The 57,671-nt window shown below is 54.9% G+C and carries 54 protein-coding genes and 2 tRNA genes (2 of these 56 only partly in view); 25 read left to right on the plus strand and 31 right to left on the minus strand.

Annotation, left to right across the window (positions count from 1 at the left end):
* The 6 genes from truB to AC3WOK_RS12945 form a co-directional block, all read right to left on the minus strand.
* Positions 1–181, minus strand: the start of a protein-coding gene (gene truB, locus AC3WOK_RS12920) for a tRNA pseudouridine(55) synthase TruB (protein ID WP_447856320.1). 770 nt of this gene lie to the left of the window's left edge; the window shows 181 of its 951 coding nt (coding positions 1–181); it begins with the start codon at positions 179–181; its stop codon lies off the left edge, out of view.
* Positions 181–585, minus strand: a complete 405-nt coding sequence (gene rbfA, locus AC3WOK_RS12925; protein ID WP_003024988.1) for a 30S ribosome-binding factor RbfA — start codon at positions 583–585, stop codon at positions 181–183. The genes truB and rbfA overlap by 1 nt, the downstream gene beginning before the upstream one ends.
* Positions 586–797: 212 nt before the next feature.
* Positions 798–3,485, minus strand: a complete 2,688-nt coding sequence (infB, locus tag AC3WOK_RS12930) for a translation initiation factor IF-2 (RefSeq protein WP_047347714.1) — start codon at positions 3,483–3,485, stop codon at positions 798–800.
* Positions 3,486–3,509: 24 nt separating this feature from the next.
* Positions 3,510–5,012, minus strand: coding sequence for a transcription termination factor NusA (gene nusA / locus AC3WOK_RS12935; protein ID WP_029739628.1), 1,503 nt, complete (start codon positions 5,010–5,012; stop codon positions 3,510–3,512).
* Between the two features lie 28 nt (positions 5,013–5,040).
* Complete coding sequence (gene rimP, locus AC3WOK_RS12940) at positions 5,041–5,493, minus strand: ribosome maturation factor RimP (protein ID WP_032639709.1); 453 nt, start codon at positions 5,491–5,493, stop codon at positions 5,041–5,043.
* A 207-nt stretch (positions 5,494–5,700) separates the two neighbouring features.
* Positions 5,701–5,777 (minus strand) — tRNA-Met (locus AC3WOK_RS12945).
* A 287-nt stretch (positions 5,778–6,064) separates the two neighbouring features.
* Here AC3WOK_RS12945 and argG point away from each other — a divergent pair.
* Positions 6,065–7,411 (plus strand): argininosuccinate synthase, encoded by a 1,347-nt coding sequence (gene argG / locus AC3WOK_RS12950; protein ID WP_047347713.1) that lies wholly within the window; start codon positions 6,065–6,067, stop codon positions 7,409–7,411.
* 178 nt (positions 7,412–7,589) lie between these two features.
* Here argG and AC3WOK_RS12955 read toward each other — a convergent pair.
* The 6 genes from AC3WOK_RS12955 to rlmE all read right to left on the minus strand — a co-directional run bounded on the left by AC3WOK_RS12955 (position 7,590) and on the right by rlmE (position 13,182).
* Positions 7,590–7,676, minus strand: a tRNA-Leu gene (locus AC3WOK_RS12955).
* 9 nt (positions 7,677–7,685) lie between these two features.
* Complete coding sequence (secG, locus tag AC3WOK_RS12960) at positions 7,686–8,018, minus strand: preprotein translocase subunit SecG (RefSeq protein WP_023333590.1); 333 nt, start codon at positions 8,016–8,018, stop codon at positions 7,686–7,688.
* A gap of 223 nt (positions 8,019–8,241) precedes the next feature.
* Complete coding sequence (glmM, locus tag AC3WOK_RS12965; protein WP_014171789.1) at positions 8,242–9,579, minus strand: phosphoglucosamine mutase; 1,338 nt, start codon at positions 9,577–9,579, stop codon at positions 8,242–8,244.
* On the minus strand, positions 9,572–10,420 hold the full coding sequence (folP, locus tag AC3WOK_RS12970) for a dihydropteroate synthase (protein WP_059312170.1): 849 nt from the start codon (positions 10,418–10,420) through the stop codon (positions 9,572–9,574). The genes glmM and folP overlap by 8 nt, the downstream gene beginning before the upstream one ends.
* A gap of 98 nt (positions 10,421–10,518) precedes the next feature.
* On the minus strand, positions 10,519–12,453 hold the full coding sequence (ftsH, locus tag AC3WOK_RS12975) for an ATP-dependent zinc metalloprotease FtsH (RefSeq protein ID WP_010436002.1): 1,935 nt from the start codon (positions 12,451–12,453) through the stop codon (positions 10,519–10,521).
* A 102-nt stretch (positions 12,454–12,555) separates the two neighbouring features.
* Positions 12,556–13,182, minus strand: coding sequence for a 23S rRNA (uridine(2552)-2'-O)-methyltransferase RlmE (gene rlmE, locus AC3WOK_RS12980; RefSeq protein ID WP_010436004.1), 627 nt, complete (start codon positions 13,180–13,182; stop codon positions 12,556–12,558).
* Positions 13,183–13,309: 127 nt separating this feature from the next.
* Here rlmE and yhbY point away from each other — a divergent pair, with 127 nt between their 5' ends.
* Positions 13,310–13,603 (plus strand): ribosome assembly RNA-binding protein YhbY, encoded by a 294-nt coding sequence (yhbY, locus tag AC3WOK_RS12985; protein ID WP_003861814.1) that lies wholly within the window; start codon positions 13,310–13,312, stop codon positions 13,601–13,603.
* Between the two features lie 151 nt (positions 13,604–13,754).
* On the opposite strand, the gene greA is transcribed toward yhbY, so the two are convergent.
* Entirely contained in the window at positions 13,755–14,231 is a 477-nt protein-coding gene (greA, locus tag AC3WOK_RS12990; RefSeq protein WP_047347710.1) for a transcription elongation factor GreA, read from the minus strand.
* A gap of 227 nt (positions 14,232–14,458) precedes the next feature.
* Between greA and dacB the strand changes: the two genes are divergently transcribed.
* The 3 genes from dacB to pmrB are packed head-to-tail and all read left to right on the plus strand — an operon-like array spanning position 14,459 to position 17,597.
* Positions 14,459–15,892, plus strand: coding sequence for a serine-type D-Ala-D-Ala carboxypeptidase (gene dacB, locus AC3WOK_RS12995; protein WP_047347709.1), 1,434 nt, complete (start codon positions 14,459–14,461; stop codon positions 15,890–15,892).
* 2 nt (positions 15,893–15,894) lie between these two features.
* Positions 15,895–16,557, plus strand: coding sequence for a two-component system response regulator PmrA (gene pmrA, locus AC3WOK_RS13000; RefSeq protein WP_047347708.1), 663 nt, complete (start codon positions 15,895–15,897; stop codon positions 16,555–16,557).
* Positions 16,554–17,597: a two-component system sensor histidine kinase PmrB gene (gene pmrB / locus AC3WOK_RS13005; protein WP_492354634.1), complete on the plus strand. Its 1,044-nt coding sequence runs from the start codon at positions 16,554–16,556 to the stop codon at positions 17,595–17,597. The genes pmrA and pmrB overlap by 4 nt, the downstream gene beginning before the upstream one ends.
* A gap of 34 nt (positions 17,598–17,631) precedes the next feature.
* Here pmrB and cgtA read toward each other — a convergent pair whose 3' ends face one another.
* The 4 genes from cgtA to rplU all read right to left on the minus strand — a co-directional run bounded on the left by cgtA (position 17,632) and on the right by rplU (position 20,472).
* Positions 17,632–18,807, minus strand: a complete 1,176-nt coding sequence (cgtA, locus tag AC3WOK_RS13010) for an Obg family GTPase CgtA (RefSeq protein WP_047347706.1) — start codon at positions 18,805–18,807, stop codon at positions 17,632–17,634.
* Between the two features lie 15 nt (positions 18,808–18,822).
* Entirely contained in the window at positions 18,823–19,788 is a 966-nt protein-coding gene (locus tag AC3WOK_RS13015; RefSeq protein WP_047347705.1) for a DMT family transporter, read from the minus strand.
* Positions 19,789–19,883: 95 nt separating this feature from the next.
* Entirely contained in the window at positions 19,884–20,141 is a 258-nt protein-coding gene (gene rpmA, locus AC3WOK_RS13020; RefSeq protein ID WP_004385076.1) for a 50S ribosomal protein L27, read from the minus strand.
* A gap of 19 nt (positions 20,142–20,160) precedes the next feature.
* Positions 20,161–20,472 carry a 50S ribosomal protein L21 gene (gene rplU, locus AC3WOK_RS13025; protein WP_003025032.1) on the minus strand — a complete coding sequence of 104 codons (312 nt, stop codon included), beginning with the start codon at positions 20,470–20,472 and terminating at the stop codon, positions 20,161–20,163.
* A 257-nt stretch (positions 20,473–20,729) separates the two neighbouring features.
* Here rplU and ispB point away from each other — a divergent pair, with 257 nt between their 5' ends.
* On the plus strand, positions 20,730–21,701 hold the full coding sequence (gene ispB, locus AC3WOK_RS13030) for an octaprenyl diphosphate synthase (protein WP_047347704.1): 972 nt from the start codon (positions 20,730–20,732) through the stop codon (positions 21,699–21,701).
* 228 nt (positions 21,702–21,929) lie between these two features.
* Entirely contained in the window at positions 21,930–22,217 is a 288-nt protein-coding gene (gene sfsB, locus AC3WOK_RS13035) for a DNA-binding transcriptional regulator SfsB (RefSeq protein WP_047347703.1), read from the plus strand.
* Positions 22,218–22,278: 61 nt separating this feature from the next.
* Here the strand turns inward: sfsB and murA are convergent, their stop codons facing one another.
* The 7 genes from murA to mlaF form a co-directional block, all read right to left on the minus strand.
* Positions 22,279–23,538 (minus strand): UDP-N-acetylglucosamine 1-carboxyvinyltransferase, encoded by a 1,260-nt coding sequence (gene murA, locus AC3WOK_RS13040; protein ID WP_025756701.1) that lies wholly within the window; start codon positions 23,536–23,538, stop codon positions 22,279–22,281.
* A gap of 50 nt (positions 23,539–23,588) precedes the next feature.
* Positions 23,589–23,843 (minus strand): BolA family iron metabolism protein IbaG, encoded by a 255-nt coding sequence (gene ibaG / locus AC3WOK_RS13045; protein WP_008501458.1) that lies wholly within the window; start codon positions 23,841–23,843, stop codon positions 23,589–23,591.
* Positions 23,844–23,969: 126 nt separating this feature from the next.
* Positions 23,970–24,263: a lipid asymmetry maintenance protein MlaB gene (gene mlaB / locus AC3WOK_RS13050; RefSeq protein WP_059312168.1), complete on the minus strand. Its 294-nt coding sequence runs from the start codon at positions 24,261–24,263 to the stop codon at positions 23,970–23,972.
* Positions 24,263–24,898, minus strand: a complete 636-nt coding sequence (mlaC, locus tag AC3WOK_RS13055; RefSeq protein WP_047347700.1) for a phospholipid-binding protein MlaC — start codon at positions 24,896–24,898, stop codon at positions 24,263–24,265. Before mlaC ends, mlaB begins: the two co-directional genes overlap by 1 nt.
* Positions 24,899–24,916: 18 nt before the next feature.
* The gene (gene mlaD, locus AC3WOK_RS13060) at positions 24,917–25,465 is read right to left on the minus strand and encodes an outer membrane lipid asymmetry maintenance protein MlaD (RefSeq protein ID WP_492354635.1); all 549 of its coding nucleotides are present in this window, start codon (positions 25,463–25,465) and stop codon (positions 24,917–24,919) included.
* A gap of 4 nt (positions 25,466–25,469) precedes the next feature.
* Positions 25,470–26,252 carry a lipid asymmetry maintenance ABC transporter permease subunit MlaE gene (gene mlaE, locus AC3WOK_RS13065; RefSeq protein WP_047347698.1) on the minus strand — a complete coding sequence of 261 codons (783 nt, stop codon included), beginning with the start codon at positions 26,250–26,252 and terminating at the stop codon, positions 25,470–25,472.
* 7 nt (positions 26,253–26,259) lie between these two features.
* On the minus strand, positions 26,260–27,072 hold the full coding sequence (mlaF, locus tag AC3WOK_RS13070) for a phospholipid ABC transporter ATP-binding protein MlaF (RefSeq protein ID WP_047347697.1): 813 nt from the start codon (positions 27,070–27,072) through the stop codon (positions 26,260–26,262).
* A gap of 227 nt (positions 27,073–27,299) precedes the next feature.
* On the opposite strand from mlaF, the gene AC3WOK_RS13075 reads away from it, so the two are divergent.
* The 11 genes from AC3WOK_RS13075 (at position 27,300) to npr (ending at position 35,219) form a co-directional block, all read left to right on the plus strand.
* Entirely contained in the window at positions 27,300–28,277 is a 978-nt protein-coding gene (locus AC3WOK_RS13075) for a calcium/sodium antiporter (RefSeq protein WP_047347696.1), read from the plus strand.
* 13 nt (positions 28,278–28,290) lie between these two features.
* Positions 28,291–29,277, plus strand: a complete 987-nt coding sequence (gene kdsD, locus AC3WOK_RS13080) for an arabinose-5-phosphate isomerase KdsD (RefSeq protein WP_059312167.1) — start codon at positions 28,291–28,293, stop codon at positions 29,275–29,277.
* Positions 29,278–29,291: 14 nt separating this feature from the next.
* A complete protein-coding gene (gene kdsC / locus AC3WOK_RS13085; RefSeq protein ID WP_059312166.1) occupies positions 29,292–29,858 on the plus strand; it encodes a 3-deoxy-manno-octulosonate-8-phosphatase KdsC in 567 nt (188 codons plus the stop codon).
* Positions 29,855–30,430, plus strand: coding sequence for an LPS export ABC transporter periplasmic protein LptC (lptC, locus tag AC3WOK_RS13090; RefSeq protein ID WP_047347694.1), 576 nt, complete (start codon positions 29,855–29,857; stop codon positions 30,428–30,430). Before kdsC ends, lptC begins: the two co-directional genes overlap by 4 nt.
* The gene (gene lptA, locus AC3WOK_RS13095) at positions 30,399–30,953 is read left to right on the plus strand and encodes a lipopolysaccharide ABC transporter substrate-binding protein LptA (RefSeq protein WP_024906352.1); all 555 of its coding nucleotides are present in this window, start codon (positions 30,399–30,401) and stop codon (positions 30,951–30,953) included. The genes lptC and lptA overlap by 32 nt, the downstream gene beginning before the upstream one ends.
* A 6-nt stretch (positions 30,954–30,959) precedes the next feature.
* Entirely contained in the window at positions 30,960–31,685 is a 726-nt protein-coding gene (gene lptB, locus AC3WOK_RS13100; RefSeq protein WP_025756692.1) for an LPS export ABC transporter ATP-binding protein, read from the plus strand.
* A gap of 47 nt (positions 31,686–31,732) precedes the next feature.
* Positions 31,733–33,166 (plus strand): RNA polymerase factor sigma-54, encoded by a 1,434-nt coding sequence (gene rpoN, locus AC3WOK_RS13105; RefSeq protein ID WP_059312165.1) that lies wholly within the window; start codon positions 31,733–31,735, stop codon positions 33,164–33,166.
* A gap of 22 nt (positions 33,167–33,188) precedes the next feature.
* The gene (gene hpf, locus AC3WOK_RS13110; protein WP_013098943.1) at positions 33,189–33,476 is read left to right on the plus strand and encodes a ribosome hibernation promoting factor; all 288 of its coding nucleotides are present in this window, start codon (positions 33,189–33,191) and stop codon (positions 33,474–33,476) included.
* A gap of 82 nt (positions 33,477–33,558) precedes the next feature.
* Positions 33,559–34,050 carry a PTS IIA-like nitrogen regulatory protein PtsN gene (ptsN, locus tag AC3WOK_RS13115; protein ID WP_008501443.1) on the plus strand — a complete coding sequence of 164 codons (492 nt, stop codon included), beginning with the start codon at positions 33,559–33,561 and terminating at the stop codon, positions 34,048–34,050.
* 45 nt (positions 34,051–34,095) lie between these two features.
* Entirely contained in the window at positions 34,096–34,950 is an 855-nt protein-coding gene (gene rapZ, locus AC3WOK_RS13120; RefSeq protein ID WP_047347692.1) for an RNase adapter RapZ, read from the plus strand.
* Entirely contained in the window at positions 34,947–35,219 is a 273-nt protein-coding gene (npr, locus tag AC3WOK_RS13125; protein ID WP_003861872.1) for a PTS phosphocarrier protein NPr, read from the plus strand. Before rapZ ends, npr begins: the two co-directional genes overlap by 4 nt.
* 39 nt (positions 35,220–35,258) lie before the next feature.
* Here npr and mtgA read toward each other — a convergent pair whose 3' ends face one another.
* The 5 genes from mtgA to lptF form a co-directional block, all read right to left on the minus strand.
* Positions 35,259–35,984: a monofunctional biosynthetic peptidoglycan transglycosylase gene (mtgA, locus tag AC3WOK_RS13130; protein WP_059312164.1), complete on the minus strand. Its 726-nt coding sequence runs from the start codon at positions 35,982–35,984 to the stop codon at positions 35,259–35,261.
* Positions 35,981–36,634 carry an isoprenoid biosynthesis glyoxalase ElbB gene (gene elbB, locus AC3WOK_RS13135; protein WP_492354663.1) on the minus strand — a complete coding sequence of 218 codons (654 nt, stop codon included), beginning with the start codon at positions 36,632–36,634 and terminating at the stop codon, positions 35,981–35,983. Before elbB ends, mtgA begins: the two co-directional genes overlap by 4 nt.
* A gap of 232 nt (positions 36,635–36,866) precedes the next feature.
* Positions 36,867–39,200, minus strand: a complete 2,334-nt coding sequence (gene arcB / locus AC3WOK_RS13140; protein WP_492354636.1) for an aerobic respiration two-component sensor histidine kinase ArcB — start codon at positions 39,198–39,200, stop codon at positions 36,867–36,869.
* Positions 39,201–39,335: 135 nt separating this feature from the next.
* Positions 39,336–40,418 (minus strand): LPS export ABC transporter permease LptG, encoded by a 1,083-nt coding sequence (gene lptG / locus AC3WOK_RS13145; protein WP_059312163.1) that lies wholly within the window; start codon positions 40,416–40,418, stop codon positions 39,336–39,338.
* Positions 40,418–41,518, minus strand: a complete 1,101-nt coding sequence (gene lptF / locus AC3WOK_RS13150) for an LPS export ABC transporter permease LptF (RefSeq protein WP_047347688.1) — start codon at positions 41,516–41,518, stop codon at positions 40,418–40,420. The genes lptG and lptF overlap by 1 nt, the downstream gene beginning before the upstream one ends.
* 266 nt (positions 41,519–41,784) lie before the next feature.
* Between lptF and pepA the strand changes: the two genes are divergently transcribed.
* The 5 genes from pepA to ahr all read left to right on the plus strand — a co-directional run bounded on the left by pepA (position 41,785) and on the right by ahr (position 48,443).
* Positions 41,785–43,296 carry a leucyl aminopeptidase gene (gene pepA / locus AC3WOK_RS13155; protein WP_023309366.1) on the plus strand — a complete coding sequence of 504 codons (1,512 nt, stop codon included), beginning with the start codon at positions 41,785–41,787 and terminating at the stop codon, positions 43,294–43,296.
* A gap of 118 nt (positions 43,297–43,414) precedes the next feature.
* The gene (gene holC, locus AC3WOK_RS13160; RefSeq protein ID WP_008502815.1) at positions 43,415–43,858 is read left to right on the plus strand and encodes a DNA polymerase III subunit chi; all 444 of its coding nucleotides are present in this window, start codon (positions 43,415–43,417) and stop codon (positions 43,856–43,858) included.
* Entirely contained in the window at positions 43,858–46,713 is a 2,856-nt protein-coding gene (locus AC3WOK_RS13165; protein ID WP_492354637.1) for a valine--tRNA ligase, read from the plus strand. Before holC ends, AC3WOK_RS13165 begins: the two co-directional genes overlap by 1 nt.
* Positions 46,714–46,836: 123 nt before the next feature.
* A complete protein-coding gene (locus tag AC3WOK_RS13170; protein WP_059312161.1) occupies positions 46,837–47,340 on the plus strand; it encodes a GNAT family N-acetyltransferase in 504 nt (167 codons plus the stop codon).
* 83 nt (positions 47,341–47,423) lie between these two features.
* Entirely contained in the window at positions 47,424–48,443 is a 1,020-nt protein-coding gene (ahr, locus tag AC3WOK_RS13175) for an NADPH-dependent aldehyde reductase Ahr (protein WP_032650403.1), read from the plus strand.
* A gap of 91 nt (positions 48,444–48,534) precedes the next feature.
* On the opposite strand, the gene AC3WOK_RS13180 is transcribed toward ahr, so the two are convergent.
* The gene (locus tag AC3WOK_RS13180; RefSeq protein WP_059312160.1) at positions 48,535–50,181 is read right to left on the minus strand and encodes a glycerone kinase; all 1,647 of its coding nucleotides are present in this window, start codon (positions 50,179–50,181) and stop codon (positions 48,535–48,537) included.
* Positions 50,182–50,318: 137 nt separating this feature from the next.
* Between AC3WOK_RS13180 and AC3WOK_RS13185 the strand changes: the two genes are divergently transcribed.
* Positions 50,319–51,821, plus strand: a complete 1,503-nt coding sequence (locus AC3WOK_RS13185; protein ID WP_492354638.1) for a helicase HerA-like C-terminal domain-containing protein — start codon at positions 50,319–50,321, stop codon at positions 51,819–51,821.
* Here AC3WOK_RS13185 and mnmL read toward each other — a convergent pair.
* Positions 51,801–52,742 (minus strand): tRNA modification radical SAM protein MnmL/YtqA, encoded by a 942-nt coding sequence (gene mnmL / locus AC3WOK_RS13190; protein WP_123138612.1) that lies wholly within the window; start codon positions 52,740–52,742, stop codon positions 51,801–51,803. The genes AC3WOK_RS13185 and mnmL overlap by 21 nt on opposite strands.
* A gap of 687 nt (positions 52,743–53,429) precedes the next feature.
* Between mnmL and gltB the strand changes: the two genes are divergently transcribed.
* On the plus strand, positions 53,430–57,671 hold the 5' portion of the coding sequence (gltB, locus tag AC3WOK_RS13195) for a glutamate synthase large subunit (RefSeq protein ID WP_059312157.1). It continues 219 nt past the right edge of the window; only the first 4,242 of its 4,461 coding nucleotides appear in the window; the start codon lies at positions 53,430–53,432; its stop codon lies beyond the right edge, outside the window.

The following is a 57,671-nucleotide window of genomic DNA, read 5'->3' on the forward strand; positions in this document are numbered from 1 at the left end:
CTCCCAGACAGACCGGCAGCATACCGGTTGCCAGCGGATCGAGCGCGCCGGTGTGGCCCGCACGGTTGGCGTTAAAAATACGCTTAACTTTTTGCAGCACGTCGTTGCTGGATGCGCCCTGCGGTTTATCCAGCAGCAGTACGCCATGCACGTCGCGACCGCGACGACGAGGACGACTCATCAGTCCTCCTTGCTGTCGTCCGCCGGGTTAACACGACGCTCATCGTCATGTTTAACCACGCTGGTCACCAGGTTGGACATGCGCATACCTTCGACCAGCGAGTTGTCGTAGAAGAAGGTCAGTTCAGGCACGATACGCAGGCGCATCGCTTTGCCGAGCAGAGAGCGGATGAAACCAGAGGCTTCCTGCAGCGCTTTAATGCCGTTTTTCACCGCGGCTTCGTCCTGATCGTTCAGGAAAGTCACGAACACTTTGGCATAAGCCAGATCGCGGGACATCTCAACGCCAGACACGGTGGTCATCATACCAACGCGTGGGTCTTTGATTTCACGTTGCAGAATGAGTGCGATCTCTTTCTGCATTTCCTGCGCTACGCGCTGTGGGCGACCAAATTCTTTCGCCATAATAAATTCTCCAGACAAAAAAGGGGCTAAAGCCCCTTTTTGAAATTATTGCCGGGTGGCGCTTCGCTTACCCGGCCTACGCTAGTTAATCTTCTAAGGATTTTGGGTTGCAACAAGGCGGCAAGCTCGTGAATCCCCGGGAGCATAGATAACTATGTGACCGGGGTGAACGAGCGCAGCCAACGCAGTAGCGGCCCAAAAGCCGACGAAGATTAAGCGATGGTACGCTGAATTTCGATGATCTCGAACACTTCGATCATATCGCCAACGCGAACGTCGTTGTAGTTCTTCACGCCGATACCACATTCCATGCCGTTACGAACTTCGTTAACGTCATCTTTGAAGCGGCGCAGAGATTCCAGCTCACCTTCGTAGATAACCACGTTGTCACGCAGGACGCGGATTGGGTTGTGACGTTTGATGGTACCTTCGGTAACCATACAGCCCGCGATCGCACCGAATTTCGGTGATTTGAACACGTCACGCACTTCAGCCAGACCGATGATCTGCTGTTTCAGCTCTGGCGACAGCATGCCGCTCATTGCTGCTTTCACTTCGTCAATCAGGTTATAGATGACGGAGTAGTAACGCAGATCCAGACTTTCAGCGTCGATAACTTTACGCGCAGAGGCGTCAGCACGAACGTTGAAGCCAACCAGGATAGCGTTAGAGGCAGCAGCCAGGGTGGCGTCGGTTTCGGTGATACCACCTACGCCAGAACCGATGATCTTCACTTTAACTTCGTCGGTAGACAGTTTCAGCAAGGAGTCGGAGATCGCTTCCACAGAACCCTGAACGTCGGCTTTCAGGACAACGTTCACTTCGTGAACTTCACCCTCGGTCATGTTAGCAAACATGTTCTCGAGTTTAGATTTCTGCTGACGAGCCAGTTTAACTTCGCGGAATTTGCCCTGACGATACAGTGCCACTTCACGCGCTTTCTTCTCGTCACGCACCACGGTCACTTCATCACCGGCAGCCGGAACACCGGACAGACCCAGGATTTCAACTGGAATGGACGGACCCGCTTCCAGCACTTCCTGACCCAGTTCGTTACGCATCGCACGAACGCGGCCGTATTCGAAGCCACACAGAACGATGTCGCCTTTGTTCAGCGTGCCTTCGCGAACCAGAACAGTAGCAACCGGACCACGACCTTTATCCAGGAAGGATTCGATCACCGCGCCGCTCGCCATACCGTTACGGATAGCTTTCAGCTCCAGAACTTCAGCCTGCAGCAGGATAGCGTTCAGCAGGTCGTCAATACCGGTACCCGCTTTAGCAGATACTGGGATGAACTGCGCTTCACCGCCCCACTCTTCCGGCATAACGCCGTACTGGGACAGTTCGTTCTTCACGCGGTCCATATCAGCTTCTGGCTTATCGATTTTGTTGACTGCAACAACCAGAGGCACCTGCGCCGCTTTCGCGTGCTGAATAGCTTCGATGGTCTGTGGCATCACGCCGTCGTCTGCAGCAACAACCAGTACAACGATATCCGTTGCCTGAGCACCACGAGCACGCATTGAGGTAAACGCTGCGTGGCCTGGGGTATCCAGGAAGGTGATCATGCCGTTTTCTGTTTCTACGTGGTAAGCACCGATGTGCTGGGTAATACCACCCGCTTCACCAGAGGCAACCTTCGTAGAACGAATGTAGTCGAGCAGAGAGGTTTTACCGTGGTCAACGTGACCCATGATGGTCACAACAGGTGCACGCGGTTCAGCCGCTGCGCCTGTGTCACGGTCGCTCATTACCGCTTCTTCCAGCTCGTTTTCACGACGCAGGATAACTTTGTGGCCCATCTCTTCAGCAACCAGCTGTGCGGTTTCCTGGTCGATGACCTGGTTGATGGTTGCCATAGCGCCCAGCTTCATCATCGCTTTGATGACCTGAGAGCCTTTAACGGCCATCTTGTTCGCCAGATCGCCAACGGTGATGGTTTCGCCAATCACAACGTCACGGTTAACGGCCTGAGCAGGCTTCTGGAAGCCCTGCTGCAGAGCGGAACCTTTACGCTTACCGCCTTTACCACCGCGAACGGCTGCGCGTGCTTCTTCACGGTCAGCTTTGGATTCAGCGTGCTTGTTGCCTTTTTTCGCCGGGCGTGCAGCTTTGGTGCTGCGAGTACGGCTGCGGCCACCTTCAACCTCACGGTCGTTGTCATCTTCAGCCTGACGCGCATGCTGAGAAGTGGTCACGTGATAGTCGCTGGTATCTTCAGTCGTTTCAGCGACATTCACACCGTTCTTCTCGTTTTCTTCTGCCATACGGCGCGCTTCTTCGGCCACGCGGCGAGCTTCTTCTTCCAGCTTACGGCGGGCTTCTTCTTCCGCTTTACGCTTCAGCTCGGCAGCTTCATTTTCACGGCGGGCTTTTTCAGCCTGGGCGGTTTTTGTCATTTCGTCTGTCTGTTGATTGCTCACTTTGTCTTTTTCCGCAGCGTCACGCTTCGCTTTATCACTTGCGTCGCGTTTCGCTTTTTCTGCGGCCTCACGTTCAGCTTTTAATTCTGCTTCACGTTTAGCGGTTGCTTCCGCCTCACGCTGAGCTTGTTCTTCCGCTTCACGCTGTGCCTGCTCTTCCGCGGCAAGGCGTTCTGCCTCTTGCGGATCACGTTTTACAAAGGTGCGCGTCTTGCGGACTTCAATTTGTACCGATTTGCTTTTGCCACCGGTACCAGGGATGTTTAACGTGCTGCGCGTTTTGCGCTGCAGCGTTAACTTGTCAGGCGTAGAACCGTGTTCGCGGTTCAGGTGCGTTAACAAGGTTTGTTTTTCTTGCGCGGTCACCGAGTCATCAGCGGACTTCGGGATCCCTGCATCAGCAAATTGCTGTACCAGGCGGTCCACGGAGGTCTGAATCTCAGCAGCCAGCGATTTTACAGTTACATCAGTCATGCTGTTCCTTCCTGCTACAGTTTATTACGCTTCGTCGCCGAACCAGCAAATATTACGTGCGGCCATGATGAGCTCGCCGGCTTTCTCGTCGGTTAAACCTTCGATATCAGCCAGGTCATCAACGCCTTGCTCAGCGAGATCTTCCAGCGTACAAACACCACGGGCAGCCAGCTTGAACGCAATCGCACGATCAAGACCTTCCAGATTCAGCAGGTCATCAGCCGGCTTCTTATCGCCAAGGCTTTCTTCCTGAGCCAGTGCCAGGGTGGTCAGTGCGTTTTTAGCGCGTTCACGCAGGGCTTCAACGGTTGGTTCATCCAGGCCGTCAATTTCCAGCAGCTCTTTCATTGGCACATAGGCCAGTTCTTCCAGCGTAGAGAAACCTTCTTCAACCAGAACAGTGGCGAAATCTTCGTCAATATCCAGGTATTTGGTGAAGGTATCGATCGCCGCATGGGCTTCAGCCTGATGCTTAGCCTGCAGGTCATCAACGGTCATAACGTTGAGTTCCCAGCCGCTCAGCTGAGATGCCAGGCGTACGTTCTGACCGTTACGGCCGATTGCCTGCGCCAGGTTGCCCGCTTCAACAGCGATATCCATAGTGTGTTTGTCTTCGTCAACAACGATAGACGCCACATCAGCTGGAGCCATTGCGTTGATCACGAACTGCGCTGGGTTGTCATCCCACAGAACGATATCAATACGTTCGCCGCCCAGCTCAGTAGAGACTGCCTGAACACGCGCACCGCGCATACCGACGCAAGCACCGACCGGGTCGATACGCTTGTCGTTGGTTTTCACCGCAATTTTCGCACGGGAGCCCGGATCGCGAGCCGCCGCTTTAATCTCAATAACTTCTTCGCCGATTTCCGGTACTTCGATACGGAACAGTTCTACCAGCATTTCTGGTTTAGAACGGGTCACGAACAGCTGCGCACCGCGCGCTTCTGGACGCACAGCGTACAGAACACCACGGATACGGTCGCCTGGACGGAAGTTTTCACGCGGCAGCATATCTTCACGCAGGATCACGGCTTCAGCGTTACCCGGCAACCCTTCGGATTTGATCTCCAGGGAGATGTTGTCGCGGTTCACCTTCTTCACCACGCCAGTGATGATCTCGCCTTCCTGATCGCGGAACTGATCGACAACCAGCGCGCGCTCGGCTTCGCGAACTTTCTGCACGATAACCTGTTTAGCGGTCTGGGTGGTGATACGGTCAAACGTAACAGATTCAATCTGATCTTCAACGTATTCACCCACGTTCAGACTTTCGTCTTCAAAACGTGCCGCTTCCAGCGTGATCTCTTTGGTCGGCTGGGTCACTTCTTCAACGATTACCCAACGACGGAATGTATCGAAGTCACCGCTTTTACGATCGATTTCTACGCGAACATCGATCTCTTGTTCGTATTTTTTCTTGGTTGCTGTAGCCAGTGCACTTTCCAGCGCTTCGAAAATCTTCTCACGCGGCAGTGATTTCTCGTTGGAGACGGCTTCAACAACAGCCAAAATTTCTTTGTTCATCGCGGGCTTTTCACCTCAATCCAGACTGTTAAAAGTGGGGAACCAGGTTCGCCTTCTGGATATTACTCAGCGCGAACACTTCATCTTTGCCGTCGACTGTCACCGTGATCATTTCACCATCAACGGCTTTGATAATTCCCTGCCATTTACGGCGGTTCTGTACGGCCATACGCAGAACGAGAGCCACTTCTTCACCGGTAAAGCGCACATAGTGCTCGGCCGTGAACATCGGGCGATCGAGGCCAGGTGAGGAAACTTCCAGGTTGTACGCAACGGTAATCGGGTCTTCAACATCAAGAACCGCACTCACCTGGTGGCTAACATCAGCACAATCATCAACATTGATGCCATCTTCACTATCAATATAGATGCGCAGCGTCGATGTACGGCCGCGAACGAATTCGATGCCGACCAGTTCGTAGCCCAGTGCTTCGACCGGTGCAGTAATCATCTCTGTTAATTTTTGCTCTAATGTGGACAAGCCCACCCCCAAGACATAAAAAAAGGGCGTAAAGCCCAGTTATTCTGTAGTCAGATAACAAAAAACCCCGATAAATCGGGGCTTTAGATAACTGAACCCTATAGCCACAACTGTGGCCTGGAGCACTCTCCGAAAGAATTTTTTCAAATCCAGCTACGAAGGCTCTAAGTCTTCACAGTATATTTGAAAAAGAACTTTATGGGAAAGTGGTTGCGGGGGCCGGATTTGAACCGACGACCTTCGGGTTATGAGCCCGACGAGCTACCAGGCTGCTCCACCCCGCGCCTGAAACGTGGCAAATTCTACGCGTTTTGGACAGAATTTGCAAATAATGCTGGGATTTGGTACCGAAGACGGGACGTAAAATCGGCGTTTAGTATATTGATAGTTGACCCCACCTGTCAAGGCGACTTCCGTCAGCTCGATCAGACCAAAATTTTTACAAAAAACGCATGAGTCTCTTCCGGTCTTCGCCAAAAGATGATTAAATGAATACTCACTTATTTTGCATAAAAATGCACAAGAGAGCGAAAGCGGTCTCTAATCAGTCAATCAAGCAGGGTTTTATTCTATGACGACGATTCTCAAGCATCTTCCTGTAGGACAACGTATTGGCATCGCTTTCTCAGGCGGCCTGGATACCAGCGCTGCACTGCTGTGGATGCGCCAGAAGGGAGCGGTTCCGTATGCATATACTGCGAACCTGGGTCAGCCGGACGAGGAAGACTATGATGCTATTCCTCGTCGCGCTAAAGAGTATGGTGCAGAGAACGCGCGCCTGATTGACTGCCGTAAACAACTGGTCGCTGAAGGTATTGCGGCTATTCAGTGTGGTGCTTTCCATAACACCACCGGCGGCCTGACCTATTTCAACACCACCCCGCTGGGCCGCGCAGTCACCGGCACTATGCTCGTTGCCGCCATGAAAGAAGACGGTGTGAACATCTGGGGCGACGGCAGCACCTATAAAGGTAACGATATCGAACGCTTCTATCGTTATGGCCTGCTGACCAACGCCGAACTGCAGATCTACAAACCGTGGCTGGATACCGACTTCATCGACGAGCTGGGTGGTCGTCATGAGATGTCCGAGTTTATGATCGCCTGCGGTTTTGACTATAAGATGTCCGTTGAGAAAGCCTACTCCACCGACTCCAATATGCTGGGTGCGACGCACGAAGCGAAAGACCTGGAGTTCCTGAACTCCAGCGTGAAGATCGTGAACCCAATCATGGGGGTGAAGTTCTGGGACGAGAATGTCAAAATCCAGGCCGAAGAAGTGACCGTACGTTTTGAACGCGGCCATCCGGTTGCGCTGAACGGTAAAACCTTCTCTGATGACGTTGAGCTGATGCTGGAAGCTAACCGTATTGGCGGTCGTCACGGTCTGGGCATGAGCGATCAGATTGAAAACCGTATCATCGAAGCGAAGAGCCGTGGCATCTATGAAGCCCCGGGAATGGCGCTGCTGCACATCGCTTACGAGCGTCTGCTGACTGGTATTCACAACGAAGACACCATTGAGCAGTATCACTCTCATGGCCGCCAGTTGGGTAAACTGCTGTATCAGGGCCGCTGGTTCGATCCACAGGCGCTGATGCTGCGTGATGCGCTGCAGCGTTGGGTAGCAAGTGCGATCACCGGTGAAGTTACCCTGGAGCTGCGTCGCGGTAACGACTACTCCATCCTGAATACCGTGTCTGACAACCTGACCTATAAAGCAGAGCGTCTGACCATGGAGAAAGGTGAATCCGTGTTCTCGCCGGACGATCGTATTGGGCAGTTGACCATGCGTAACCTGGATATCACCGATACCCGTGAGAAGCTGTTCAACTATGTTGAGAATGGCCTGCTCTCCGCAAACTCAGGTAACGGCCTGCCGCAGGTTGAAAACCTGGAGCACAGCGATAAGAAGTAATCGCTGATGTGAATGTAAAAGGCGTCCACTGGACGCCTTTTTTGTGGCCTTTTGTAGGGCGGGTCAGCGCAGCGCCACCCGCCATTTTGCCCGGTGGCGCTGCGCTGACCGGGCCTACGAACAACAAAAAGTACAGACGAAAAAAAAGACGTCTTTCGACGTCTTTCTTCTGGAATATTGGTACCGAGGATGGGACTCGAACCCACAAGCCCGTTAGGGCACTACCACCTCAAGGTAGCGTGTCTACCAATTCCACCACCTCGGTACAGAATACTTAGTGCGGGATATCGCTAGTCGGCTTAGCCGGTGCAGCTGGCTGAGTTTGCTCAGTTTTAGCTGGCGCGCTCAGATTTTCCCACTCGCTTCCTTTACTGGTCTTGTTGCTGTTGATATTGCCAAGCACCAGGCTGATGATGAAGAACAGCGTAGCCAGAATCGCCGTTGTGCGGGTCATGAAGTTCGCAGAACCACTTGAACCAAACAGCGTACCGGAAGCGCCTGCTCCGAAGGAGGCTCCCATATCAGCGCCTTTACCTTGCTGCAGCATAATCAGCGCTACGAGAGCGATGGCTACAATAAGGAAAATAACTAAAAGAGCTTCGTACATAATCAACCTGTTCCTTGCGGATTTGCCGCATACCAATGCTTCGACCAATTAGCAGGATTTTTGTTTCCCACTGAAGCGGGTGTGAATACTAACCAAAGCGAATGACCTTCGCAAGGGCATTTTTGACGCATTGTATCAACTGCGGAAAAAAACAGCAAAAAGCCATTAATTGCTTAAAACAAAGGCGACAAAAGCCGCCTTTTTAAACATTTAGCGTGCAAGATTATGCAGCTTTTACAGCATCCGCAATACGGTGTGCAAACTCATTGACCTGCGCTTCGTCTTCACCTTCCACCATGACGCGGATCAGCGGTTCGGTGCCAGACTTACGCAGCAGCACGCGTCCACGATTGCCCAGCGCCGCTTCAACGTCAGCCATTACCGCTTTCACGTTCTCATTTTCCAGCGGATCGCCTTTGCCGGCAGTGAAGCGCACGTTCACCAGGATTTGTGGGAACATTTTCATTCCGCTGCAGAGATCGTGCAGGCTCATGTGGTTGCGCGCCATCGCGGCAACCACCTGCAGCGCGGCCACGATACCGTCTCCGGTGGTCGTTTTGTCGAGCAGGATCACGTGACCGGAGTTTTCTGCACCAATACGCCAGCCCTTCTCCTGCAGTTTTTCCAGCACATAGCGGTCACCCACTTTCGCGCGGACAAACGGAATACCGAGCTGTTTCAGCGCCAGTTCCAGGCCCATGTTACTCATCAGGGTACCGACGGCGCCGCCGCGCAGCTGACCCTGACGCAGGCCTTCACGCGCGATGATGTAAAGGATCTGGTCCCCGTCGACTTTATTGCCTTCGTGGTCGACCATGATCACGCGGTCGCCGTCGCCGTCAAGCGCAATGCCCAGATCGGCTTTTTCCGCCAGAACGCGCGCCTGCAGGGCACGAACGTCAGTCGCACCGACCTGCTCATTAATGTTCAGACCATCCGGCTCACAGCCAATGGTAATCACGTTCGCGCCAAGCTCGCGGAAGACATTCGGGGCGATGTGATAGGTCGCGCCATTGGCACAGTCCACCACAATTTTAAGGTGCGCCAGGCTCAGCTCATTTGGGAAGGTGCCTTTACAGAATTCGATATAACGACCCGCCGCATCGACAATACGGTTCGCTTTACCCAGCTCTGCGGAATCAACACAGGTGATCTCTTTTTCCATTTCGGCTTCGATTGCTTCTTCCACTTCGTCCGGCAGCTTGGTGCCATCGATGGAGAAGAACTTGATGCCGTTGTCATAGAACGGGTTGTGAGAAGCCGAGATGACAATCCCCGCTTCGGCGCGGAAGGTGCGGGTCAGGTATGCGACCGCAGGCGTTGGCATTGGGCCAGTAAAGGAGGCAGAAAGCCCAGCCGCCGCCAGGCCGGCTTCCAGAGCAGACTCCAGCATATAGCCTGAAATACGGGTATCTTTACCGATAATGATCTTACGGGAACCATGACGCGCCAGTACCTTGCCAGCAGCCCAGCCGAGCTTCAGAACAAAATCAGGGGTGATTGGAGCATCGCCTACACGCCCACGGATACCATCGGTACCAAAATATTTACGATTACTCATAGCGTTTGTTTTCCTTCGCTGCCAGTGTGGCTTCCACCACACGCATGGCTTCTACTGTTTCTTTGACGTCATGGACACGAATAATGTGTGCGCCCTGCATCGCCGCAATCACCGCGCAGGCCAAACTCCCACTCAGGCGTTCAGCTGGCCCAACATTCAGTAACTGACCAATCATCGACTTTCTCGACATCCCCACCAGTAGCGGCAGGTCAAAGTGATGAAATTCCGACAAGCGCGCAAGCAGCGCATAATTGTGTGAGAGATTTTTACCGAAACCGAACCCCGGGTCGAGCAGCAATTTCTCTTTTGGGATACCTGCACGTTCGCAGCGCGCGATATGCTCAATAAAGAAGCGATTCACGTCGGCAAAGACATCGTCGTACTTCGGCGCTTCCTGCATCGTTTTCGGCTGACCCTGCATATGCATAAGACAAACGGGCAGCCCGGTTTCCGCTGCCGCTTCAATCGCGCCCGGCTCGGTGAGTGAACGAATATCATTGATAATGTGAGCGCCCACTTTCGCCACTTCACGGATCACTTCAGGTTTGGAAGTGTCTACGGATATCCATACTTCGAAGCGTTGTGCAATTGCTTCCACCACCGGCACCACGCGCGCCAGCTCTTCTTCCACGGACACGTCCGCCGCCCCCGGACGCGTCGATTCGCCGCCAACGTCAATGATGGTGGCACCTGCATTAATCATTAAATTTGCGTGCTTAACCGCCTCAATAAGCGTGTTATGCGTGCCGCCGTCAGAGAAGGAGTCAGGGGTAACATTCAGGATCCCCATCACATGAGGATGTGAAAGATCGAGATGCGAGTCCTGGGCGAATAATTTCATGGCGAAATCCCTGGTATTTATATGGTTAAACAGAAATGAAAAACCCCGGAGCAAGCTCCAGGGTTTGAGGTACGGACAAATGCTTCAACAGCAGTAACTTACTTATCGCCCAACTGTTCTGACATGGTGTTGCCCGGGTTTGGCGTACGCGGTTCATCAACCGGACGCGGCGCACGCGGGGTGCCATTATTGTCAGAATTATTGGACGCGCCTGGATCTTCCCAGCCCGCTGGCGGACGCACTTCGCGGCGCGCCATCAGGTCGTCAATCTGCGGTGCATCGATGGTCTCATATTTCATGAGCGCATCTTTCATCGAATGCAGGATGTCCATATTGTCGTTCAGGATCTGGCGAGCACGTGCATAGTTACGCTCAACCAAAGACTTAACTTCCTGATCGATGATACGTGCCGTCTCATCGGACATATGTTTCGCTTTCGCCACAGAACGGCCCAGGAAGACCTCGCCCTCTTCCTCTGCGTACAGCAGCGGACCGAGTTTGTCGGAGAAGCCCCACTGCGTCACCATGTTACGCGCCAGGTTTGTCGCAACTTTAATGTCGTTGGACGCACCGGTAGAAACATGTTCAACACCGTAGATAATCTCTTCCGCCAGACGACCACCGTAGAGGGTAGAAATCTGGCTTTCCAGTTTCTGACGGCTGGCGCTGATCGCGTCACCCTCAGGCAGGAAGAAGGTAACACCCAGTGCACGACCGCGAGGAATAATCGTCACCTTATGCACCGGATCGTGTTCCGGCACCAGACGACCGATAATCGCGTGGCCTGCTTCGTGGTATGCTGTGGACTCTTTCTGCGCTTCCGTCATCACCATGGAGCGGCGTTCCGCACCCATCATGATCTTGTCTTTCGCTTTCTCGAACTCCACCATGGACACCACGCGCTTGTTACCGCGAGCGGCAAACAGTGCTGCTTCGTTGACCAGGTTAGCCAGGTCCGCACCGGAGAAGCCCGGGGTACCGCGCGCAATGATTGCCGCGTCGATATCTGGCGCCAGCGGTACGCGACGCATGTGGACTTTCAGAATCTGTTCACGACCGCGAACATCCGGCAGACCGACCACAACCTGACGGTCGAAACGGCCTGGACGCAGCAGCGCCGGGTCAAGTACATCCGGACGGTTAGTCGCTGCGATAACGATGATACCTTCGTTACCTTCGAAGCCGTCCATCTCAACCAGCATCTGGTTCAGCGTCTGCTCGCGTTCATCGTGACCACCGCCCAGACCTGCGCCACGCTGGCGGCCTACGGCGTCGATTTCATCGATGAAGATAATGCACGGTGCTGCCTTCTTCGCCTGCTCGAACATGTCACGCACACGAGATGCACCGACACCCACGAACATTTCTACGAAGTCAGAACCAGAAATAGTAAAGAACGGCACCTTCGCTTCACCCGCAATGGCTTTCGCCAGCAGGGTTTTACCGGTACCCGGAGGGCCAACCATCAGCACGCCTTTCGGGATCTTACCGCCCAGTTTCTGGAAACGGCTCGGTTCGCGCAGGTATTCAACCAGCTCACCCACCTCTTCTTTCGCTTCGTCACACCCGGCGACGTCAGCGAACGTGGTCTTGATCTGGTCTTCCGTCAGCATACGCGCCTTGCTCTTACCGAACGACATGGCACCTTTGCCACCGCCGCCCTGCATCTGACGCATAAAGAAGATCCAGACGCCGATAAGAAGCAGCATCGGGAACCAGGAAATGAAGATAGAAGCCAGCAGGCTTGGTTCTTCTGGCGGCTCGCCGACCACTTTGACGTTTTTGGTCAGAAGGTTATCAAGCAGCTTAGGATCGTTCACCGGGATGTAGGTCGTGTAACGGTTACTATCTTTCTTGGTAACGTTTATCTCACGTCCGTTGATACGCGCTTCGCGAACCTGGTCCTGATTGACCTCCTGCAGGAAGGTAGAATAATCCACCTTGCGGCCATTCGACTCGCTGGGCCCAAAGCTCTGGAATACTGACATCAGCACGACGGCAATGACCAGCCAGAGAATTAGGTTTTTCGCCATGTCACTCAAGGGATTAACCTCACATTACAACTGTGTTAAAAACAGCGTCAGGATACTCTATATCCAGTTTCATTCAAACTTTCGCCTGAAATCTACCGGTTATCATTTTCGCCCGGTCGCTACAATATACACTTCACGGGAACGCGCCCGGGAAGAGTCCGGTTTACGAACTTTAACCTTCGCAAACAGGGAGCGAATTTCCTTAAGGTACTCCTCGAAACCTTCGCCCTGAAACACCTTCACAACAAAACTACCACCAGGCGCTAGTACATCACGACACATTTCTAACGCTAGCTCCACCAGATACATGCCGCGAGGGATATCCACCGCCGGTGTTCCGCACATATTTGGTGCCATATCAGACATGACAACCTGGACCTTACTGTCACCCACACGTTCAAGTAACGCTTTTAGCACTAATTCGTCACGAAAATCGCCCTGAAGAAAGTCGACACCAACGATGGGATCCATTGGTAAAAGATCGCATGCGATGATTCGACCCGCTCCGCCGATCTGCGTTACCGCATACTGGGACCATCCGCCAGGTGCTGCACCGAGGTCGACAACCGTCATCCCCGGCTTAAAAAGTTTGTCACTTTGCTGTATTTCATCAAGTTTAAACCAGGCGCGGGAACGTAACCCCTTTTTCTGCGCCTGCAGAACATATTTATCGCTAAAGTGTTCCTGAAGCCAGCGGCTGGAACTGGCAGAACGCTTTTTACCTGTCATTTAACATTTCCGTCCGGGTTCATCGTTGCTTACCTTTGGCGTAAATTTCTACGCTGCTGTTTGGCGATATTAGGGAGATGGCGGTAGAATGAACCGTTTTCAATCCCAACGTAAGCAAAAATATACGATGAATCTGAGTACTAAACAAAAACAGCACCTTAAAGGTCTGGCACATCCGCTCAAGCCTGTAGTTATGCTTGGCAACAATGGTTTGACCGAAGGGGTGCTTGCCGAGATTGAACAAGCGCTGGAACACCACGAGCTGATCAAGGTGAAAATCGCCTCTGAAGACAGAGACACTAAAAACCTGATCGTGGAAGCCATCGTGCGCGAAACCGGTGCCTGTAATGTACAGGTCATCGGTAAAACGCTGGTGCTCTATCGCCCATCTAAAGAGCGCAAAATCTCGCTGCCACGTTAAGGATATCCTGAATTGAACACATTTTCTGTGTAAAACGAGGGATTTCTGTCAGCAGGTGAGCAAAATGCCACGCTCCTTGAGTTGTTAAAAGGCCGCTATGCGGCCTTTTTCTTTTCTTTACAATGTATCAACATCTTAGCAGAGAGGCGAATTACAGGTATTCAACCTTGATAATTTCATATTCCACTTCACCACCTGGGGTGCGGATGGTGACAACATCATCCTGCTCTTTGCCAATCAGGCCGCGAGCAATCGGTGAGTTCACCGAAATCAGATTCTGTTTGAAGTCTGCTTCATCATCACCCACGATGCGATACGTCTGCTCTTCGTCGCTGTCGAGGTTAAGCACGGTAACGGTTGCACCGAAAATCACGCGGCCATTATTAGGCATCTTAGTGATATCAATAACCTGCGCGTTGGACAGTTTTGCTTCGATATCTTTAATACGCCCTTCACAGAAGCCCTGCTGCTCACGCGCGGCGTGATATTCAGCGTTCTCTTTCAGGTCGCCATGCTCGCGCGCATCCGCGATAGCGGCGATGATTTCAGGACGACGAACGGATTTCAGGAAATCCAGCTCTTCGCGCAGTTTTTCGGCACCACGTAAGGTCATCGGAATAGCTTGCATTTGTTATACCTCTTAAACATTCCTGTTGGGAGCAGTGTTCCCTGCCCCGGCCCTCATGAGCAGGCCAGAAGCAAAAAGAAAACCGACCCGGGAGCAACGCCCCAGGTCAGCAGCAATTTTCAATTTGATATGCATTTTACCGCGAAGTTCACTATGGGTCATCGTTTACTTTGCAGTGCTATGCACCGTAGTATGACGGTTTGTTTTCGGGTTGTTAGCGCGAGATTATGCGATTTTCCAGATTTATCATCGGATTGACTACCAGTATAACGTTCAGCGTTCAGGCCGCGAATGTTGATGAGTATATTAATCAACTGCCCGCAGGTGCCAACCTTGCCTTGATGGTGCAAAAGGTCGGGGCGCAGACGCCAGAGATTGACTACCACAGTCAACAGATGGCCCTGCCTGCCAGTACCCAGAAGGTGATTACTGCGCTTGCCGCCCTCCTTCAACTTGGGCCTGACTTCCGGTTTACCACCACACTTGAGACCAAAGGTAACGTCGAGGGTGGCGAACTGAAAGGCGATCTTATCGCCCGCTTTGGCGGTGACCCGACCTTTAAACGCCAGGATATCCGCAATATGGTTGCGGTACTGAAAAAAACCGGCGTGCAGAGGATTGATGGCAATGTGCTGATAGATACGTCCATCTTTGCCAGCCACGATAAAGCCCCAGGCTGGCCGTGGAACGATATGACGCAATGCTTTAGCGCCCCACCCGCCGCCGCGATTGTTGACCGTAACTGCTTCTCGGTTTCGCTTTACAGCGCGCCAAAGCCTGATGACTTAGCGTTTATCCGCATAGCATCCTACTACCCGGTCACGATGTTTAGCCAGGTCCGCACGCTGGCCAAGGGATCCCCGGATGCACAGTATTGCGAACTGGATGTGGTGCCAGGCGATCTTAACCGCTTCACGCTTACCGGCTGCCTGACGCAGCGTGCCGATCCGCTGCCGCTGGCATTTGCGATACAGGACGGTGCCAGCTACGCGGGCGCCATTCTGAAAGATGAGCTGAAACAAGCGGGAATAACCTACTCCGGCACGTTGCTTCGTCAGACGCAGGTCAACCAGCCCGGCACGGTCATCGCCAGCAAGCAGTCTCCGCCGCTGCACGATTTGCTGCGAATTATGCTGAAAAAATCTGACAACATGATTGCCGACACCGTGTTCCGCATGATTGGTCACGCACGGTTTGGCGTGCCGGGAACCTGGCGCGCGGGCTCTGACGCGGTTCGTCAGATCCTGCGCCAGCAGGCAGGGATCGATCTGGGTAATACCATTGCCGTCGATGGCTCCGGATTATCGCGTCATAATTTGATCTCTCCGGCCACAATGATGCAAGTGCTACAGTACATTGCACAGCATGACACTGAGCTAAACTTTATTTCAATGCTGCCACTGGCCGGTCATGATGGTTCGTTGCAGTACCGCGCCGGGCTTCACGCTGCCGGTGTGGATGGCAAAGTATCCGCCAAAACCGGTTCACTGCAGGGGGTTTACAACCTTGCAGGCTTCATCACTACCGCCAGCGGACAACGCATGGCATTCGTGCAGTATCTTTCCGGCTATGCCGTCGAACCGACCGACCAGCGCAATCGCCGTATTCCGCTTGTTCGCTTCGAAAGCAGGCTCTATAAGGACATTTATCAGAATAACTAGCGATGAAACTACTCATAGTTGAAGACGATCTGTTATTGCAGGAAGGGCTGGCGCTGGGTCTGGCCAATGAAGGGTATGCACTCGACTGTGCCAGCACGGCGGCGGAGGCGGATGCCCTGATTCAGAGCGGCGAATACAGTCTGGTGATCCTCGATTTGGGTTTGCCTGACAAAGACGGCGCCACGCTCCTGACCCAGTGGCGACGTCGCGGTATCGCCAACCCGGTATTGATCCTGACAGCACGCGATGCCATTGAAGATCGTATCACCGGCCTTGATGCCGGTGCTGATGATTACCTGGTGAAGCCTTTTGCACTTGCGGAGCTGCAGGCCCGGGTGCGCGCGTTGATTCGCCGCTATCAGGGGCACAGTGACAACTTACTCACCGACGGCGATATTACGCTGAATCTGCAAACCCAGCAGGTACTGCGCCAGGCCCAACCGGTTGAGGTGACCCCAAAAGAGTTCGCCCTGCTTACGCGTCTGATCATGCGCAGCGGGCAAACGGTGCACAGAGAAACCCTCCAGCAGGATATCTACTCCTGGCAGGACGATCCGGGGTCAAATACCCTTGAAGTCCATATTCACAACCTGCGTCGTAAGCTCGGCAAAGACAGGATCAAAACTGTCCGTGGCGTTGGTTATCGCCTGGAGAGCCAGAAATGAACAGCATGCGTCGGCGCCTGATGGTGCTGCTGGCGGTCATTCTGTTATTTTTCCAGTTGATAAGCGTTATCTGGCTGTGGCATGAAAGCCGTGAACAGATTGGTTTTCTGGTCAGTGAAACGTTGTCTGCCAAAGCCCGCAATAACCATGTCGAGAAAGAGATCCGCGAAGCGATTGCCTCTCTTCTCGTTCCTTCTCTGGTGATGGTCGGTTTCACGCTGCTGTTTTCATTCTGGGCAGTTACCTGGATAACCCGGCCCCTGAATAAACTGCGCGCCAGCCTGGCTAACCGTTCGGCGGATAACTTAACCCCGCTCCCTATGTATTCCGACATGGAAGAAATTGGTGCGGTCACCACTTCCCTGAACCAGTTACTCGCCAGGCTGGATAATACCATTCAGCAGGAGCGTCTCTTCACCGCAGACGCCGCACACGAACTGCGAACGCCCCTTGCCGGGATCCGGCTCCATCTGGAGCTCATGGCGCAGTCTGGCGCGCCACAGGCCGCGACGTTAATCAGCCGCATCGATCAGCTCATGCATACCGTTGAACAACTGCTGATGCTGGCCCGGGCCGGACAGGCAATGGCCAGCGGCCACTACGATACCGTTAACTGGACGGACAATATCATTATGCCGCTTGGTCTTGAGCATGAAGCCAAAGAGCATACGGTGATATGGCCGGCCAGGAGCGAGCTCACGGTTCAGGGAGACGCAGTGCTTCTGCGCCTGATGCTGCGAAACCTGCTGGAGAATGCCGGACGATACAGCCCGTCAGGGACAACGATTGAAGTGACATTAAACGAAGTCGAAGGCGGTACTCAGGTCAGCGTTATCGATCAGGGGCCCGGTATTGATGAAGCCCACCGGCAGTCAATTACGGAGCCATTCCGTCGTCTTGACCAGCGCTACGGTGGCAGTGGTCTGGGCCTGAGTATCGTGCAACGCATCGTGCAGCTCCACCGCGGCAAGCTGACGCTTGAAAATGGCGCTGAGGGCGGCTTAATCGCCAGCTGCTGGTTGCCATCAACGCTGGAATAAAAAAAGCCCCCATAATGGGGGCTTTGGACAGATATTAGTGCTTGTAGATGAACTCGACGCCTTCTTCGTCGTCTTCATCCCAGTCATCGTCCCAGTCTTCATCATCTTCTTCCGCTTCCAGCTCTTCGAGCTGCTGGCGGTGGTAGTCATCCCACATGAATTCGACTTTTTCAGGCTGCTTAACTTCTTCCGCCTGAACAATTGGGTTTTCGATGATAAAGGTCATCACATCCCAGCACAGATCTTTCACGCCAACCTGGCTTGCCGCAGAGATCAGGTAGTATTTATCTTCCCAACCCATCGCTTCTGCAATCGCTTTGGCTTTCGCTTCCGCTTCGGCTTTATCCATCAGGTCGATCTTGTTGAAGACCAGCCAGCGTGGTTTATTCGCCAGTTTTTCGCTGTATTTTTCCAGCTCACCGATAATGATGCGGGCATTTTCAACCGGATCGGAACCGTCGATAGGATCGATATCGATGAGGTGCAGCAGTACACGGCAACGCTCAAGGTGTTTCAGGAAGCGGATACCCAGCCCCGCCCCTTCCGCCGCGCCTTCAATCAGACCCGGGATATCGGCAACCACAAAGCTCTTCTCGTTATCCATACGGACAACGCCAAGGCTTGGTACCAGGGTGGTAAACGGATAGTCCGCCACTTTTGGTTTTGCAGCAGAGACGGCGCGAATAAACGTCGATTTACCGGCGTTTGGCATACCCAGCATGCCCACGTCTGCCAGAAGCATCAGCTCCAGCTGCAGATCGCGCTTATCGCCCGGTGTACCCATCGTTTTCTGACGCGGCGTACGGTTAACGGAAGATTTGAAACGGCTGTTACCCAGACCGTGCCAGCCGCCTTTCGCAACCATCAGGCGCTGACCGTGTTTGGTCATGTCACCCATGGTTTCACCGGTTCCCTGGTCAATCACACGCGTACCGACCGGAACCTTAATGGTGACGTCTTTTCCACGTTTCCCGGTACAGTCACGGCTCTGGCCGTTCTGGCCACGTTCAGCGCGGAAGGATTTCTCGAAACGGTAGTCGATCAGCGTGTTGAGGTTCTCATCCGCCTCCAGCCACACGTCACCACCATCCCCGCCGTCGCCGCCGTCAGGACCGCCACGTGGGATATATTTTTCACGGCGGAAGCTCACGCAACCATTGCCGCCATCACCAGCCACGACCAGGATCGTCGCTTCATCAACAAACTTCATTTTACTCTCCGTAACTCATTCGCCTGAGCGGGGGACTACTACAACCGCTTCATTTTTGCGCCAACGTCCCCAAAGACGATGACCAATGGCGGAATACATCGCGCCCGCAACCACGACAAACGCACCGAGATAACCCAACAGGTTGAGCATCGGTCTGACGAAGACATCGGGCCAGGCCATTGATAACAAATCTGAAAATAACAGCGTAAACAGCGGAGTAAGCGTAATTAACGCGCTCACCTGTGCTGCCTGCCAGCGCGCCATCGCTTCGGCCAGCGCGCCATAACCGACCAGCGTGTTCAGCCCACAAAAAATGAGGCACGCCAGTTGCCAGTCGCTAAGCTGGGTAATCACACCCGGCTTTGCTAATGGCAGCAATGCTATTGTACACAAAGTGTACAGCAAAAAGAGGATCTGCTGTGAGGCAAGACGACGCAATAACACCTTTTGCGCGACGCCATAACTCACCCAGACCGTTGCTGCCCCGACACCGAAGATCACACCCCACGTGTAATCCGTCAGTCGGGTAAAAATCTCCAGCAGACTGGTGTTGAAGAACATCACCAGACCGCATAGCAGCATGCTCGCCCCGATAATCTGCGTACCGCGCATCTTCTCCTTAAGGATAAAGACGCTGGCGACCATCATGCCCACGGGTGAAAGCTGACCAATCACCTGTGACGCCGTAGGGCTAAGGTATTGCAGGGAAGAGCTGAACAGGATGAAGTTACCAAACAGACCGCCCGTCGCGATAGCCAGCAACACCAGCCAGCGCGGTTTACGGAAGAGTCGCAAAGGTGGAAGCTTACCTTTGACAGCCAGAATGGCCCCGAGGCCGATGCTTGCCATCAGAAAGCGATAAAAGACCACCGTAGGCGGCTCCATCACTTCCAGTACCTGCTTCATTGCAATTGGCAGCGCGCCCCAGCACATTGCGGTGGTGAGCGCCAAAAGAATACCTATGCCGGCCTGCTGCTTCATGCCCGTTTTCCCTACAGAAAATTTTCCGGGTTTCCAATGTAAAAAGCCCCGCAACACGTTGCGGGGCTTTAATCCGTTACCGGACCGAGAAAACCTTACTCAGCAACGATGCTGATGTATTTACGGTTGTTCGGGCCTTTAACTTCAAATTTCACTTTACCGTCTGCTTTAGCAAACAGAGTGTGGTCACGACCGCAACCTACGTTGTTGCCAGCGTGGAATTTGGTACCACGTTGACGAACGATGATGCTACCCGCCAGAACGGATTCGCCACCGAAACGCTTAACGCCAAGGCGTTTAGCTTCTGAATCGCGACCGTTACGTGTGGAGCCGCCAGCCTTTTTATGTGCCATTTAAATCTCTCCTCAGGTCTTAGGCGCTGATGCCAGTAATTTTCACATCAGTGAACCACTGACGGTGGCCCTGCTGCTTACGGTAGTGCTTACGACGACGAAACTTAACGATTTTAACTTTCTCGCCACGACCGTGTGCAACAACTTCAGCTTTGATAACGCCGCCATCAACGAAAGGAACGCCGATTTTGACTTCTTCACCGTTTGCGATCATCAGAACTTCTGCGAATTCAACAGATTCGCCAGTTGCGATGTCCAGCTTTTCCAGGCGAACGGTCTGACCTTCGCTTACTCGGTGTTGTTTACCACCACTTTGGAAAACCGCGTACATATAAACTCCGCTTCCGCGCACGTCCTCGTATGATTCAGAGTGCGCTATAAATATTCACAATAGGGCGCGAATATTACGCAAAACGCGAGCCTTTGACAAGTGCTACCGTCAATACATGAAGAAAAAAAACACAACGCGTACGGTAACGTTTATCTGAGCCGTTTTTTCAGTACAATCAGCACTACTATTGATAAACCGAAACCCTTCGTTACCCCATTGTAGATGGGATCAACAGGATAAAAAGCCCGGCTTTTGCGATGAATTTAGAAAAAATCAACGAGTTAACCGCGCAAGATATGGCGGGTGTGAATGCAGCAATCCTGGAGCAACTCAACTCTGACGTTCAGCTGATCAATCAGTTGGGCTATTACATTGTCAGCGGCGGCGGTAAACGCATTCGTCCGATGATCGCCATTCTGGCTGCCAGAGCCGTTGGTTATGAGGGAAATGCCCACATCACGATCGCAGCACTCATCGAATTTATTCACACGGCGACGCTTCTGCATGATGACGTTGTGGATGAATCGGATATGCGTCGTGGAAAAGCCACGGCAAATGCCGCTTTCGGAAACGCAGCCAGCGTACTGGTGGGGGATTTTATTTATACCCGCGCCTTCCAGATGATGACCAGTCTGGGTTCCCTGAAAGTGCTGGAGGTGATGTCCGAAGCCGTTAACGTTATTGCAGAAGGCGAAGTGCTGCAGCTGATGAACGTCAACGACCCTGACATCACCGAAGAAAACTACATGCGTGTGATTTACAGTAAAACCGCGCGCCTGTTTGAGGCGGCCGCCCAGTGCTCCGGCATTCTGGCGGACTGTACCGAGGCACAGGAAAAAGGGCTGCAGGACTATGGTCGTTATCTGGGTACGGCATTCCAGTTAATTGACGATTTGCTGGACTACAGTGCGGACGGTGAGACGCTCGGCAAAAACGTGGGTGATGACCTGAACGAAGGCAAACCAACCCTGCCGCTGCTTCACGCAATGCGCAACGGAACTGCCGACCAGGCGAAAATGATCCGTGAAGCGATTGAGCAGGGAAATGGCCGCCATCTTCTGGAACCTGTACTGGAAACTATGGCCATCTGCGGATCGCTGGAGTGGACCCGTCAGCGCGCGGAAGAAGAAGCGGATAAAGCCATCGCTGCACTGCAGGTAATCCCAGACAGCCCATGGCGCGACGCGCTAATTGGCCTGGCCCACATCGCCGTTCAGCGCGACCGTTAACCCCCTTGTTTCTCCCCGCGCCATCGCGGGGAGATTCCAGTACACCCCAGTAAATTACGTATTCATGTAAATTTATCGGTTTAGAGACCGCATGAATAAAGCCATTCCTTATTCTGAATATCCCTTCAAGTAACGCGAACTTTTTAGAACAACAGTTTGAAATGGGTATAGTAAGCCCGTCGTTTCAGAAGAAACGGCGTAGGTGAATCCGAACTTAAGGACAGCGTTATGGATACGAAATTTATCGACTGGCACACGGCTGATATCATTGCGGCACTGCGCAAAAGAGGCACTTCACTGGCTGCAGAGTCCCGCCGCCATGGACTGAGTTCTTCAACCCTCGCAAACGCCCTGACCCGCCCCTGGCCTAAAGGAGAGTTAATTATCGCAACGGCACTGGATACGCATCCGTGGGTCATTTGGCCTTCGCGCTACCACGATCCAGTAACCCATGAATTTATCGACAGATCGCGGATGATTCGCCAGAGAAAGGCAAAGAAAGAAACGCAGGAATAATGCGTTTTTTGACAGGAACAGCAACCCCCCGGTCATTTCTGGCAGGGGGCTGCCGGAACGATTACTCGCCCTTCACACGCTCTATATTCGCACCCAGCGCGCGCAGTTTATCTTCGATACGTTCGTAACCACGATCGATGTGATAAATACGATCCACAATCGTTGTGCCTTCCGCGATACAACCCGCCAGCACCAGGCTTGCAGACGCACGCAGATCGGTGGCCATCACCTGAGCGCCAGACAGTTTCTCAACGCCGTGGCAAATCACGGTATTACTCTCGATCTCTGCATGTGCGCCCATACGGATCAGCTCCGGTACGTGCATGAAGCGGTTCTCGAAAATGGTTTCAGTGATGAAGCCGGTACCTTCGGCGACCAGGTTCAGCAGGGTGAACTGCGCCTGCATGTCGGTCGGGAACGCCGGATGCGGCGCCGTACGTACATTGACCGCTTTTGGACGCTGGCCATGCATATCCAGGCTGATCCAGTCTTCACCGATTTCGATATCCGCACCCGCATCACGCAGCTTCGCCAGTACCGCATCCAGGGTGTCAGGCTGTGCATTACGGCAGACAATTTTACCGCCAGAGATCGCCGCAGCCACCAGGAAAGTACCGGTTTCGATACGGTCCGGCAGTACGCGATAAACACCGCCGCCCAGACGCTCAACGCCTTCGATGGTGATGCGGTCAGTACCCTGACCGGAGATCTTCGCCCCCAGCGCCACGAGGAAGTTGGCGGTATCCACAATTTCCGGCTCACGCGCGGCGTTTTCGATGATCGTGGTGCCTTCTGCCAGCGTCGCCGCAGACATAATGGTGACCGTTGCGCCCACGCTCACTTTGTCCATGACAATGTGCGCGCCTTTCAGACGCCCGTTGACGGACGCTTTGACGTAACCTTCTTCCAGCTTGATCTCTGCGCCCAGTTTTTCCAGACCAAAGATATGCAGGTCAACCGGACGCGCACCGATAGCGCAACCGCCCGGCAGTGAAACCTGCCCCTGGCCAAAACGCGCCACCAGCGGACCAAGCGCCCAGATGGAAGCACGCATGGTTTTCACCAGATCGTAAGGGGCAGAGAAGTTGTTTACGTTGCTGGCGTCGATCCAGACGGAACCATTACGCTCGACTTTAGTGCCCAACTGGGTGAGCAACTTCATGGTGGTGTCGATATCTTTCAGCTTCGGTACGTTTTGAATTTCTACCGGCTCTTCCGCGAGCAGCGCAGCAAAAAGGATTGGCAGCGCGGCGTTTTTCGCGCCAGAAATTGTGACTTCGCCCTGGAGACGCGTTGGCCCCTGTACACGAAATTTATCCATTGTGTGCTCTCTTATAAATTCAACCGTGCTGTGGGCCTGTCGCCCTCAGCTCAAAAACCGTTTAGTTTGCGATCGCGTGCCCACTCTTGCGGGGTGAACGCTTTAATCGACAGGGCGTGGATGCGGTTATCCGCAATATATTCCATCAGCGGCGCGTACACAGCCTGCTGCTTCTTCACACGGCTCATACCGTCGAACATCTCACCCACAGCAATAACCTGGAAGTGACTGCCATCGCCAGTGACGTGGGCTTCCTGAAGGGAGAGTGCATTCATCAGCACTGTCTGGATTTCATGATTTTCCATGGGTTCTTAATCATCTGATAGTGAAAACAAGCCCAACATCTTAGAGCAAAGTGGCGTCGTCTTAAACAAGCAAAAAGCCCCGACGATGAAACAGTCAGGGCTTTCAGAAGTAACGCACTGAAAATATTAACGAGGCAGTACGTCCTGAGGGAGATTGTAGAGCTGCGCAAGGGTAACCACATTATCGCTCGCGCCGTGAAGCGTGACGCTAGCCCCCTGCTTTTTCCCCTCGGCAATCAGATGGGCAAGCAGCGCAACACCTGCCGTATCTACCCGCGTGACGTCGCTTAAGTCGATAAGCGTCACGCCCTGCATGGCTTCATGGCGTTTGTCCCACAAGGGGTTCAGCAGATCCTGATCCAGCTCACCGGACAGCTTTAATGTCTCGCCTTCACGCGACCAGCTGAGTTGCTGTGACATTACTTCTTCTCGTCCAGGCTAATTTTCTGACGAGAAATGGACTGCAGCTGTGCGGTCAGGCCATCAATGCCTTTGGTACGCAGCAGGTCGCTCCACTCGTTCTGTTTGGTGGTGATCATGCTTACCCCTTCGGCAATCATGTCATACGCCTGCCAGTTACCGGTCTGGCTGTTTTTACGCCACTGGAAATCCAGGCGAACCGGCGGGCGACCGTTAGGATCGTTGATCGTCACGCGGATAGGCACGATGGTCGCATCGCCCAGCGGCTGCTCAGGCGCAATCTGGTAGGTCTGACCGTGGTACATCGCCAGCGCCTGACCGTAAGCCTGTTTCAGGTATTCACGGAACGCGGCAAAGTAGGCGTCACGCTGCGCAGGGGTCGCGTCTTTGTAATAGCGGCCCAGCACCAGCGCACCCGCGTATTTGATCTGCACATACGGCAGCAGTTCCTGATCAACGACGTCACGCAGGTAATCAGGATTAGCACGAATTTTAGGCTGTTCGTTCTTAAGACGGTCGAAGGTTTTCTTCGCCGCTTCGTCCATCAGTTTGTACGGGTTACTCTGATCCGCAGCATGCACCGCGGTGAGAGGGGCAATGACCAGCATGGCAACCATTAACAGTCGTTTAAACATGAATGACTTCTCCTGAAATTAATTCGTCGTGCCAGGTGTCGGTGCGACGTTGGTATGATCTTCGCTGTGCGCAGGGGCAGCGTCGGATTTTTTCTCATCCCCTTTACTGTTGTAAAGGAACTGACCAATCATATCCTCCAGAACCATCGCGGACTTCGTATCCTGGATGACGCTACCGTCTTTAAGGATAGTCGTTCCCAGCTCAGGGTCTTCAAAACCGACGTTAAGCGCCAGATATTGTTCGCCCAGCAGGCCCGAAGTCCGGATTGAAAGGGAACTGGTGTCCGGAATATGGTTGTAACGCTCTTCGATATCCATCGCGACGCGTGGCAGGTAGGTTTTCTCATCAAGCGTAATGTCAGATACGCGTCCGATCACCACGCCGCCAATACGGACCGGTGAACGGGCCTTCAGCCCGCCGATATTATCGAAGGTGGCATAGATGCGATACGTTGGCTCGGTACGCACAGACGTGATATCCGCCGCTCTCAGGCAGATAAACAGCGCGGCCAGCAGCGCCAGTAGCAGGAATATGCCGACCCAAATTTCATTTTTTTTCGTTTGCATGAATTCAATTCCCAAACATCAGTGCGGTGAGCACAAAATCCAGACCCAGTACGGCCAGCGACGAATGTACGACGGTACGTGTAGTTGCACGGCTAATGCCTGCCGACGTCGGGATGGCATCGTAACCATTGAACAAGGCAATCCAGGTGACCGTAATGGCAAATACCACGCTTTTAATCAGACAGTTAACCAGATCCATTCGCAGGTCAATGGCGTCCTGCATGGCGGACCAGAAGAAACCGGCATCAATGCCTTTCCAGTGGACGCCAACCAGCGAACCGCCCCAGATACCCACGGCGACAAACAGAATAGTCAGTAGCGGTAAAGAGATCACGCCAGCCCAGAAACGCGGAGAGATCACGCGACGCAGCGGATCGACCGCCATCATCTCCATGCTGGAGAGCTGCTCGGTCGCACGCATCAGGCCAATTTCAGCCGTTAATGCCGACCCCGCGCGCCCGGCGAACAACAGCGCCGCCACAACCGGCCCCAGTTCACGCAGCAGCGAGAGCGCCACCAGCATCCCAAGGCTGGTTTCCGCACTGTAGGTTGTCAGCACAAGGTAGCCCTGCAGCCCAAGCACCATACCGATAAACAGGCCGGAAACGATGATGATGAGCATCGACAGCACGCCGACATTATAAAGCTGCCGCACCAGCAGAGGGGCGTGCTTACGGAATTCCGGCTTGCCGAACAGCGCGTTGAATAACATCAATCCGGCACGCCCGAACGTCCTGATGGTTTTTATGCCACGGTGTCCGAGAGCGGCCAACGCATTTAACAGCATGAGTGGCTTAACTCCCTATTCCCAGTAAATCGTCACGATAGTCGCCCGCCGGGTAGCGGAACGGCACCGGGCCATCGGCAATACCGTCGAGGAACTGCCGCACGCGCGGATCGCAATTTTCCTGCAGCGCCTGAGCGCTACCGTGTGCGACGATCTTTTTGTCCGCCACGATATAGGCGTAATCGGCAATGCTCAATACTTCCGGTACATCGTGAGAAACCACGATGCAGGTTACGCCAAGCGCGCTGTTCAGTTCAGAGATGAGCTTCACCAGCACGCCCATCGTGATGGGATCCTGCCCAACGAACGGTTCGTCGAACATGATTAAATCGGGTTCTAATGCAATGGCTCGCGCCAGCGCGGCGCGGCGCGCCATACCGCCGGAGAGTTCCGAAGGCATCAGTTTCGCCGCCCCCCGCAAACCGACGGCCTCAAGCTTCATCATCACCGTGCTTTTCAGCAACGCAGGCGGCAGGCTGGTATGTTCGCGCAGCGGATAGGCCACGTTATCAAAAACGTTCATATCAGTGAACAAGGCCCCTGACTGAAAGAGCATGCTCATACGTTTGCGAACAGTATACAGGCGCGAGCGTGACATCTCCGGGATGTTTTCGCCATCAAAGAGGATTTCACCGCTATCAGGTGGGATTTGCCCACCAATAAGGCGCAGCAGGGTCGTTTTACCGATCCCGGACGGCCCCATGATGGCAGTGATCTTGCCACGCGGTACGGTCAACGAAATATCATCAAATATCAATCTGTTGGAGCGAGAAAAGCTTACTCCACGGACATCGACTATATTCGCCAGCGTTTGGCTCATTTACGGTTCCTTTCTTGCCCTGCTTCATGCGAAGCGTGAAGCTTAAATCAGCCCTAAACCCCACATTTTTACAGAATATTGGCTGGAGAGGTTAGCGAAAGCTGGCATTTGTTTTACTTTTCCGGCGCATAAAGTCAAAATTAGGAATTCGTTACGCCTCAGACTGTATACAGTCCAGCCATTCCCGTGCGATGGACCGACGAGTATACCTGAAGAAAGGACTTTTGATGCTTTTAGCAACAGCACTGTTAATAATTGGTTTACTTTTGGTGGTCTACAGTGCTGACCGTTTAGTGTTTGCTGCATCTATCCTGTGCCGCCTGACTGGCGTACCGCCTGTCGTCATCGGGATGACCGTTGTCAGTGTGGGAACGTCACTCCCTGAAATCATCGTCTCTGTCACGGCATCGCTGCACGGCCAGTTAGATCTGGCGGTAGGCACCGCGATTGGCTCCAATATCGTCAACATATTATTGATTTTGGGCCTGGCGGCACTGCTCCATCCATTTCGCGTGCATTCTGATGTTCTGCGCCGTGAATTGCCGCTAATGTTAATCGTAAGCCTGCTGGCAGGATGCGTATTTTATGATGGCGAACTGAGCGTCAGCGACGGGATTTTCCTGCTGGCGCTGGCCGTCATTTGGTTGCTGTATAGTGTTAAAATCGCCCGTCTGGCGGAAAAGCAGGGTCAGGATAGCCTCACGCGTGAACAGGTCGCCGAACTTCCGCGAGAAGGCACGCTGCCTGTTGCCCTGCTCTGGCTTGGCGTTGCGCTGATCATCATGCCGATGGCAACGCGCATGGTCGTGGATAACGCGACGGTGCTGGCGAACTATTTCGCGATGAGTGAACTGACCATTGGCCTGACGGTTATTGCCATCGGCACCAGCCTGCCGGAGCTGGCCACGGCCATTGCGGGGGCACGGAAAGGTGAGGATGACATTGCCATTGGTAATATCATCGGCTCCAATATTTTTAATATCGCCATTGTGATGGGCCTGCCGGCCCTGATTACGCCAGGGCCCTTTAACCCCCTGGCGTTCTCGCGTGATTACGGCGTGATGCTGCTGGTCAGCGTGATATTTGCCCTGCTCTGCTGGCGGCGGCAACGACAGATTGGCAAAGGCGCAGGCGCGCTGTTGACGGGTGGATTTATCGTATGGATGGCGATGCTGTACTGGCTCTCGCCTCTTCTCTCTGGGTAAACGGAAACGCATTATGTCGCAAATAGAATTGCAGCCGGGTTTTGACTTTCAGAAAGCAGGCAAAGACGTTCTGGAGATTGAACGTGAAGGTCTGGCGCAGTTAGATCAGTACATTAATCAGGATTTTAGTCAGGCATGTGAGAAGATATTCTACTGTGCCGGCAAAGTTGTGGTGATGGGGATGGGTAAGTCCGGCCACATTGGACGCAAAATGGCGGCGACGTTTGCCAGCACCGGAACCTCGTCCTTCTTTGTCCATCCTGGGGAAGCCGCGCACGGGGACCTGGGTATGGTCACGCCGCAGGATATCGTCATCGCGCTGTCTAACTCCGGTGAGTCAAATGAAATCCTGGCGCTGATCCCGGTACTGAAACGTTTGCAGGTACCGCTTATTTGCATGACCAGCCGTCCGGAAAGTAGCATGGCGCGTGCGGCCGATATTCACCTGTGCGTTAAAGTTCCCAAAGAGGCCTGCCCGCTGGGTCTGGCACCGACCTCCAGCACCACCGCTGCGCTGGTCATGGGCGATGCGCTCGCCGTCGCGCTGCTGGAAGCCCGCGGTTTTACGCCGGAAGATTTCGCGCTTTCCCACCCGGGTGGCGCGCTGGGGCGCAAGCTGCTGCTTCGGGTGAACGATATTATGCACACCGGCGATGAAATCCCCCACGTCAGTAAAGCGGCCTCCCTGCGCGATGCGCTGCTGGAAATCACCCGTAAGAATCTGGGTATGACGGTCGTGTGCGACGATCTGATGAAAATTCAGGGGATCTTCACCGATGGCGATCTGCGCCGCGTGTTCGACATGGGCGTCGATGTCCGCACGCTGGGCATTGCCGATGTGATGACGCCCGGCGGCATTCGCGTGCGTCCGGGTACGCTGGCAGTGGATGTGCTGAACCTGATGCAGTCCCGTCATATCACCTCCGTTATGGTTGCCGATGGCGACCAGTTGCTGGGTGTGGTACATATGCATGATCTGCTGCGCGCAGGCGTAGTGTAATGAAGGATAAGACAATGAGTAATGCGGGTGCATCCCTTGCAACCTGTTATGGTCCGGTCAGCACCCAGATGATGGCAAAGGCGGAGAATATTCGCCTGCTGATTCTGGATGTGGATGGGGTTCTCTCCGATGGCCTGATTTATATGGGCAATAACGGTGAAGAGCTAAAAGCGTTTAACGTTCGCGACGGCTACGGTATCCGCTGTGCGCTGACCTCGGGTATCGAGGTTGCTATCATCACCGGGCGGAAAGCTAAACTGGTAGAAGACCGCTGTGAAACCTTAGGCATTACCCATTTGTATCAGGGTCAATCCGATAAGATGGCAGCATTCAATGATTTAGTGGGTAAACTGGCTATCGCGCCGGAAAACGTGGCCTACGTCGGGGACGATCTGATTGACTGGCCAGTGATGGCTGAAGTCGGGCTGAGTATTGCCGTTGCCGATGCGCATCCGCTGCTGATCCCGCGCGCGGACTACGTTACCCACATCAACGGTGGCCGTGGTGCCGTCCGTGAAGTCTGCGATCTGCTCCTGCTGGCGCAGGGCAAGCTTGATGAGGCCAAAGGGCAATCGATATGAGTAAAACCAGACGTTGGATTATCATTTTGCTTTCGCTTGTCGCACTGGTATTGATTGGCGTGAACCTTGCCGATCGCGACGATACGCAAACGGAAGCGATCAACACTAACGATCCAACTTATAAAAGCGATCACAGCGACACCGTGGTCTATAGCCCGGAAGGCGCGCTGAACTATCGCCTGATTGCCCAGCATGTTGAATATTTTTCAGATGACGGTATTTCGTGGTTTACCCAGCCTGTCATGACCACGTTTGATAAAGACAAAGTGCCGACGTGGTCAATTAAGTCAGATCGGGCAAAACTAACAAATGACCGTATGCTTTATCTGTATGGCCACGTTGAAGTCAACGCCCTGACCGCTGACTCGCAACTGCGAAAAATTACGACGGATAATGCCCAGATCAACCTGGTGACCCAGGACGTGACGTCGCAGGATCTGGTCACACTGTATGGCACAACATTTAATTCCAGCGGTTTAAGAATGCGCGGGAACTTACGCAGCAAAAACGCCGAGCTGATTGAAAAGGTTAGAACCTCCTATGAAATTCAAAACAAACAAACTCAGCCTTAAAGTAATTATCGCCAGCGCGATGCTGGCAACCAGTCTCCCCGCGCTTGCTGTAACGGGCGATACCGACCAGCCGATTCATATCGAGTCCGACACCCAGTCTCTCGATATGCAGGGCAACGTCGTCACCTTTACAGGTAACGTCGTCATGACCCAGGGCACCATTAAAATTAACGCTGACAAAGTGGTCGTTACCCGTCCGGGTGGCGAGCAGGGCAAAGAGATTATCGATGGCTATGGTAATCCGGCAACTTTCTACCAGATGCAGGACAACGGCAAGCCGGTGAAGGGTCACGCCACGCATATGCACTATGAGCTGGCGAAAGACCTGGTCATCCTGACCGGGAATGCGTATCTGGAACAGCTGGACAGCAACATTACCGGCGACCAGATCACCTATCTGGTTAAAGAGCAAAAAATGCAGGCCTCCAGCGAGAAAGGCAAACGCGTGACCACCGTACTGGTTCCGTCGCAGCTGCAGGACAAAGGCAAAGGCCAAGCCCCGGCACAGAAGAAGAGTAACTAATTCGTTATGGCAACATTAACTGCAAAAAACCTCGCGAAGGCCTATAAGGGCCGCCGTGTCGTAGAAGATGTCAGTCTGACCGTCAACTCCGGCGAAATTGTGGGCCTGCTTGGCCCTAACGGTGCGGGTAAAACCACAACCTTCTACATGGTCGTTGGCATTGTGCCGCGCGATGCCGGCAACATTGTCATTGACGATGAAGACATCAGCCTTCTGCCGCTGCACGCGCGCGCGCGCCGCGGGATCGGCTATCTGCCGCAGGAAGCTTCCATTTTCCGTCGTCTTAGCGTTTACGATAACCTGATGGCGGTCCTGCAGATTCGTAACGATCTGACCAGCGAGCAGCGTCAGGATCGTGCCAACGAGCTGATGGAAGAGTTCCACATTGAGCATCTGCGTGACAGCCTCGGCCAGGCGCTCTCCGGGGGGGAACGTCGCCGCGTTGAGATCGCGCGTGCGCTGGCCGCAAACCCGAAATTTATCCTTCTGGATGAACCCTTTGCGGGCGTTGACCCCATCTCCGTTATCGACATTAAACGTATCATTGAGCACCTGCGTGACAGCGGGCTTGGCGTATTGATCACCGACCACAACGTGCGCGAAACGCTGGCCGTGTGTGAACGCGCGTATATTGTGAGCCAGGGCAATCTGATCGCCCACGGTACGCCGCAACAGATCCTCGAAGACGATCATGTTAAGCGCGTCTATCTTGGGGAAGACTTCAGACTCTGATAGGGTAGAGGTAATGTAACGCCGAACCGGAGAAAAATGCTCTGAACATGAAGCAAGGTTTGCAATTAAGGCTCAGCCAACAACTGGCGATGACGCCGCAGCTACAGCAGGCAATTCGCCTGTTGCAACTGTCCACGTTAGAACTTCAGCAGGAGCTCCAGCAGGCGCTGGACAGTAATCCCCTGCTGGAACAAACCGATCTTCATGACGAGGTAGAAACCCAGCAGTCGCAGGATACAGAAACGCTCGACACCGCGGATGCACTCGAACAAAAAGAGATGCCGGACGAGCTTCCGCTGGATGCCAGCTGGGATGAAATCTACACCGCCGGAACCCCTTCGGGTACGCGTGCAGACTACCAGGACGATGAGCTACCGGTCTATCAGGGAGAAACCACCCAGTCACTTCAGGACTACCTGATGTGGCAGGTCGAGCTGACCCCCTTCTCCGACACCGATCGTGCAATTGCCACGTCCATTGTCGATGCCGTTGATGATACGGGCTATTTAACCGTCACGCTGGACGATATCCTCGAAAGCATGGGCGACGATGAGATTGAGCTTGAGGAAGTAGAAGCCGTACTCAAGCGCATCCAGCGTTTCGACCCGGTAGGCGTGGCTGCAAAAGATCTGCGCGACTGCCTGCTGATCCAGCTTTCTCAGTTCAGCAAAGAGACGCCATGGCTCGATGAGGCGCGCGTCATCATCAGCGATCATCTGGATCTGTTGGCTAACCACGATTTCCGCAGCCTGATGCGGGTCACGCGCCTGAAAGAAGACGTGCTGAAAGAAGCGGTGAATCTGATCCAGTCGCTCGATCCGCGCCCCGGTCAGTCGATCCAGACCAGCGAACCCGAGTACGTGATCCCGGATGTGCTGGTCAGAAAACACAATGACCGCTGGGTCGTTGAACTGAACTCTGACAGCATCCCTCGCCTGCAAATCAACCAGCAGTATGCCTCCATGTGCACCAGCGTGCGTAACGATTCCGACAATCAATATATTCGTAGCAATTTGCAGGAAGCGCGATGGTTGATCAAAAGTCTGGAGAGCCGAAATGATACGCTGCTACGCGTTAGCCGCTGCATTGTCGAACAGCAGCAGGCTTTCTTTGAGCAGGGCGAAGAGTATATGAAACCGATGGTGCTGGCGGATATCGCTCAGGCCGTCGAGATGCATGAATCAACCATTTCCCGTGTAACCACGCAGAAGTATCTGCACAGTCCGCGCGGTATTTTTGAGCTTAAGTATTTCTTCTCCAGCCACGTGAATACCGAGGGCGGCGGCGAAGCGTCGTCAACGGCGATTCGTGCCCTGGTGAAGAAGTTGATCGCCGCGGAGAACCCCGCGAAGCCACTAAGTGACAGTAAGTTAACCACCATGCTGTCCGATCAGGGTATTATGGTGGCACGTCGTACTGTTGCGAAGTATCGAGAGTCTTTATCCATTCCGCCGTCCAACCAGCGTAAACAGCTGGTCTGACACAACCGATAAGGAAGACACTATGCAGCTCAACATCACTGGACAAAACGTCGAAATTACTGAGGCTTTACGCGACTTTGTGAACACGAAGTTTGCCAAACTCGAGCAGTATTTCGAAAGGATCAACCAGGTCTATATTGTGTTGAAAGTGGAGAAAGTGACTCATATCTCGGATGCCACCCTGCATGTTAACGGGGGTGAACTCCATGCCAGTGCGGAAGGGCAGGACATGTACGCGGCTATCGACGGCTTGATTGATAAGCTTGCGCGACAGCTCAATAAACATAAAGATAAACTGAAACAACACTAATTGTCCGGGCAGTTAACGGGTGCAGGACGGCCTGTTGTGAAACACAACAGGCCATTTGTACAGTTAGCGCTTAGGTGAAATTATGATGAACAACGATTCCGCTCTTCAACTGAGCAATGTCCTTAACCAGGAATGTACCCGCAGTGCTGTTCACTGCCAGAGCAAAAAACGTGCGCTGGAGATCATCAGTGAACTGGCCGCAAAACAGCTGGGCCTGCCGCCGCAGGTGGTGTTCGAAGCGATCCTGACCCGTGAAAAAATGGGCAGTACCGGTATCGGCAACGGCATCGCGATCCCGCACGGCAAACTGGAAGAGGATACCCTGCGCGCCGTCGGTGTGTTTGTGCAGCTTGAAACACCTATCGCCTTCGATGCCATCGATAACCAGCCCGTCGATCTCCTCTTCGCGCTGCTGGTTCCTGCCGACCAGACGAAAACCCATCTGCATACGCTGTCGCTGGTCGCAAAACGCCTGGCCGATAAAACCATTTGCCGCCGACTGCGCTCGGCCCAAAGTGATGAAGAGCTCTATCAAATTATCACTGAAGCAGAAGGCAATCAGGATGATGCATAACCAGGTGATGGCCTTCACATCTGTTGTCCTGAGGAGAAACGGAACATGGTGCTGATGATTGTCAGTGGCCGTTCAGGGTCGGGGAAATCCGTTGCTCTGCGCGCGCTGGAAGACATGGGTTTTTACTGCGTAGATAACCTGCCGGTCGTGTTGTTGCCCGACCTGGCTCGGACGCTTGCGGAAAGACAAACCTCTGCCGCCGTCAGTATCGACGTTCGCAACATGCCTGAATCACCAGAAATTTTTGAGCAGGCGATGAGTAACCTGCCTGAGGCGTTTTCACCTCAGCTGCTGTTCCTCGATGCAGACCGCAATACCCTGATCCGCCGCTACAGCGATACCCGTCGTTTGCACCCGCTTTCCAGTAAGAACCTCTCTCTGGAGAGCGCGATCGATGAGGAGAGCGATCTGCTGGAGCCGCTGCGCTCTCGTGCCGACCTGATAGTCGACACCTCTGAGATGTCCGTTCACGAGCTGGCGGAAATGCTGCGTACCCGGCTGTTGGGCAAGCGCGAGCGCGAACTGACGATGGTGTTCGAGTCCTTTGGCTTCAAGCACGGTATTCCGATTGATGCGGATTATGTTTTCGACGTGCGCTTCCTGCCGAACCCGCACTGGGATCCGAAACTGCGTCCAATGACCGGTCTGGATAAACCCGTCGCGGCCTTCCTCGACAGGCACACAGAAGTTCACAATTTTATCTACCAGACGCGAAGCTACCTTGAGCTATGGTTACCTATGCTGGAGACAAACAATCGTAGCTACCTGACGGTGGCGATTGGCTGTACCGGCGGTAAGCATCGTTCGGTTTACATCGCCGAACAGCTGGCCGACTATTTCCGCTCGCGCGGGAAGAACGTCCAGTCCCGTCATCGCACGCTGGAAAAACGTAAAACATGACCGTAAAACAAACCGTTGAGATCACCAATAAGCTGGGCATGCATGCACGCCCGGCGATGAAACTGTTTGAACTGATGCAGGGTTTCGATGCGGAAGTTCTGCTGCGGAATGACGAAGGTACCGAAGCGGAAGCAAACAGCGTGATCGCGCTGCTGATGCTGGACTCCGCCAAGGGGCGCCAGATTGAAGTAGAAGCCACCGGCCCTCAGGAAGAGGAAGCGCTGGCGGCGGTCATTGCCCTGTTTAACGCAGGGTTCGACGAAGATTAAGGTCGGCTATTCAGGCGGGTGGCGCTGCGCTTACCCGCCCTACATTAACTTATTGCGCTCCATAAACCCTTCCCCGCCCAACTGACGCATCTGGCGCATAATCCACGCCTGTCGGCTTCGCACGTACCCTGATGGGGCACTGGCTTTAAAGCGGATGGGATTAGGTAAGACAGCAGCCAGGAGTGCCGCTTCTGACATACTCAGACGGCTGGCCGGTTTATTGAAATAACGCTGTGCGGCAGCCTCCACCCCGAATATGCCATCACCAAACTCGGCGACGTTGAGATACACGGTCAGGATGCGCTTTTTGCTCCAGACCGATTCCATCCCCAGGGTCAGCCCCGCTTCCAGCCCTTTTCGCACCCAGCTTCGCCCATCCCATAGAAACAGGTTTTTGGCCGTCTGTTGCGACAGCGTTGACGCGCCTCGCACGCGGTTTTCGTGGCGTTCGTTATGAGCAAGCGCCTTCTCAATGGCCGCGACGTCGAACCCCCAGTGCTCCGGGAATTTTTGATCCTCCGCCGCGATGACCGCCAGCCCCATAAACGGTGAGATAGCGTCCATACTCACCCAATCTGAGTGGGCCACATAGCTGAAATCGCCGGTGAGCCACGCGCCGAGCTGACGCTCAACCATAACGGCAGAGAACGGAACCGGCATAATGCTGAATAATGCCAGCCCGCCTCCCCAGAATACCGCCAGCACAAGAACGATGCGCAAGAGAATACGTTTCACCCATGCGCCTGCGCCAGATTGACGTCTCATTCAGTGAGCACCAGCACGCGAGCCACCAGCTTTTCAATACCGGAGGCGGCCTCAGCGATATTATTCGCCAGCATATACGCCGGCGTGGTGACAATCTTGTTATCTTCATCAACCACAATGTCATCAACCGGGCACGGAACGTGTTCGCCCCCCATTTCCTCCACGATCTCTGCGGTATCAATATCGGTGCCAATCGTCAGCCGCAGCGGGAAATCAAAAATTTTAGGCAGCATGGCTGGCGCGATACAGATAAAGCCCAGCGGTTTACCCGCCGCGTGCATCGCCTGCGACAGCATTTTTAGATGAGGATCGACCTGACACTCCGCACCCTGCGCGGCAAAGGTGCTGAGATTTTTGGCCGCGCCAAACCCGCCTGGAACAATTAGCGCATCAAGCTCTGCGGCATCTGCCTGAATAAGAGGATGGATGTCACCGCGCACGATACGCGCGGCTTCAATCAGCACGTTACGGGTTTCCGCCATTGGCTCACCGGTCAGATGGTTAATCACATCAGCCTGATTTTTGTCTGGCGCAAAGCAAATCACCTCTGCTCCCTGTTTTGCCAAAGCCAGCAGCGTAATGACGGTTTCATGTATCTCAGAACCATCGTAAACACCGCATCCGCTCAGCACGACACCAATCTTTTTCATCATGACGATCCTTTTCTGCAACTGGCTGAAGCACATTAATAATTTTGATTAAAACGCTATGCTTCACACATTTCACTGATTCATGTAACAAACCATTTAAGATTTGCTATCTTATCTGCGTGCGGCCTAAATTTTTCAGGCGGCGCCGATTCGAAAATAACTTTAAAAAACAGGCGCAGCCACGATTTCCCTGGTGTTGGCGCAGTATTCGCGCACCCCGGTTAAGCCGGGGTCATTTTTTTCTGGCTTCGACCCAGGCTTTAAGCACCGCAACATCGTTTTGCCACTCTTGTTTCATCTCTTCCACCCAATCACCCACGTTATCTTCCCATGCAGGTAAATCAGGCGACTGAATCTGTTGACCCAGCTGCTGCAGGTGGCGTAAGCCGACCGAGCCGGCTGCGCCTTTGATTTTATGTCCTTCTTCGACGATGCCCTTCTGGTCGCGGGCGGTCAGGTTTGATTCCAGCACGCTCAGATAGCCAGGCATCATTTTTTCAAACACCGCCAGACCGTCGGTAATCAGTTTTGGACCAACCAGATCGATGTACTGCTCAAGCATTCCCGTATCAAGTATCGTTTGGGCTTTCGCGCTATCAACAGACGTCATGGTGCTCTCCTCTTCATCATGGGTATCCCAGAACTTCTTAATCATGGCGGTCAGAGCAGGCACCGCCAGCGGCTTGCTGAGTACATCGTCCATACCGGCATCGAGATACTCTTTTTTATCTTTCAGTACGTTCGCCGTCAGCGCAACCAGCGGCGGCAGTTCATCGGCCGCGTACTGACGCGTCAGTTCACGGGAGATATCCAGCCCGGTCATATCCGGTAATTGAATATCCAGCAGAACGAGGTCGTATTCGTCCGGTTTAAACATCTCCAGAGCGGCTTTACCCGTCATCGCGACATCAACGCTGTTGCCCAATTTTTCCAGCACAGAGCGCGCCACAATCACGTTAAGCTCAATATCTTCCACCAGCAGGACGTGCAGCGCTGGCAGCGGCATGTCGTCGTTATCAAAGGTGTCTTCAACCTCTTCAGCCACCGCCGGCGCATGGACCGTCAGCGTGAAGGTCGATCCTTTGCCCGGCTGGCTGATAACGGTGATATCGCCACCCATGCTCTTCGCCAGCCGCTTAGACACCGCCAGGCCAATGCCTGTACCGGTGGCGGGTTTACCGCCGTTGCTGTCCTTCACCTGGTAGTACATCGCGAAAATCTTGTCCTGCTCCTCCTGCGGAATACCCATCCCGGAATCTTCCACCTCGAAGTGCAGCATATCCCCTTCGTCAAAGCGGATACGCACCGTCACCTGCCCCTTCTGGGTAAATTTCACCGCGTTGCTGATCAGGTTCCAGAGGATCTGACGCAGCCGCGTACCATCAGTCACCACTTTATGCGGCAGCGGCAGGGTGGGATCCATGACAAAGCTCAGCCCCTTCTGCTGTGCCTGCAGGCCGGACAGGTTTTCCAGATCGGCAAGGAAGCTGGTGAAATCAACCGGCTGGTTATCAAGCTGAACCTTCCGGCGTTCCATTTTATCCATATCAATAATATCGTTGAAGATATTGCCCAGCGTGACCGCCGAGACATGGATCGTTTTGAGGTATTTTTCCTGCTCCGCGGTCAGGTCGGTGTCCAACAGAATACGGCTCAGCCCGACAATGCCATTAAGCGGCGTACGCAGTTCGTGGCTGATGGTCGAGATGAATGTGGTCTTGTCGCGGCTGGCGCGCTCCAGGGCATCCTGATAGCGCTTACGCTCGGTGATATCGCGCCCAAAGCCCATCAGGCCGTGGCGTTTCCCGACGCGGTCATAGTAGGGCACCTTACGGATCTCGAAGCAGGCTTTGCGTCCGTCCGGGTAATCCAGCCACTGTTCATAGGTCAGCGAGACGTTATGGCGGAATACTTTTTCGTCCGTCTCCATGACCTTGGCGGCCGCTTCTTCGGAGTAAACGTCCTGCGGCTTCAGGTGAATCAGCTGCTTCTCGCTTTTCCCGGTGAGCAGCTCCATCGCCCGGTTACAGCCGGAAAACTCTTTATCTTCATTGCGGTAGAACACCAGATCCGGCGAAGCATCAAGGAACGAACGCAGGAAAGAGGATTGCTGCTCAAGCTGGATCTGCGTGACCTCGCGCTCTTTCATTTCGATTTTCAGCTGCTCCAGCGTGGCCTGACGTTCGGCCTCCGCCTTCTCGCGATCTGAAATCTCCTGATTAAGCTGCGCAATGTTGTCTTTGAGCTGGACGTTGAGCTTCAGGTCGCGCTCGCGCATCTCCTCCAGCTTATCAACCAGTTTTGACAGACGCTGACGGGATTCCTCCAGCTGTTCAACCACCACGGAAAGGAAATAGACCGCCCAGGGGGTTATGAGTAAGCCAAAGAAGATAGATCGGATGACGTCGATACTCTCGACCTGACCGTGCAGCACCATGGTGACGGCCATTTGCACGACAATGGCCAGAACGACCAGCGCCAGCGCAAGCAGCATGGAGAAACGCACCAGCCCAAGCTTCATCATCAGGTCGACGTAATACTGGGCAAGCATTCGAATTTGCTTCATAGAGGATCCCTTCACGACTTTATCGCTCAATAATACTCAAATTCGCGGCGGGACGTTGAAGGTTCTGAGAAAAAGTGCGGGGTGAAACAGGAGATTAGCCTCGCTCCCGGCGAACCGGAAGCGAGGAGAGGTCAATCAGGAGCGCTTCAGCAGCAGCCAGAGGCTGATCAGGAGGAAGCTGGCGCTTGGCAACAGCGCACCAATAATCGGCGGAATGCCATAAACCAGCGTCAGTGGACCAAAGATCTGATCGAGCACGTAGAAGACAAAACCGAAGCTGATACCGGTCACGACGCGTACCCCCATCGGCACACTGCGCAACGGGCCGAAGATAAACGACAGCGCCATCAGCATCATCACCGCCACGGACATCGGCTGGAAGATTTTGCTCCACATGTTGAGCTGATAACGCCCGGCATCCTGCCCGCTCGACTTCAGGTATTTCACATAGTTGTGTAAACCACTGATTGAGAGCGCGTCAGGATCCAGCGCCACGACCCCGAGCTTATCGGGCGTGAGGTTGGTCTTCCACGTACCGGTCACCGTCTGAGAACCGGTGATCTGTTTTGGATCTGTCAGGTCAGACTCATCAACCTGTGACAAACGCCACTGCTTATGTTCAGGGTCAAACTTCGCCGAAGAGGCGTGTCTGACGGACTGCAATCGGCGCTGATCGTTGAAAGAGTAGATACTGACGCCGCCTAGCTCATCGTTGCCTTTTACACGTTCGATGTAGACGAAGCTTTTGCCATCTTTCGCCCATAACCCTTGCTGAGTGGACAGCAGAGAACCGCCGTACATCGCCTGAGCGCGGTAGTTACGCGCCGTCTGTTCGCCCTGCGGCGCGACCCACTCGCCAATCGCCATGGTCAACAGCACCAGCGGGATTGCGGTTTTCATGACCGACAGCGCGACCTGCATTCGGGTAAAGCCCGATGCCTGCATAACGACCAGCTCGCTGCGCTGCGCCAGCATACCCAGCCCCAGCAGCGCACCCAGCAGGGCCGCCATCGGGAAGAAGATCTGCACGTCTTTCGGCACGCTGAGCAGGGTATACATCCCCGCGCCCAGCGCGTCGTAGCTCCCCTGCCCGGCTTTTTTCAGCTGATCGACAAATTTGATAATGCCGGAGAGCGACACCAGCATGAACAACGTCATCATGATGGTGGTAAAAATGGTTTTACCGATATAGCGATCGAGAACGCCAAACGCCTGCATTAGATGGCTCCTTTACGCGAGAATCGGGCACGTATGCGGCGCACAGGCACCGTATCCCACAGGTTTAATCCCAGCGCCAGCAGGATGTACAGGCTGTTGACGAACCATGTCCAGACCATAGGATCCAGCTTGCCCTTCGCGCCGTTGGAGCGAATCGAGGTTTGCAGCAGGAAGTAGATCAGGTAAAGCAGCATCGCCGGCAGCATAGAGAGCACGCGTCCCTGACGCGGGTTCACCACGCTCAGCGGAACAACAATCAGCGCCATCATAAACACGGTGAAGACGAGAGTAATACGCCAGTGGAACTCAGCGCGCGCTCTGTCGGTATCGGTATTCCACAGGGTACGCATGTCCATTTGCTCGGTATCCGTTGGATCGAGCGCCACAGCCTGATGCCCGATAATGGCCTGGTAGTTCTGGAAGTCCGTAATGCGGAAGTCACGCAGCATCGCGGTGCCTTCGAAGCGGGTGCCTTTATTCAGCGTCACGATCTGCGAACCGTCTTTGCGCTGCGCAAGTTGACCAGAGTCAGCAATGACCACTGATGGACGCGCGTTACCTTTAGTCCGCAGCTGCGCCAGGAATACGTCGTTAAATTTACTGCCATCAACGCTCTCAATAAACAGCACGGAGTTTCCGTCGGTCGCCTGCTGGAACTGTCCCTGGGCTAACGCCGCCATGCCGGGGTTTGCTTTCGCTTCGGCCAGCACTTCGTCCTGGTGACGGGAAGACATGGGGCCTGCCCACATCACATTCACCGCCGCAACAATACCCGTGAACAGCGCCAGTATCATGGCGGCTTTCACCAGTACGGCTTTACTCAGGCCACAGGCATGCATCACCGTGATTTCACTCTCGGTGTAGAGCTTCCCAAGCGTCATGAGCAGGCCAAGGAAAAGACTAAGCGGCAGGATAAGCTGCGCCATTTCCGGGATCCCTAAACCAAGCAGGGAAAGCACCAGATTCGTTGGAATTTCGCCGTCAACGGCCGCACCGAGGATCTTAACCAGCTTCTGACAGAAAAAAATCAGCAGCAGGATGAAGAGGATCGCCAGTTGGCTCTTGAGCGTCTCCCGCACCAGATATCTTATGATTATCACTTTAAATACGCCCGTAAAAACCCGTCTCTTTGCTGGAAAATCGCTTGTTTCATGGCTTAAACGTCATTTATTCTCTTGAGTCGTCGAAATCATCGCTAAGATTAAAACATCCGGCGGATTCACGCTTCAGGACTTTTTCTGACGTGTCGAAACCGTAGTAACGTAAGATTAACACGAAGTCACCACAACAGCGGACATGAGTTACGAAAGGTTTCAATTCTATCCGTAGCAGCCGCCGTTGTCTTTAAGATTCAGGAGCGTAGTGCATGGAGTTCAGTGTAAAAAGCGGTAGCCCGGAGAAACAGCGGAGTGCCTGCATCGTTGTGGGCGTCTTTGAACCACGCCGACTCTCCCCGATCGCCGAACAACTCGATAAAATCAGTGACGGCTATATTAGCGCCCTGCTGCGCCGTGGCGAACTGGAAGGCAAACCTGGGCAGACGCTGTTACTGCACCATGTTCCGAACGTACTGTCAGAACGTATTCTGCTGATTGGCTGCGGCAAAGAACGCGAGCTGGATGAACGTCAGTATAAGCAGGTGATTCAGAAAACGATTAATACGCTGAATGACACCGGTTCAATGGAGGCCGTCTGCTTCCTGACAGAGCTGCACGTTAAGGGGCGTAACACCTACTGGAAAGTGCGCCAGGCGGTCGAAACGGCAAAAGAGAGCCTGTACAGCTTCGATCAGCTGAAGACCAATAAAAGCGAGCCGCGTCGTCCACTGCGGAAAATGGTCTTTAACGTGCCAACGCGCCGTGAACTGACCAGCGGCGAGCGCGCCATCCAGCACGGTCTGGCGATTGCTGCCGGCATTAAAGCCGCCAAAGATCTCGGCAACATGCCGCCTAACATCTGTAACGCCGCGTACCTGGCCTCGCAAGCGCGTCAGCTGGCCGATGCCTACAGCAAGAATGTCATTACCCGCGTCATCGGCGAACAGCAGATGAAAGAGCTGGGGATGCACTCTTATCTGGCGGTCGGTAACGGCTCTCAGAACGAATCCCTGATGTCCGTCATTGAGTACAAAGGCAATCCGTCCGAAGACGCGCGCCCTATCGTGCTTGTCGGTAAAGGCCTGACCTTCGACTCCGGCGGTATCTCCATCAAGCCTGCCGAAGGCATGGACGAGATGAAGTACGACATGTGCGGCGCAGCGGCAGTTTATGGCGTGATGCGCATGGTGGCGGAGCTTCAGCTGCCGATTAACGTGATTGGCGTGCTGGCAGGCTGCGAAAACATGCCTGGCGGTCGCGCTTATCGTCCGGGTGACGTCCTGACCACCATGTCCGGGCAGACGGTTGAAGTGTTGAACACCGACGCCGAAGGCCGTCTGGTACTCTGTGACGTACTGACCTACGTGGAACGCTTCGAGCCGGAAGCGGTGATTGACGTCGCCACGCTCACCGGCGCCTGCGTGATTGCGCTGGGCCACCACATCACCGGCCTGATGTCGAACCACAATCCGCTGGCGCACGAGCTTATCGGCGCCTCGGAGCAGGCCGGCGACCGCGCATGGCGTCTGCCGCTGGGTGACGAGTATCAGGATCAGCTGGAATCTAACTTTGCGGATATGGCGAACATCGGCGGACGTCCCGGTGGTGCGATCACCGCGGGCTGCTTCCTGGCGCGCTTCACCCGCAAGTACAACTGGGCGCACCTGGATATCGCGGGCACCGCATGGCGCTCCGGTAAGGCCAAAGGCGCAACCGGTCGTCCGGTCGCGCTGCTGTCGCAGTTCCTGCTGAACCGCGCGGGTTTTAACGGCGACGAATGATATAAAATGCCGGGTGGCGCTTCGCCTTACCCGGCCTACAACGTCATTCAACCGTAGGCCGGGTAAGGCGAAGCGCCACCCGGCTTTGCATTTGAATCCAAACTAAGAAGCCCCATATATGAAGAATGCAACGTTCTACCTTCTGGACAACGACACCCACCAGGATGGCCTCAGCGCCGTAGAACAGCTGGTCTGTGAAATTGCCGCAGAACGTTGGCGCGCAGGTAAACGCGTTCTGATTGCCTGTGAAGATGAACAGCAGGCGATTCGTCTTGACGAAGCGCTGTGGGCGCGCCCGCCGGAGAGTTTTGTGCCGCATAACCTGTCAGGCGAAGGTCCACGCGGCGGCGCACCGGTTGAAATTGCCTGGCCGCAAAAGCGCAACAGCAGCGCGCGCGATATTCTGATTAGCCTGCGGATAGATTTTGCAGATTTTGCCACCGCTTTCACAGAAGTGGTAGACTTTGTCCCTTACGAAGAATCTTTGAAACAACTGGCGCGCGAACGCTATAAAGCGTACCGCCTGGCTGGTTTTAACCTGAATACGGCAACCTGGAAATAATGGAAAAGACATATAACCCACGCGATATCGAACAGCCGCTTTACGAGCACTGGGAACAGCAGGGCTATTTCAAGCCTAACGGCGACGAAAGCAAAGAGTCCTTCTGCATCATGATCCCGCCGCCGAACGTCACCGGCAGTTTGCATATGGGTCATGCTTTCCAGCAGACCATCATGGACACCATGATCCGCTACCAGCGCATGCAGGGTAAAAACACCCTGTGGCAGGCGGGGACTGACCACGCGGGTATCGCGACCCAGATGGTGGTTGAACGTAAAATTGCCGCTGAAGAAGGGAAAACCCGCCACGACTACGGTCGCGACGCGTTCATCGACAAAATCTGGCAGTGGAAAGCGGAATCAGGCGGCACCATTACCCGTCAGATGCGCCGCCTCGGCAACTCCGTTGACTGGGAGCGCGAGCGCTTCACCATGGATGAAGGCCTGTCCAACGCCGTTAAAGAAGTCTTCGTCCGCCTCTACAAAGAAGACCTGATTTACCGCGGCAAGCGCCTGGTAAACTGGGACCCGAAACTGCGTACCGCAATCTCCGATCTGGAAGTGGAAAACCGCGAGTCTAAAGGCTCCATGTGGCACATCCGCTATCCGCTGGCCGACGGCGCAAAAACCGCCGACGGTAAAGATTACCTGGTGGTCGCGACCACCCGTCCGGAAACCCTGCTGGGCGATACCGGCGTAGCCGTTAACCCGGAAGATCCACGTTATAAAGATCTGATCGGCAAATTCGTGGTGCTACCGCTGGTAAACCGCCGTATTCCGATTGTGGGCGACGAACACGCCGACATGGAAAAAGGCACCGGCTGCGTAAAAATCACCCCGGCGCACGACTTCAACGACTACGAAGTCGGCCGTCGTCACGCCCTGCCGATGATCAACATTCTGACCTTCGACGGCGATATCCGCGAAAGCGCAGAAGTGTACGACACCAAAGGCGAAGAGTCTGACGTTTACTCCAGCGACATCCCGGCTGAATTCCAGAAGCTGGAACGTTTTGCCGCGCGTAAAGCGATTGTGGCTGCCGTCGACGCGCTCGGCCTGCTGGAAGAGATAAAACCTCACGATCTGACCGTGCCGTACGGCGACCGTGGCGGCGTGGTTATCGAGCCAATGCTGACCGACCAGTGGTACGTGCGTGCCGACGTGCTGGCGAAACCGGCTGTTGAAGCGGTTGAGAACGGCAGCATCCAGTTCGTGCCGAAGCAGTACGAAAACATGTACTTCTCCTGGATGCGCGATATTCAGGACTGGTGTATCTCCCGTCAGCTGTGGTGGGGTCACCGCATCCCGGCATGGTATGACAACGAAGGCAATGTCTACGTTGGCCGCACCGAAGACGAAGTCCGTCAGGAAAACAACCTGGGCGCGGATGTTGCCCTGCGTCAGGATGAAGACGTGCTGGATACCTGGTTCTCCTCCGCGCTGTGGACCTTCTCCACCCTCGGCTGGCCAGAAAACACCGACGCGCTGCGTCAGTTCCACCCAACCAGCGTGATGGTGTCCGGCTTCGACATTATCTTCTTCTGGATTGCCCGCATGATCATGATGACCATGCACTTCATCAAAGACGAAGACGGCAAGCCGCAGGTTCCGTTCCATACCGTCTACATGACCGGTCTGATCCGCGACGATGAAGGCCAGAAGATGTCCAAGTCCAAGGGCAACGTGATTGACCCACTGGATATGGTTGACGGTATCGCTCTGGAAGACCTGCTGGAAAAACGTACCGGCAACATGATGCAGCCGCAGCTGGCTGAGAAAATCCGCAAGCGCACCGAGAAGCAGTTCCCGAACGGGATTGAGTCTCACGGTACCGACGCCCTGCGTTTCACCCTGGCGGCGCTGGCCTCTACCGGCCGCGACATTAACTGGGATATGAAGCGTCTGGAAGGTTACCGCAACTTCTGTAACAAGCTGTGGAACGCCAGCCGCTTTGTGCTGATGAACACGGAAGATCAGGACTGCGGCTTCAACGGCGGCGAGATGACTCTCTCACTGGCGGACCGCTGGATCCTGGCGGAATTCAACCAGACGGTGAAAGCGTTCCGCGACGCGCTGGACAGCTACCGCTTTGATATCGCCGCGGGCATCCTGTACGAATTCACCTGGAACCAGTTCTGTGACTGGTATCTGGAGCTGGCGAAGCCGGTGATGAACGGCGGTTCTGAAGCAGAGCTGCGCGGCACGCGCAACACGCTGATTACCGTTCTGGAAGGTCTGCTGCGCCTGGCGCATCCGGTCATTCCATTCATCACCGAAACCATCTGGCAGCGCGTGAAGGTGATTGCGGGCATCAACGCAGACACCATCATGCTGCAGCCGTTCCCGGAATTCGATGCTGCTAAGGTTGATGAAGCCGCATCAGCGGATACCGAGTGGCTGAAACAGGCGATCGTTGCGGTACGTAACATCCGTGCTGAAATGAATATCGCCCCGGGCAAACCACTGGAGCTGCTGCTGCGCGGCTGCAGCGAAGCGGCTGTTCGTCGCGTCACCGAGAACAACACCTTCCTGAAAACCATGGCGCGTCTGGAAAGCATCACCGTGCTGCCTGCTGATGACAAAGGTCCGGTTTCCGTGACCAAAATCATCGACGGCGCCGAACTGCTGATCCCGATGGCGGGTCTCATCGACAAAGACGCCGAGCTGGCTCGTCTGGCGAAAGAAGTGGCGAAAGTCGACGTGGAAATCGGCAAAATCGAAAGCAAACTGGCGAACGAAGGCTTTGTCGCCCGTGCGCCGGAAGCGGTCATCGCGAAAGAGCGTGAGCGTCTGGTTGCCTTCGCCGATGCGAAGACCAAGCTGATTGAGCAGCAGGCGGTTATTGCAGCCCTGTAATGCTATTACCCCTTACGCTTCAGGGCGTAAGGGGTACCCTTCCTGAAAACTCCTCGCTTGCACTCCTTTTTCTGCGGTGCTATTAACAGCAGTTGTGTGTCAATTTTTGTAATGAGTAATGCTATGAGCGTGATTACCCCCGTCGCGACAACGATGCGTCGGATCGCTGTGCAGGACAACCCGGCTATCGCCGCCGTTATCCGTACGGTTTCTGCCGAATATGGCCTGACGGCTGACAAAGGCTATACGGTTGCCGACCCAAATCTCGACGAGCTGTTCCAGCTGTACAGCCAGCCGGGCCATGCCTACTGGATAATTGAACAGAACGGCCAGGTTGTAGGCGGCGGCGGCGTAGCGCCACTCAGCTGCAGCGAGCCGGATATCTGTGAACTGCAGAAAATGTATTTCCTGCCAGCGGCGCGCGGGCAAGGTCTGGCGAAAAAGCTGGCACTGGTGGCTCTGGACCACGCGCGCACTCAGGGTTTTAAACGCTGTTACCTCGAAACTACCGCTTTCCTCAAAGAGGCCATCGGCCTGTATGAACATCTGGGCTTTGAGCATATTGATGCACCGCTGGGCTGTACCGGCCACGTTGATTGCGAAGTCAGGATGCTGAAAATTCTGTAACTATCTTTGCTGCCCCCTTCTGTTAAGCGGCGCTGAACTGAATGCTCTACACTCTCAGTTCACACCACAACGGGGGAAACACGATGTCGAAGATAAAAAGCTACGCCGCACCGCAGGCGGGTGCAGAACTTGAGCTGTACGAATACGATGCGGGCGAACTAAAAGCAGAAGACGTCGAAGTACAGGTTGATTACTGCGGGATCTGCCACTCGGATCTCTCGATGATCGACAACGAATGGGGCTTTTCAAGCTATCCACTGATTGCCGGGCACGAGGTCATTGGCCGCGTCGTTGCGCTCGGTAGCGCCGCGCAGGACAAAGGGCTGAAGGTCGGCCAGCGCGTGGGCATTGGCTGGACGGCACGCAGCTGCGGCCACTGCGACGCCTGTATCAGCGGCAACCAGATCAACTGCCTCGAAGGCGCCGTTCCCACTATTCTGAACAAAGGCGGTTTTGCCGATAAGCTGCGCGCCGACTGGCAATGGGTCATTCCTCTGCCGGACAGCATTGATATTGAGTCTGCCGGTCCGCTGCTGTGCGGCGGTATTACCGTCTTCAAACCGCTGCTGATGCACCATATTACCGCCACCAGCCGCGTGGGCGTCATCGGTATTGGCGGCCTGGGGCATATTGCCATCAAACTGCTGCACGCGATGGGCTGTGAAGTGACGGCGTTCAGCTCGAACCCGGCGAAAGAGAAAGAAGTTCTGGCGATGGGCGCGGATAAAGTCGTGAACAGCCGCGATCCGGAAGCCCTGAACGCGCTGGCGGGTCAGTTTGACCTGATCATTAACACCGTCAACGTCGATCTCAACTGGCAGCCGTACTTTGAAGCGCTGGCCTACGGCGGTAACTTCCACACCGTGGGTGCCGTGATGAAGCCGCTGCCGGTTCCGGCGTTTACCCTGATCGGCGGGGATCGCAGCGTATCCGGCTCTGCGACCGGCACGCCGTTCGAGTTGCGCAAACTGATGAAGTTTGCTGGACGCACGAAAGTGGCACCGACCACCGAACTGTACCCGATGTCGAAAATCAACGAAGCCATCCAGCACGTGCGCGACGGCAAAGCCCGTTATCGCGTGGTGTTGAAAGCGGATTTTTGATGTGAGATTGCCGGGGTATGTGCGGCCTGGTGCCTCACCCCAACCCTCTCCCACGGGGAGAGGGCGCAAACACTAAAAACGGTAACGGTTGTTACCGTTTTGCATCTACCATGGCCTTAAACACCTCTGCCACCGCGACCGCTCCCGGATCCATCACCCCGTCCAGATTCTCTTTGTTCACATACGATGAGCGCCCCGCACCGGCTTTCTCCATTTTCGCCGTTGCCTCTGCCCCCTGCTGTGCCGCCTGCACTGCCGCCTGAAGATCGCCTTTCTGCAAGGCTTCCAGCGCCGGCTGCAGCGCGTCGATCAGCGTGCGATCGCCGAGATCCGCCCCGCCGTACTGCTTCATCTGCGCCAGCCCGCTCAGCAACGCTTCCGGTAGCGACTGTCCATCGTGAAGCTTTTGCCCGGCCGCGGTAAAGAAGATCGACATTAATACCCCGCTCGATCCGCCCATCACCGTGGCCAGCCGCTCGCCCACCAGCAACAGCAGCTTAGACACATCGTTAAGCGGGAGTGTGTTTTCCTCCAGACGCTGCGCAATATCCCGCGCGCCTTGCGCAAAGGTGGAGCCGGTGTCGCCATCCCCCACTTTCGCATCCAGCGCGTTCAGGCGGTTTTCCAGCTGGATCAGCGTGTTCGTCACTGAGGAGACACATTCTCTCACCCGCGTATTGTCCGAAGGGGTGAATTCCACACGATCGTGAATGGCGCTATGTGCCACGGTACGCATCGGTGCAAACGCCACCGGCTTCTGCCAGCCCAGCGTCTCGACATCGGCATGAATCGCCTTTTCGAAGAAATCGTTGAGCTTAAGCAGCGTCAGGGAAAAACCTTTCATATCCAGGGCGCTCACCAGCGGCGCAGGGCCAATCAGGTACGCGATCTCCTCTTTCAGCGCCGAGTGTGCCAGCTCTTTCGTCAGCAGCGCCATCTCCAGCGCCGATACGCCGCCAAGATTGTTAATCAATACCGCAAAGCGCCCCGTACCCGCCTGCGCCCTCAACGGTGCCACCAGCGTGTCGATAATCGCTTTGCTGTTTTGCGTATCCACCACGGAAGCTCCGGGTTCGCCGTGAATGCCCAGACCCAGCTCGACGTGGCCTTGCCTAATGCGCCCCTCATCATCGTCGCTGCCCGGCAGGTTACAGGTTTGCATCGCCACACCCAGGCTCCAGAGGTTGTCGCAGGCCTGCTGCGCAATCTCCCGCACTTCGCTCAGCGATTTTCCGTGCTCCGCCGCATAGCCTGCAATCTTGTGCACCAGTGCCGTACCGGCAATACCGCGTGGCTGCTTGTTATCCGGCAGCGCAATGTCGTCCGCCACAATCACCATCTCAACCTTCAGGCCATAGCGTTTGGCCTTTTCAGCGGCCAGGCCGAAGTTCAGGCGGTCACCGGTATAGTTTTTGACGATCAGCAGACAGCCGCGATCGCCCGTGACCGCAACGATGGCATTGAGCACCGCATCCACGCTCGGCGAGGCAAACAGATCGCCACACACTGCCGCCGTCAGCATGCCTTTACCGACAAACCCGGCGTGCGCGGGTTCGTGACCTGAGCCGCCGCCGGAGATCACCGCCACGCGACTTTTGTCCCAGTCGCCGCGCGCGACAATCCTGATAGCCGGATCGATATCGAGTTTGACAAGATTTGCGTGCGGCGCAGAGAGCAGTATGCCTTCTATGGCATCGTTGACCAGCTGCTTGCGGTCGTTAAAGAAGAATCTGGACATAGTTTCCCACTATTTTGTGAACCGTATGCAAAAGCATAGTCCGCACTGGATAATGCGCCGCAAAGTCAGCAATTTACTCAGCCAAATTGCCGTCAGGTTGCCTATACTGCACCCAGGACCAAGAGAGGAAGCGCATCATGAGTACACCATTGTTAATTGCCCGGACGCTGGAAAAAGAGCTGTATTTACTGCCCGCGATGGCAAACCGCCACGGTCTGATCACCGGTGCGACCGGGACGGGGAAAACCGTCACCCTGCAAAAACTGGCGGAGTCGCTTTCAGAGATTGGCGTACCGGTCTTTATGGCTGACGTGAAAGGCGATTTAACCGGTGTGGCTCAGGAGGGTATCGCCTCTGAAAAACTGCTCGAACGGCTGAAAAATATTGGCATCACGGATTGGACCCCGCACGGTAATCCGGTGGTCGTCTGGGACATCTTTGGCGAGAAAGGCCACCCGGTACGCGCTACCGTCTCCGATCTCGGCCCGCTGCTGCTGGCTCGCCTGCTTAACCTCAATGACGTACAGTCCGGAGTGCTGAACATTATCTTCCGCATTGCCGATGACCAGGGTCTGCTGCTGCTCGATTTCAAAGATCTGCGGGCCATTACCCAGTACATCGGCGATAACGCGAAATCCTTCCAGAACCAGTATGGCAATATCAGCAGCGCGTCGGTGGGCGCCATTCAGCGCGGGCTACTGACGCTTGAGCAACAGGGCGCCGAGCACTTCTTCGGCGAGCCGATGCTGGATATCAAAGACTGGATGCGCACCGACAGCAGCGGCAAAGGCATTATTAATATCCTGAGTTCAGAGAAGCTCTACCAGATGCCGAAACTCTACGCCGCCAGCCTGCTGTGGATGCTCTCTGAGCTTTACGAGCAGTTGCCTGAAGCAGGCGATCTGGAAAAACCGAAGCTGGTCTTCTTCTTTGACGAAGCGCACCTGCTGTTCAACGATGCGCCGCAGGTATTGCTGGACAAGATTGAACAGGTGATTCGCCTGATTCGCTCCAAAGGCGTCGGCGTCTGGTTTGTCTCGCAAAATCCATCCGATATACCAGACAACGTACTGGGCCAGCTCGGTAACCGCGTGCAGCACGCCCTGCGCGCCTTTACGCCGAAAGATCAAAAAGCGGTGAAAGCCGCGGCGCAAACCATGCGCGCTAATCCGGCCTTTGATACCGAAGCGGCGATTCAGGCGTTAGGCACCGGTGAAGCGCTGATCTCGTTCCTTGATGCGAAGGGCAGCCCGTCCGTGGTGGAACGCGCAATGGTGATCGCCCCCTGCTCGCGCATGGGGCCGGTGACGGACGATGAGCGCAACGGCCTGATTAACCACTCCCCGGTGTACGGAAAGTACGAAGACGAGGTAGATCGCGAATCTGCGTTCGAAATGCTGCAAAAAGGGGTACAGGCGACCACCGAATCGCAGGATGCGCCAGCTGCCAAAGGGCAGTCTGTCGCGGTGGATGACGGTATTCTCGGTGGACTCAAAGACATTCTGTTCGGCAGCACCGGGCCGCGCGGCGGCAAGCGTGATGGCGTGGTGCAGACCATGGCGAAAAGCGCCGCGCGGCAGGTCACGAATCAGATAGTGCGCGGCATGCTGGGGAGTTTACTAGGCGGCCGTCGTCGGTAGACGGGGAACCCACGGGTGGCCAAGCGCCGAACCCTGTACGCCGTGCTCATGCAGATAGCGGTCGATTTCCACCATCCCCGTCCAGCGGTTCTCACACCACAGCGGTGCCAGAAGCGTTGGGCGGCGGGCGCTGGCGGAAATGCGGTGGTAAACAATCTCCGGCGGCGTGTGGCGAATCATCTCCCCTGCCGTCACCGTATACTCGTCGAGTTCAATGCCGTTCAACCGTCCGGCTTCCCAGGCTTTCGCCATAATGCTGCCCTTAACGATATGCAGCGGGTGCAGCTTGATGCCGTCCACACCGGTTTCAACTACCCTTTCCAGCGTTTCAAGGCCATGCTGTTGACCTTCTCCGGGCAAGCCGACAATCAGATGCGAGCAGACCTTCAGCCCGCGCTCGCGAGCAAGGCGCGTGGTGCGCTGGTAGCAGGCAAAATCATGGCCACGGTTGATCCGGTGCAGCGTTTTGTCATGCGCGGTCTGTAGACCCAGCTCCAGCCAGATCTCATAGCCTTGCTCTTTATACTCGCTGAGCAGGTCCAGTACCGCGTCCGGCACGCAGTCCGGGCGCGTACCCACGCACAGCCCGACAATATTGGCCTGGCTGACGGCCTGCTGATACATGTCGCGCAGCACCTGCACCTCCGCCCACGTGCTGGTGTAGGCCTGAAAATAGGCCAGATACTGCTTCGCACGGTTTACCAGACTCGCCTGATGTGAAAGCTGCTCGACGATGGAGCGGTGCTGCTGGGTCTCATCAGCAAACGAGGCAACGTTACAGAAGGTGCAGCCGCCGCGCCCAATCGTGCCATCCCGGTTTGGACAGCTAAACCCGCCATGCAGCGTCAGCTTGTGAACCTTTTGACCATAACGCTGCAAAAGATCCCCACCAAACATATTGACTAATTTCTGTAACTGCATAATCTGATAGACCGTCCCGGAGAAAGGGGACAAGCCTGCCATTTTTAGCCTCTGTCGGCGATGACCTGGATCAATCGCCCTGGACGGCCTTTATCTATATGAATAAATACTCAGGATTACTGCAATTTCATTCACCCCGGTCGTAATTACTTTTCCTTATGTTCTGATTGTTTTTTTCATTTATAGCGCCACCACGGTAAAACAGTGGCTTTATGCGGGTTTGCAGCCAATACCAGATTATTATTCTGGTATGAAACCGCTATTCAGCACGCTACATTGATAATACCGCTTTCATATAGTGAGTCAGATCACACTCCGCTGCGTCCTGTCTGGGCATACAATCAATGTAAAAATAGTTAAATTCTTTTTACATACAAAGATATAGCGCCTCTTTAGCACATTTTTGTATAAATAAGATTGCCATTTGACCTGTGTACCAATTCCCGATAAGTTGGAAATCCGCTGGAAGCTTTCTGGATGAGCGGCCTGCTCATCATATTTATGCAGTAATTGAGATTCCCTCTGAAGCAAGTCCTCAAACTTGTTTACCTGCGCGAAAGGATGAAAAAGAGGGCGAATGCGAGGTCCGCGTATGAAACGCAAACCCCGTCGCCATGCTCTTTCTGCGCCTGTGCGCCACGGTAAAGTTCAGAGAGAAGCCCGACGAGCCTGGGGAGGTTCACTGATATGTTGTACGATAAATCCCTTGAGAAGGATAACTGTGGTTTCGGCCTGATCGCCCACATAGAAGGCGAACCTAGCCACAAGGTAGTGCGTACTGCTATTCACGCACTGGCCCGAATGCAGCACCGTGGCGCCATCCTTGCCGATGGTAAAACCGGCGACGGTTGCGGCCTGCTGCTGCAAAAACCCGATCGTTTCTTCCGCATCGTGGCGGAAGAGCGCGGCTGGCGTTTAGCCAAAAACTACGCTGTCGGTATGCTGTTCCTGAACCAGGATCCTGAAAAGGCTGCTGCCTCACGCCGCATCGTCGAAGAAGAACTTCAGCGTGAAACCCTGTCTATTGTCGGCTGGCGTAATGTGCCAACCAATGAAGGGGTGCTCGGTGAAATCGCCCTCTCCTCGCTGCCTCGCATTGAACAGATTTTCGTCAATGCGCCTGCGGGCTGGCGTCCACGTGATATGGAACGCCGTCTGTTTATCGCCCGCCGCCGCATTGAAAAACGTCTCCAGGACGATAAAGAGTTCTACGTCTGTAGCCTCTCAAACCTGGTCAACATCTATAAAGGTCTGTGTATGCCGGCTGACCTGCCGCGCTTCTACCTGGACCTGGCGGACCTGCGTCTGGAATCGGCCATTTGCCTGTTCCACCAGCGCTTCTCCACAAACACCGTACCTCGCTGGCCGCTGGCTCAGCCGTTCCGCTATCTGGCGCACAACGGCGAGATCAACACCATTACCGGTAACCGCCAGTGGGCCCGCGCCCGTACCTATAAGTTCCAGACACCACTGATCCCTGACCTGCACGATGCCGCACCGTTCGTGAACGAAACCGGCTCGGACTCCAGCTCAATGGATAACATGCTGGAACTGCTGCTGGCGGGCGGGATGGACATCGTTCGCGCCATGCGCCTGCTCGTGCCACCTGCCTGGCAGAACAACCCGGATATGGACCCGGAACTGCGCGCGTTCTTCGACTTTAACTCCATGCACATGGAGCCGTGGGACGGCCCGGCGGGCATCGTGATGTCCGACGGTCGTTTTGCCGCCTGTAACCTGGACCGTAACGGTCTGCGTCCGGCGCGCTACGTCATCACCAAAGATAAGCTCATCACCTGCGCCTCTGAAGTCGGGATCTGGGATTACCAGCCTGACGAAGTGGTTGAGAAAGGCCGCGTCGGTCCGGGCGAGTTGATGGTTATCGACACCCGCGGCGGGCGCATTCTGCATTCCGCCGAAACCGACAATGATCTGAAGAGCCGCCACCCGTACAAAGAGTGGATGGAGAAAAACGTGCGTCGCCTGGTGCCGTTTGAAGACCTGTCGGACGAAGAAGTGGGCAGCCGTGAGCTGGACGACGATACCCTCGCCAGCTACCAGAAGCAGTTTAACTACAGCGCGGAAGAGCTGGATTCGGTTATCCGCGTGCTCGGTGAAAACGGCCAGGAAGCGGTCGGCTCCATGGGTGACGATACCCCGTTTGCCGTGCTCTCCAGCCAGCCGCGCATCATTTATGACTATTTCCGTCAGCAGTTCGCGCAGGTCACCAACCCGCCAATCGACCCGCTGCGTGAAGCGCACGTCATGTCGCTGGCCACCAGCATTGGTCGCGAGATGAATGTCTTCTGCGAGGCCGAAGGCCAGGCGCACCGTTTGACCTTTAAATCGCCGATCCTGCTGTACTCTGATTTCAAACAGCTCACCACCATGAAAGAGGAGCACTACCGCGCCGACACGCTCGACATTACGTTTGACGTGAACGAATCGAGCCTCGAAGAGACGGTGAATGCGCTGTGTGACAAAGCCGAACAGATGGTACGTAACGGTACCGTTCTGCTGGTGCTGTCTGACCGTAATATCGCGAAAAATCGACTGCCGGTACCCGCGCCAATGGCGGTAGGTGCTATCCAGACGCGTCTGGTCGATAAGAGCCTGCGCTGCGACGCCAACATCATTGTTGAAACCGCCAGCGCCCGCGACCCGCACCACTTTGCCGTGCTGTTAGGCTTTGGTGCGACGGCGATCTACCCGTATCTTGCCTACGAAACGCTGGCCCGTCTGGTGGATACCCGCGCGATCGACAAAGACTACCGTGCTGTGATGCTTAACTACCGTAACGGCATCAACAAAGGTCTGTACAAGATCATGTCCAAAATGGGCATCTCGACCATTGCCTCCTACCGCTGTTCGAAGCTGTTTGAAGCGGTCGGCCTGCATGACGAGGTCGCTAACCTCTGCTTCCAGGGCGTGGTCAGCCGCATCGGCGGCGCTGGTTTTGCTGACTTCCAGCAGGATCTGGTGAACCTGTCTAAACGCGCCTGGCTGGCACGTAAGCCGCTGGATCAGGGCGGTCTGCTGAAATACGTTCACGGCGGCGAGTATCATGCCTATAACCCGGACGTGGTGCGCACGCTGCAGCAGGCGGTTCAGAGCGGCGAATACAGCGATTATCAGCAGTATGCTGAGCTGGTAAATAACCGTCCGGCGGCGACGCTGCGCGACCTCATTGCCCTCAATCCGGGTGATGAAGCGGTCAGCATTGACGAGGTTGAGCCAGCATCCGAACTGTTCAAACGCTTCGACACCGCGGCGATGTCCATCGGCGCGCTGAGCCCGGAAGCCCACGAAGCGCTGGCGGAAGCCATGAACAGCATCGGCGGCAACTCCAACTCCGGCGAAGGCGGTGAAGATCCTGCGCGTTACGGCACCAACAAAGTCTCCCGTATCAAGCAGGTGGCATCCGGTCGCTTTGGCGTCACGCCAGCGTACCTGGTCAACGCCGACGTGATTCAGATTAAAGTCGCTCAGGGTGCAAAACCGGGCGAAGGCGGTCAGTTGCCAGGTGATAAAGTCACCCCGTATATCGCCAAACTGCGCTACTCCGTGCCGGGCGTGACGCTGATCTCTCCGCCACCGCACCACGATATCTACTCTATCGAGGATCTGGCGCAGCTGATTTTCGACCTGAAACAGGTCAACCCGAAAGCGATGATCTCCGTGAAGCTGGTTTCCGAACCGGGTGTTGGAACCATCGCCACCGGCGTGGCGAAAGCCTATGCGGATCTCATCACCATCGCCGGTTACGACGGCGGTACCGGTGCAAGCCCGCTCTCCTCCGTGAAATATGCGGGTTGCCCGTGGGAACTCGGTCTGGTGGAAACCCAGCAGGCGCTGGTGGCTAACGGTCTGCGTCACAAGATCCGCCTGCAGGTGGACGGTGGCCTGAAAACCGGCCTCGACATCATCAAAGCGGCGATTCTGGGCGCTGAAAGCTTCGGCTTCGGTACCGGCCCGATGGTTGCGCTCGGCTGTAAATACCTGCGTATTTGCCACCTGAACAACTGCGCAACCGGTGTTGCGACCCAGGATGAGAAGCTGCGTAAGAACCACTACCACGGCCTGCCGTTCAAAGTGACCAACTACTTTGACTTTATCGCCCGCGAAACCCGCGAGCTGATGGCACAGCTGGGCGTTAAACGCCTGGTGGATCTGATTGGCCGTACCGACCTGCTGAAAGAGCTGGAAGGCTTCACCGCGAAGCAGCAGAAACTGGAGCTGAGCAAGCTGCTGGAAACCGCGCAGCCGCACCCGGGCAAAGCGGTCTACTGCACAGAGAACAACCCGCCGTTCGATAACGGCGTGCTGAACGCACAGCTGCTGCAGCAGGCGAAGCCGTACGTGGACGACAAGCAGAGCAAAACGTTCTGGTTTGATATCCGCAACACTGACCGTTCCGTAGGCGCGTCGCTCTCCGGTTACATCGCGCAAACGCACGGTGACCAGGGGCTGGCAGCGGATCCGATCACCGCGCACTTCAGCGGTACCGCGGGTCAGAGCTTCGGCGTGTGGAACGCAGGCGGCGTTGAGCTGTACCTGACTGGTGATGCCAACGACTACGTCGGTAAAGGCATGGCGGGCGGTCTGCTGGCGGTGCGTCCTCCGGTAGGTTCAGCCTTCCGCAGCCATGAGGCAAGCATCATCGGTAACACCTGTCTGTACGGCGCGACCGGCGGTCGTCTGTTTGCAGCGGGCCGTGCAGGTGAACGTTTTGCGGTGCGTAACTCCGGTGCTATCACCGTGGTGGAAGGCATTGGCGATAACGGTTGTGAATATATGACGGGCGGGATTGTTTGCGTCCTGGGTAAAACCGGCGTGAACTTTGGCGCAGGCATGACGGGCGGTTTTGCATACGTCCTGGATGAAGACGGTGAGTTCCGCAAACGCGTGAACCCTGAACTGGTGGAAGTG

The organism is Enterobacter sp. FW301-JW81 (assembly GCF_058788735.1).

What these genes read in the sequence shown, in the direction of transcription:
- rbfA (WP_003024988.1), bottom strand. Translation starts at nt 585, where the DNA reads ATGGCGAAAGAATTTGGTCGCCCACAGCGCGTAGCGCAGGAAATGCAG.
- infB (WP_047347714.1), bottom strand. Translation starts at nt 3,485, where the DNA reads ATGACTGATGTAACTGTAAAATCGCTGGCTGCTGAGATTCAGACCTCC.
- nusA (WP_029739628.1), bottom strand. Translation starts at nt 5,012, where the DNA reads ATGAACAAAGAAATTTTGGCTGTTGTTGAAGCCGTCTCCAACGAGAAA.
- argG (WP_047347713.1), top strand. Translation starts at nt 6,065, where the DNA reads ATGACGACGATTCTCAAGCATCTTCCTGTAGGACAACGTATTGGCATC.
- secG (WP_023333590.1), bottom strand. Translation starts at nt 8,018, where the DNA reads ATGTACGAAGCTCTTTTAGTTATTTTCCTTATTGTAGCCATCGCTCTC.
- glmM (WP_014171789.1), bottom strand. Translation starts at nt 9,579, where the DNA reads ATGAGTAATCGTAAATATTTTGGTACCGATGGTATCCGTGGGCGTGTA.
- folP (WP_059312170.1), bottom strand. Translation starts at nt 10,420, where the DNA reads ATGAAATTATTCGCCCAGGACTCGCATCTCGATCTTTCACATCCTCAT.
- ftsH (WP_010436002.1), bottom strand. Translation starts at nt 12,453, where the DNA reads ATGGCGAAAAACCTAATTCTCTGGCTGGTCATTGCCGTCGTGCTGATG.
- rlmE (WP_010436004.1), bottom strand. Translation starts at nt 13,182, where the DNA reads ATGACAGGTAAAAAGCGTTCTGCCAGTTCCAGCCGCTGGCTTCAGGAA.
- yhbY (WP_003861814.1), top strand. Translation starts at nt 13,310, where the DNA reads ATGAATCTGAGTACTAAACAAAAACAGCACCTTAAAGGTCTGGCACAT.
- greA (WP_047347710.1), bottom strand. Translation starts at nt 14,231, where the DNA reads ATGCAAGCTATTCCGATGACCTTACGTGGTGCCGAAAAACTGCGCGAA.
- dacB (WP_047347709.1), top strand. Translation starts at nt 14,459, where the DNA reads ATGCGATTTTCCAGATTTATCATCGGATTGACTACCAGTATAACGTTC.
- pmrA (WP_047347708.1), top strand. Translation starts at nt 15,895, where the DNA reads ATGAAACTACTCATAGTTGAAGACGATCTGTTATTGCAGGAAGGGCTG.
- pmrB (WP_492354634.1), top strand. Translation starts at nt 16,554, where the DNA reads ATGAACAGCATGCGTCGGCGCCTGATGGTGCTGCTGGCGGTCATTCTG.
- cgtA (WP_047347706.1), bottom strand. Translation starts at nt 18,807, where the DNA reads ATGAAGTTTGTTGATGAAGCGACGATCCTGGTCGTGGCTGGTGATGGC.
- AC3WOK_RS13015 (WP_047347705.1), bottom strand. Translation starts at nt 19,788, where the DNA reads ATGAAGCAGCAGGCCGGCATAGGTATTCTTTTGGCGCTCACCACCGCA.
- rpmA (WP_004385076.1), bottom strand. Translation starts at nt 20,141, where the DNA reads ATGGCACATAAAAAGGCTGGCGGCTCCACACGTAACGGTCGCGATTCA.
- rplU (WP_003025032.1), bottom strand. Translation starts at nt 20,472, where the DNA reads ATGTACGCGGTTTTCCAAAGTGGTGGTAAACAACACCGAGTAAGCGAA.
- ispB (WP_047347704.1), top strand. Translation starts at nt 20,730, where the DNA reads ATGAATTTAGAAAAAATCAACGAGTTAACCGCGCAAGATATGGCGGGT.
- sfsB (WP_047347703.1), top strand. Translation starts at nt 21,930, where the DNA reads ATGGATACGAAATTTATCGACTGGCACACGGCTGATATCATTGCGGCA.
- murA (WP_025756701.1), bottom strand. Translation starts at nt 23,538, where the DNA reads ATGGATAAATTTCGTGTACAGGGGCCAACGCGTCTCCAGGGCGAAGTC.
- ibaG (WP_008501458.1), bottom strand. Translation starts at nt 23,843, where the DNA reads ATGGAAAATCATGAAATCCAGACAGTGCTGATGAATGCACTCTCCCTT.
- mlaB (WP_059312168.1), bottom strand. Translation starts at nt 24,263, where the DNA reads ATGTCACAGCAACTCAGCTGGTCGCGTGAAGGCGAGACATTAAAGCTG.
- mlaC (WP_047347700.1), bottom strand. Translation starts at nt 24,898, where the DNA reads ATGTTTAAACGACTGTTAATGGTTGCCATGCTGGTCATTGCCCCTCTC.
- mlaD (WP_492354635.1), bottom strand. Translation starts at nt 25,465, where the DNA reads ATGCAAACGAAAAAAAATGAAATTTGGGTCGGCATATTCCTGCTACTG.
- mlaE (WP_047347698.1), bottom strand. Translation starts at nt 26,252, where the DNA reads ATGCTGTTAAATGCGTTGGCCGCTCTCGGACACCGTGGCATAAAAACC.
- mlaF (WP_047347697.1), bottom strand. Translation starts at nt 27,072, where the DNA reads ATGAGCCAAACGCTGGCGAATATAGTCGATGTCCGTGGAGTAAGCTTT.
- AC3WOK_RS13075 (WP_047347696.1), top strand. Translation starts at nt 27,300, where the DNA reads ATGCTTTTAGCAACAGCACTGTTAATAATTGGTTTACTTTTGGTGGTC.
- kdsD (WP_059312167.1), top strand. Translation starts at nt 28,291, where the DNA reads ATGTCGCAAATAGAATTGCAGCCGGGTTTTGACTTTCAGAAAGCAGGC.
- kdsC (WP_059312166.1), top strand. Translation starts at nt 29,292, where the DNA reads ATGAGTAATGCGGGTGCATCCCTTGCAACCTGTTATGGTCCGGTCAGC.
- lptC (WP_047347694.1), top strand. Translation starts at nt 29,855, where the DNA reads ATGAGTAAAACCAGACGTTGGATTATCATTTTGCTTTCGCTTGTCGCA.
- lptA (WP_024906352.1), top strand. Translation starts at nt 30,399, where the DNA reads ATGAAATTCAAAACAAACAAACTCAGCCTTAAAGTAATTATCGCCAGC.
- lptB (WP_025756692.1), top strand. Translation starts at nt 30,960, where the DNA reads ATGGCAACATTAACTGCAAAAAACCTCGCGAAGGCCTATAAGGGCCGC.
- rpoN (WP_059312165.1), top strand. Translation starts at nt 31,733, where the DNA reads ATGAAGCAAGGTTTGCAATTAAGGCTCAGCCAACAACTGGCGATGACG.
- hpf (WP_013098943.1), top strand. Translation starts at nt 33,189, where the DNA reads ATGCAGCTCAACATCACTGGACAAAACGTCGAAATTACTGAGGCTTTA.
- ptsN (WP_008501443.1), top strand. Translation starts at nt 33,559, where the DNA reads ATGATGAACAACGATTCCGCTCTTCAACTGAGCAATGTCCTTAACCAG.
- rapZ (WP_047347692.1), top strand. Translation starts at nt 34,096, where the DNA reads ATGGTGCTGATGATTGTCAGTGGCCGTTCAGGGTCGGGGAAATCCGTT.
- npr (WP_003861872.1), top strand. Translation starts at nt 34,947, where the DNA reads ATGACCGTAAAACAAACCGTTGAGATCACCAATAAGCTGGGCATGCAT.
- mtgA (WP_059312164.1), bottom strand. Translation starts at nt 35,984, where the DNA reads ATGAGACGTCAATCTGGCGCAGGCGCATGGGTGAAACGTATTCTCTTG.
- elbB (WP_492354663.1), bottom strand. Translation starts at nt 36,634, where the DNA reads ATGAAAAAGATTGGTGTCGTGCTGAGCGGATGCGGTGTTTACGATGGT.
- arcB (WP_492354636.1), bottom strand. Translation starts at nt 39,200, where the DNA reads ATGAAGCAAATTCGAATGCTTGCCCAGTATTACGTCGACCTGATGATG.
- lptG (WP_059312163.1), bottom strand. Translation starts at nt 40,418, where the DNA reads ATGCAGGCGTTTGGCGTTCTCGATCGCTATATCGGTAAAACCATTTTT.
- pepA (WP_023309366.1), top strand. Translation starts at nt 41,785, where the DNA reads ATGGAGTTCAGTGTAAAAAGCGGTAGCCCGGAGAAACAGCGGAGTGCC.
- holC (WP_008502815.1), top strand. Translation starts at nt 43,415, where the DNA reads ATGAAGAATGCAACGTTCTACCTTCTGGACAACGACACCCACCAGGAT.
- AC3WOK_RS13165 (WP_492354637.1), top strand. Translation starts at nt 43,858, where the DNA reads ATGGAAAAGACATATAACCCACGCGATATCGAACAGCCGCTTTACGAG.
- AC3WOK_RS13170 (WP_059312161.1), top strand. Translation starts at nt 46,837, where the DNA reads ATGAGCGTGATTACCCCCGTCGCGACAACGATGCGTCGGATCGCTGTG.
- ahr (WP_032650403.1), top strand. Translation starts at nt 47,424, where the DNA reads ATGTCGAAGATAAAAAGCTACGCCGCACCGCAGGCGGGTGCAGAACTT.
- AC3WOK_RS13180 (WP_059312160.1), bottom strand. Translation starts at nt 50,181, where the DNA reads ATGTCCAGATTCTTCTTTAACGACCGCAAGCAGCTGGTCAACGATGCC.
- AC3WOK_RS13185 (WP_492354638.1), top strand. Translation starts at nt 50,319, where the DNA reads ATGAGTACACCATTGTTAATTGCCCGGACGCTGGAAAAAGAGCTGTAT.
- mnmL (WP_123138612.1), bottom strand. Translation starts at nt 52,742, where the DNA reads ATGCAGTTACAGAAATTAGTCAATATGTTTGGTGGGGATCTTTTGCAG.